Origin of the sequence: Paenibacillus sp. FSL R7-0312 (assembly GCF_038004445.1) — a bacterium.
In the GTDB taxonomy this organism is placed as follows: domain Bacteria; phylum Bacillota; class Bacilli; order Paenibacillales; family Paenibacillaceae; genus Paenibacillus_AQ.
Window position 1 is genome coordinate 7,261,894 of sequence record NZ_JBBORE010000001.1, and the last position, 57,671, is coordinate 7,319,564.

Sequence of the window (57,671 nt, forward strand, 5' to 3'; positions counted from 1 at the left end):
CAAGAAGCACCCACCTCTTAGGTGGTGTGTAGTTCACTTTATCCTCTTCTTCCACATTATAGCAACCGCTGCTGATTAGGGATATGGTACTTGAGGCAGTAATTTCTAAGGCTAAATCCTTGCTTACTCCGCAAAAAAAGAGATCAGCAGCCTCGATAAAGCCTGCTGATCCCTTCGGATAGAACATTATCACCTTATGGCTCCGGTATCGCTGGAGTCTGTTCCGATAAGCATTGAACTTAAGGGTCTCGCGTTGAACTAGATGGGGAGCTGATATTAATCCGGCGTAAAGGTCAGCGTTGTGATGAACCCGGCCGGAATGTAATTCACGCTGTCTCCCGCTATCCGCACCAGCACCGTTACCGCACCGTAGAAGACCGGCGGGTTGACTGGATCATAGGCAGTCCAATTCAAGCCCCCATCGGTGGAATACTCCATCTTCTCGTTCGCGCCTGTAATGGTGTTTGCAATATCATCTGCAGTTACATTGGGCGGCCATGGCGGCTGAGCGAACAGAGCCACGTCCAAGGCAGAGTTATTCCCTGCTGCCAGGGTGAAGTTATCCGCTGCATAGGCCTTCGTAGTACTTACACCCAGACTGGCTGCACCCGCAACAAGGATTCCGATTAGAGATAGACGGATGTATTTATCGACAGTTCTCCTCATCATTTCAACCTCCACGTCTTATTAAATGAGAAATATAACACAGATCATATTATATCTTATTCTGGATAATTATTCCTTTAAAATTATAAATTTAATATAAAATTTTGGATTAACGGCAGATTTACTCTATAGTCTCAATCACTTTGCAATGAACCTGGCACCTCACCCTTGTTAAAAGCAAAAAAAGAGATTCCTGTATGCTGGGAATTGCTACGACACCCGCGCAAGAAAATCTCTTATTGAATAGGTTAGCTGATACATACATTGTTGAATCAAGTTAACCCGTGCTACCTCTCACCCGCCCAGCACTGCCGCTCAGTTCTGACGGTCTCACCGGTCTGTATCGCCTGCTCAATCATCAGTCCGAGGTACACATCCTGTGAGGCCTCCTCCAGTCCATAGAATCCGGGGCCGCCGGCGGCATAGCCAGCCATTTTATCCAGACAGGCCGCAATCGCGATCTCATCATCGTACAGCCTTGCAGGGGTGAACGGGTTGTTGTAGAGCCATTGTTCACCGCAGATTATCCCTTGAAGATAATAGCCTTCGGCATTCTCCAGTTCCCCCTTGTTGATGCGTCTCAGCTCCAGCTGAAGCGGAACCAGGTTATCCTGCTGAATCAGCACACGGTTGTCGAAGATTTCTCCCCGCTCTCCGCGCACGGAGAGGTGATTCGAACGGGTCCAGGAGCGGTGCTGATCCTTGGTGAAGTCGTATATTCCCAGCCGGTCTCCGAAATCCAGCCAGGCAAGGTCTCTTTTCAGAGGAATCAGCTTGTCCTCAGCCGGAGGGCCGCTGCGGGTAGGGCCGTTAATCCAGCGGGACCCGAACCGCATAGCCCTAATGTTAGCTTCCTCGAAACCGAGCCCAAGCATCCTGCGGATCAGGCTTGCTCCATGATACATATGCGAGACGGACACCGTTGTTTCCGTGATCCGTCCGAGTCTGCCCGAACGGATCAGCGACAGCCGCGCCTCTTGCACCGGATGATAAGGATACTGCTCGGCTACCTGAATCCGCGCACCGTGCATAGTCAGTTCCTTGTGCAGCTGCTCAAGCTCCTCCAGACTTGCGGCAGGCGGCGTCTCCGTCAGCGCCGGGATGCCTCTCTCTGCCAAGAGGTACAGATAATCCAGGGATGCCCGGCCGCTGACCGAGACAAGCACGAAATCCGGGGTTTCGCTCGTAAGCAGCTCTTCAAGAGAACGGTAAGTCTGAACCCCCCATGCTTCTTCCATGGCTCTGCCTTTGGCCGCATCCCTTACCACAAGCCCGCTAATCTGAAAGCGGTCCGGCATGGAACGGGCGATTCTGAGGAAATATTGTGCGCGGAAGCCCGCTCCGCCGATAATGCTGAATTTCACTGTCATATTCTTACCTCCCTTATCAGCTGCCGAGAGGGAACCGCGGGGCATTGGCGAGAATACCGTCCCTCGTATACAGCATACAGTCCTTAGCTAATGGAAGAGTTACCGGCCGCCCGGTAATCGAGGCTTCATAGATGGCGGTGACCAGCTCCAGCGTCTTCCTTCATGCCCGTCAATCAGAACAGCAGCTGGTAACCTGGGCCAATTCGCCTCCTGGATAAGACAGAATGGCGATTGACAGATCCATTTGATTTAGTTGATCAGCTCTGTAGGGTTCATGCCGGTGATTTTCTTGAACAGCGTGCTGAAGTAAGGAATGTTTTTGTAGCCCACCCGTTCTGCCACTTCGTAGACCAGCATATTCCGTTCCATTAATAGCTCTCTGGCTTTCTCAATCCGCACCCGGGTCAGGTAATTGTTGAAGGTTTCACCCGTAATATTCTTGAATATAATGGACAGATGATTCCGTGAGATATATACCTTATCTGACAGATCGGCCAGCGTAAGCTCTTCCGCATAGTGCTCATGAATGTAGCTGGTCATGAAATCAACAACCTGCCTGTGTTTGCCGCTGCCTTTCCATTGCCGGCTGGCGCAGATCGCGGTTATTTTGGCGGACAACCAGCCTGCCAGCTGGTCGGGCATTGCCAGATTGCCGATCTCTTTGGCAATCTGGTCATTGGTGAACAGATCATCCAGTACCAGTCCCGATTCATACAGCGAGTAGGTTATGATTCCCCACAATTCACTGCCAAGCATCTGCACGTAGCCGGCTGAGACCCCTCGCTGTTTCTGCAGCTCTGTGACATATTCGCTTACAAGCTGCTGCGCTTCGGCTTCCTGCGATGCCTTCATCGCAGCGGCCAGTTTATAGGAGAACTTGACCGGAAACAGTGCCCCCCTCTCCTGCCCGCCGCTGCTGCTCTCCCGGTACTGATACACTTCATAGGCCGGATTCATCCGCAAGGCTCCCTGATCCATCGCACGGAAAGCCTCTTCCGTGGATTCGGGAATCCTGATCCACGTTTCCTTCAGTCCTCCGATTCCGATACGTACTACCAGTTTCAGATATGAGCTGATACTGTCAATCAGCCGGGTCCCAAGCTCCTCCAGCCGGTGCGCGCACTCTTCCTCGGGATGAATAATTAATAATGCCCTATAGCTGTTCAGCTCTGTATATTCCATGTCCGTGCAAAACTTGCGCGTAACCTCACAGGCAATATTGCTGACGGCGAAGCGAAACAGATTCCAGTCGGAGACAGAGAAGGAGCTGGCCCGCTCATCGCGGATCAGTTCAATACCGATGGTGGCATGCTTGCGTTCCAGCCAATACTGATAAGAAGGCGGCAGGTGGGTATTGTTCCGGTAAGAAGGGTCCAAAGTGCCGACAGCTGCGGAACGAACCCATTCTTTCTCGACAAAGGGCTCGTACAGCATCATCTTCAGCTCAAGCTCTCCCTGTCTGATCCGCTCCTCCTCCTCTTTGATCAGCTCCTCAGTGATCCTGCCCAGTATCAACTTAAGCGTCGGCAGACTGATCGGCTTGGAGACATAGTCACTTACTTGAAGCCTGAGTGCTTGTCTGGCATGCTCAAAGTCTGAATATCCGCTCAAAATAATAATTTTGCCCTTGAAGCCTTCCTTCCTGAGATGCTCCATCATCTCGAGGCCGCTCATCACCGGCATATAGATATCGGTAATCACAATATCCGGACAGGTTGCACGGATCATCTCCAGACCATCCTCCCCGTTAAGTGCTTCCCCGGCCCATTCTGCATCCAGTTCATCCCATGGGATCGCCCGCTTCATCCCCTGGAGGACCTGTCGCTCATCATCAATAATGGCGATTTTCCACATCGTCTCTGCCTCCTTAAGCTTCCTTGCTATCCTATCCGCCGCAACGTTATCTGCCCTGCCCGGCGTGGGAAGCGCTCCCACTTCTGCCTTCCACTTAGCTCATTCGATTCTCGCTTAGTCGCTGCCCCGGAGCCTCTGTAAGCAAAGGCAGAATCACTTCTACTCTGGTTCCGCCTGCTTCACGTTCCTTCAGCGTAACCCCATAGCCATTGCCGAAATATCCGGCAATTCTCTCCCGCACATTGCGAATGCCATAGCCGCCGGTATGGCGTTTACGCGGCCGCTCTTCATGCTGCTTCAGGCCTGCTCCGTTATCATCAATAATAATCTGCAGCGCCTCCTCTGCTCTGCCTATATAGACAGCAACAACGCCGCTGCTCTGCTTATTGAATCCGTGTACGATTGAATTCTCCACGAACGGCTGCAGGGTAAGCTTCGGGATATACACATCCTGTAGCTCCGGGGCTACCTCGATCTTGTATTCCAGCCCTTCCCCCCAGCGGAGCTGCTGGATTTCGAGATAACACCGGATGTGCAGCAGCTCTTCAGAGATTGTAATGAAGCTCGCCCCGTTGGATAAGCCGATCCGGAACATCTGTCCCATCAGCTCCAGAATCCGGCTGAGCTCTTCCTGCCCGGCATCGATTGCCATCCAGTTTAGCTGATCCAGCATATTATAGAGGAAATGGGGATTGATATTGGCCTGCAGCGCTTCAATCTCAGCTTTCCGCTGCTGCTCATAACGCCGTTCCAGCGAGAGATACAGCTCCTCAATCCGCTCGTTCTGCTTGCGGTAGCCGGAGAATAAATAACCGAATTCATTCTCATAATCCGTAGGCAGCTCCTCTTTGTGGCCGCCGACGGAATACATGCGCATCGCGCTTACAAGCTTCTTGATCGGTTTGGTAAACTGCTTGCTCAGATAGTGCGTCAGCAGCACCACCAGCAGGATCGCTGCGATACCGATCAGACCGATCCACTCTGCCAGCTTCAAACTGCTTGCCGTAATCTGCTTCCATGACGTGAATTCGATCAGCGTCCAGATGGAGTTATCCATTCTGGAATAGACCAGCAGGGTGTTGCCGGAACCTGCTTTGCCCGGAATATGCACATAGCCCGACTTCTTACTCTTGAGATCGATCCACTTAGACCACTCGTTCTGTTCGAGCGTCTCCCCGATCCTCAGAATCTGCTTCCCTTCGCTGTCAGCCATGATGCGGTTTGACCCGGAGGAATTGCCGGTCAGCAGCTGCCGGATTTCCTTGGCTTTAATATGGACGACCAGCACGCCCAGATAGTCATTCTCATACATGATTTTCCGGGCGAAGCTAAGCACCGGGACGTCCCCTTGAAAGCTGGGAATGGTATATTCCCCGGACCAGGCGAAGTCGCTTTTCACCAGACGCTTGGACCATTCCTGCTTATCCAGATCAATAATATTCCGGAACTGGATGTAGCTTTGGCTCTCACTCGGCATAGGTTCATCCATATATAGATCAATACCCTGAATTAAAGGAATGGCATAGGTCAGATTGGCGAGCGCACTCTCAACGCTTACACGCTTGCGGTACCGCTCGAAATCATCCTGCCTGTTCAGCAGAAAGGTCGTCAGCTCATTGTCCCGTGAGGTAGACAGTGAAATCTGCTCAATCATATCCAGCCGCGTTGTAATTTCATTATTCAATTCGTCCAGCAGCCGCTGCTGGTAATGGGAGGTCGTCTGCACGAGGGCTTTGGATGAATTGCTGTAGCTTGTCCAAGCTGTAACTGCGATTACTAGAATGAGCACAATAGCAAAGCTGTGGAAAAACAGGCGGTCGATTCTGAATTTTTTAAAAGGATTGGTCAAGTCCTTACCTTCCTTCACTTCCGGTTCACACGAAAGAAACGGTAAAGCTGCGAATGAGGCTCGGGCGCTTTACCGTTATGTGACGGATGTTTTTTTACATCTTATCCCTTTATCCCTGTTGTCGCAATCCCGTCTACGAAATACTTCTGCAGGAACATGAAGACGAGCGTAGCCGGAAGAATGGATACAAGCGACATAGCAAGCAGTTGACCCCACTCCGCCGCAGATTGGGAATCGTTGATCATGCGCAGCGCGAGGCCGACTGTATACTTATCTACCGTGTTGATGTAGAGGAGATGACCCAGGAAATCATCCCAGTTCCACAGGAAGCAGAAGATGGTCACCGTAACGATCGCCGGGAAGGCCAGAGGCATAACCACTCTCCAGAAGATCCCGAACCAGGAGCAGCCGTCAATTTTGGCCGATTCATCAAGCTCTTTTGGAACACCGCGGATAAACTGAATCAGCAGGAAGACGAAGAAGCTCCCGCCGGCCCCGCCCGCCAGCAGATGGGGAACGATAAACGGCAAATACGTATTGACCCAGCCTAATTGATGGAACAAGGCATACTGCGGGATGATCAGCACCTGTCCCGGCATCATCAGGGTCAGCATCAGAATGGAGAACCAGAAATTCTTCAGCGGAAAATCCAGTCTTGCGAAACCAAAGGCAACCAGAGTGCAGGATAGCAAGGTTGCGATAAGTACAGCAATTTCAAGACCGAAGGTATTGAGATAAAAATCCGTAAAGGTATGTCCGGGAACCGAATTCCAGCCTTTGGTGAAGTTCTCCCATTGCGGGACCGCCGGGAAGATACCCGGTGAACTCAGCTCAGTGCTATCCTTCAGCGAAGCCCCGATCCACCAGACAATCGGATAGACCATGACGAAGCTGAAGAGAATCATGAACAGATGTCGGAGTGCAGGCTTCCAATTCAGAGTTGTCATTTGCGTTTTTTCCCTCCAGTGTCTGTTTCATAGAATACCCAATACTTCGAGGTGTAGGAGATCACAAGCGTTGCAGCCACGATTGCGACCAGCATAATCCACGCCAGTGCCGAAGCGTAACCCAGCTCATAGCGGCTGAATGCCCTTTCATACAAATACATGGCATACACATATGTAGCGTTCATCGGTCCTCCGTTTGTAATCACAAAGGCGGAGGTGAACATCTGGAAGGCACCAATAACGGCCATGATAAGGTTGAAGTAGAGGATCGGCGACAGCATGGGCAGGGTGATGCGGAAGAATTGAACTACCTTGTTAGCCCCGTCGACCGAAGATGCCTCGTACAAGTCGTTCGGAATCTGCTTGAGTCCAGCCAGGAAGATTACCATGGTGGAACCGAATTGCCAGACCGTCAGCAGGATTAATGTGCCCAGCGCTGTATCGGGATTGGTAATCCAGCTTTTCCCCTCGATGCCAAAGACCGCAATCAATTTATTGAAGATCCCGTCTACCCCGAAGATGTTCCGCCAGAGCAGCGAGACCCCGATACTGCCTCCGATAAGTGAGGGGAAATAGATCGCCGTACGGTAAGCACTGATCCCTTTAACGGCCTTGCTGAGGATCATTGCCACGAAAAGAGCTGCCGCAAGCTTCAAGGGCACCGAAGCAAGCACATACATGACGGTAACTTTGGCAGATTGTATAAATTTCGGGTCTGCAGTAAAGATCCGCTCGTAATTGCGGGACCCGATCCATTGCATGGGCTGCATCAACGTGTAGTCGGTAAACGAATAGTACAGCGATAGGAATAACGGATACGCTGTCAGCGCCAGAAACCCGATCAGCCAGGGTGAAATAAACAAATAGCCTGCAAGCGGAGCGTTCCATCGGCTTCGAAAGTATGAGCTTTTTTTCGGCGATGGAGCGGCTTCGGCTATAGTCGTTGTGGAACGGTTCATCTGTGGTCACCTCTTGTGGTCAATTTTTATAGCTTAAGTATATAATTGGTCCACGCTCTGCTAAAGGAGGGGAATGCTCGAATTCTTTTAAAATATAACGATTAATTTATGGAGCAAAGTCTATTTTCTCATTTCAATAAAAAAGCCCGGGACATTGCTGTCCCAGGCTTACGTTCAAAAATAAGAATGTATATGCTTTACGCTATAAATTATCCTTCTATTTCTCGTAGGATTGCGCTGCTTCCTTAAGCTGCTTATATGCTTCTTCCGGCGTGGATTTCCCGAAGCTGAGCTGATCACGGACCAGCACCCAGTCTTTGTCCACGAAGTTCGTCCAGCCTCCGGCTCCGGCCGACCAGGTCTGGCCATCCGGCTCCGTAGCACGAAGAAGACCTAAGCCTACCTTATCCAGATCGCTCATGTTCGCTTCCAGCAGAGCGGCATTGTCCTTGTTGGCCGGGAGACCACGGAAGGTTTTGGTGATTTGGGCGGCTTCCGGATCATTCACAAACCAATTGATGAATTTCTTGGCTTCTTCTGCATGCTTGGAATTCTTGGAAACAGCCATGTACATCGACGGCTTCAGCCATCCTCCGGCTTCTTCTGCACGCGGCATAGTTACAAGTGCGTACGCCCCTGGTTTAATACTGTCCCAAGTACCCAGATTGTTGGAGAAGCTGTAACGGAACAAGACTTTTCCCGCTGCCAGCAGGTCCATTTGCGGATCGTTTTCCTTATCGGATGCATTCACGTCCGCTGGAGGAACCAGGCCTTCTTTACGCAGCTCTTCAAATTTCTTGGTCCATTCCAGGTACGTGGCTTCATCCACGTTGAAATGACCGTCATCCGTGATAACCTGCCCTTTACCTCTTGCGTATTGGTAAGCGGAATACATAAAGTAGTTACCCGCATAGTCCAGGGTGAAATATTGACCGTCCGGCAGCTTGGCTTTGGATTCCTTAGCTAAAGCGAAGAATTCATCCCAGGTCCAGCCGTTCGCCGGATTGGCAATGCCCAGCTTATCCATGGCAGCTTTGTCATATACCATACCGAAGGCTACCGAGCCCAGTGGAACGGCATATTGCTTCCCGTCCAGTTGGCCTCCGGCCAGCAGCTTCACGTCGAATTTGCTTACATCCACCTCAGGAGCCAAATCTGCCAATTGACTGCGTGCCATCCAGTCCGGCATCCAGCCCGGGTCAAGCTGAACAACATCAGGAGCATTGTTGGCCGCAGCTTGGGTGGATAATTTGTCCAGATAACCGTCCATACCTGAATACTCCGGCTCAAACGTTACATTCGGATTGTTCTTCGTATACAAATCCAGCGCCGCCAAGGTAGCTTCGTGACGCGGCTGGGAGCCCCACCACATAATACGAAGCTTGACAGGTTCACTGCTTGGAGCAGTAGTTGCAGCCTCAGTTGCATTTGTGCTGGCAGGTGCCTCAGTAGCAGCTCCTGCATTGTTTGCTCCATTCCCTCCGCCGCCGCAGGCAGCTAGTGTACCTAATATAGCTGTCATGGCCAACATCGAAAGAGAACGCTTCCAATTCAACATCTTTAACCCTCCTGTATAAATCTGTATTGTCTTGCTACATTGCTATAGTAACAATTAGGAATTGAAGTTTATATAAGGGCAATGCACGATTTATTTTAAAATCTCCCGGAAATGCAATCTTTCGGATATAAAAAATGCCCGAGGGCTGTCCCGCTATCATAGATAGCGGGACAGCCCTGAGCGCCCAATCTGCATTCGTCTAATTTATCATACTGGCTGCAATGCGGATGATATCATCCTTGGTTAACTCCGAATTCTCCTGACCAACCGCCACGGAATAGATGATCTGCGCTTCGGGGTCAGACCAAACCAGTTTATACTTATACCCCAAGTCGAGCTCTGTGTTGCTGGAGTCATCGAGATAAATGAGCTGCTTGCCACCTATCTCAACATTCTCCACCTTTGTCTTTTCGCTCCACGGCAGCGGATATGCCGTTCCTGAATTGTCATCAACACGTGAGACACCAATTCTTACCTGAGTCTCCCCCTTCTTGTATATCAGCGAGGAATACTGGTAGACAAGGTTCTCCGCCTTCTCTACTCTCCAGATCAGCCGGAAGTTGTCCCCCAGGTCTCTCTCGTTTCCGCCCTCAAGCTGCTTCTCATCTGGGACCTTTAGGAAAGAAGGCTTGATGATTGCCTCGTCCAAGACATACCCTTCCGGCATATACGCCGGTTGCTTCACTAGCGGAATGTTGTGCTTCTCTACGCTGGTCTTGTAAGCTGCATACTCCTTGAACGTGAGCGGTGGAAGGTACATGTTAAGACTCCCCTCTTCCTGCCGGTCTTCACGCGCAATTACATAGGTGGCATACTCTCCGGGAAGCAGCAACTCCTTCATGAGTTCGTGCCCTTTTGAATATTTCTGGCTGTAGAGCTTACTCTCCTGGTAGGCTTCATCCTCTATACCCGGCTGTGCTTGAGGAGTATAGGGCATCAAGGGTTCTTTCGCCTTCTCTATCATGCCGCCTGATGCCGTCACCGGAAGCGGCTTATAGGGCAGCACCTTGTACTGAGCCCCAGCCCCCTGCCGGACTTCACCGGAATACTGGGTATAACCGCCGCCCAGCAACACTACCACAAGGAGTGCCGCCACCCAGCCCTGCACCCGAATCCGCAGGATTCGCTTCCGCTTACGTCCCGTTCCGGCTTCTGTCTCAACCCTGCGCATAATGTTAGGAGCACCTCCGTTTGGCGGAAGCGTCTGCACCGTTGTCTGCTCTTCATCAGCAGATAAAGTCCCTCCAAGCCCGAGCGCTTTCATTACCGGGTCATGTACATCAACGGAGATATAATTAGCAGACCGGTCTCCGTCCTTCAGAAACCGCTCCTCCGGGGTCAATTCACTCTTGGCCATAATTGTTTCTCCTTTCTCTCAATCGCTTTTTTTAGCTTGTCTCTGGTCCGTTCATATCTTTTGCGTACGGTAGCCGTACTAACACCCAGAATTTCGCCGATTTCTGCAAACGATTTATCTTCATAAATACGCAGAATCAACAAATTCCGGTCTTCCATATCAAGCTTCCCCAGGGCGGCCGAGACCGGCTCGCTGAACAGGCGGTTCTCCACCATTTGTTCGGCGCTGTCCACTGCAACCTCCTGCCGGAGCAGCTTGCGCAGTTGAAGCTGAAATTTCTGCCGCCGCAGCTGGTTCAGACAATGGTGGTAAGCGATCTTGTAGAGCCAGGATACGAAATCCGCCTGCGGCTTGTATTGCCCGATATTCCGGTAGGCCTTAATCAGAACATCCTGCACCGCATCCTCCGCCTCTTCCTTGCTGTTCAGTAGCCGGAAGCAGTAGAGGTATATCCGCTGCTGGTACAGCCTGATCACTTCGGAGTACAGGTGGGCTTCTCCTGCCTGTATTCTCCCAATCTTCTCTTCGATAGAATCCACGTTGGTCTCCTTTCTTCTATTTCTTCTGTTTCTATAGATATAACACTTGAGCAGCCTGAGGCGTGACAATTATTTATCCCGGGCTCCGCAGCAAAAGAGACCAACAGACAGTACTCTGTTGATCTCGTTATGTAAAAACCATGCGATACAACTAGCGGTCCAGCCATAGCGCCACACGGGCGGCTCCCCGGTTCCCGGGGCCTGCGGCCGCCGAAGCTTAGCCCGGAAATGTTGTACGTTTTGCAACTCGGGCTCCTGGCTAGCGGGGGTTTCGGCCGGATTGTTGTACGAAATACAAGAATTTTCCTGACAAGCCGCTTGGAGGAGGAGAAATGCTGCATTTAATACAATAATTGGCGATTATGTACGGCATTAGGAGGATAAGGTTGTATACTGTGCAGGATTATAAAGGCAACCGGATTCCAGCCGCAAAAAACAGGTTAAACGTGGTTTGAGCATGTGCTGAACAGGGTGGAACAGGGTTGACGTGGGTGGAACGTATTTTGCAGACGGCTTACAAATCGTGAACTCCGCCCCAACAAAAAAACACCTGCCCACGTCAGGAGGCAGATGTTAATTAAAGTACTAGATTCAGCGGATACCTTCCTAGCACCGCACATGCTTGCGCTTAAATCCGACGCGGCCTTTTTCGACCGCCTTTTGTATATTGTCGTAGGCATTAATGAATTTGCCTGCAGGCTTGTCCTTGCCCACCTCTACCGGGCCTATCCTTTTCGCCGTCTCCGTTGCCAGATCATGCAGCGGCGAATAGGATACGGCTACGGTGTACAGGAAGTTGTTCATTGAATATTTGGTACGCTCCGGCGCCTCATGAATACTCTTGCTCACCAGCTCCAGCATACCGGCCAGCTTGCTCTCAGAGAATTCCTTATCCGGGCGGCTTCCCAGCAGCCAGCAGTAACAGCTCCAGCCCGCCGACATTCTCAGGTCCTCCCCGCTCGCGATCCATTTATCAGCAACCTGCTGGGCAATATCCGCCTCCGCCAGAGTTACGGCCACCACGAAATCAGACAGCATATAGAAATAAGCCCCGTCCATCCACCGGTCGTAATCGGCTTCCGTCATCCCGTTAGGGTCGGCAATGATCCCGGCAAAATACATCGCGTCATAATTCCCCGTCGCATATAACTCTTCAGCCAGCGGCTGATTAATTTTAGTTTTTTTGAAAATCGGCTTCATCGCCCCGGTAGCTACACCAAAAAGCGGTTCCTGCGCGCCATTCGAGCTGTATATTTTCTTGGTTCGTTCCTTACCGAGCTCTTCCAGCTCCTGCATGACCATTTCTGCGTTCATTATATAACACTCCCTTTATCCGAAGTATTCTCTTCAATGTGATCCCTTAAGCCTGACCGGCATCACCGGTTACTGAAAGTGTACTGTACTGCCTGTTCTGCCGCAACCTACCGGAGATATACCCGAACCACAATATCCTGGTCGTGATTGCCGAAGCCCGCCCCATACAGCGTCAATCCGCCTACATGTTCTGCCTGCTCGTCCACCGTGAACCGAAGCGTCCAGAACGGCTCATGCAGCTTCACCTCCTGAATGGTCACCTCCGACATCTTCACTCCATCTATAAAAGTACCCGAAGCGTCAATGCGGATCGTCTTGAGCAGCCCGTACTGATTCACATTCCGGTGCCACCATTCCGGCGTATATCTGCCGCGTGCCGCTCTGCCGAAATCCGCCGGACTCGTCCAGGCTCCAAGGAACACACCGTTAAACGTGAAGCCGATATCCGACGGCCATTCGTCTCTTAAGCCAGGCGCTTCCGAAGCCAGCTCCATGGATATTTCAAGGAAGTCCGCCGTCTGGCCGGCGGCCAGATAGTTGGGCATTTTATACTCCACGTATCCTCTGCCAAACCATAGAATCGCAGCATTAACCCGCTCGGGATCCAGAAAATAACGCGGATCATCCCATACCCCGATCTCCATCTCATGTGTACCCAGCCCGCAGGTTGGATGAACTTCAAACGCCGTATAATGACCCACAGAAATGCTCTGCTCGAGCATCTTCGCGTCCTTGCGGGAAGACGGCAGCTGGATATCAATGCTTGCTGCTTTGAGGAAGCACAGCTTATGCGTCCCCCCGTTCAGCCGGACCCTGCGGCTTCCGGTCAGCCCTGCGGCTTCGAGCTTCCGGATGTGCAGGGTAACGATGGACGGGCTGAGCGCAAGCTTATCCGCGATATCCTTCACATTCATTTCACACTCGGCAATGAGGCTCATAATTCTCCACCTGACTTCACTGGCCAGCGCCTCGTATAAAGGCATGTACTCCGGTTTCCCGTCCGCTTTTATCATCATGATTTTCTCCTGATCACTGAATTCATATTTCTATTAATTTAACCGATTTAAATCCCGCAGACAAGCTTAATCTATTGCTATGAATCTCAAGTTGGTGTTTAATTTCCTTAGAAGTGATCATATTGAATTTATATATATATGAATTTATAGAAGAGGTGTATGTATGAAATACAACAATCCGGTAATCAAAGGCTTCTACCCTGACCCCAGCGTATGCAAAGTGGACGGCATCTATTATATGGTCTGCAGCTCCTTTCAGTATTTCCCTGGAGTGCCCATCTTCGAGAGCACGGACCTGCTTAACTGGAAGCAAATCGGCCATTGCCTGACCCGCGGGAGCCAGATCCAGCTGGGTACGGTGAGCAGCTCCGGCGGCGTGTTCGCCCCTACCATCCGCCACAATAACGGCCGTTTCTACATGGTGACTACCAATGACACGACCCACCAGAACTTCTATGTCTGGACGGACGATATTTACGGCGAATGGTCGGAACCGGTCTATGTCGATCAGGGCGGAATCGATCCGGATTTGTATTTCGAAGACGGCAAGACTTTGTTTATGAGCAACGGGTTGGACGATAACGGCACTCCAGGTGTGATTCAGTGTGAAATTAACATTGAAACGGGCAGCAAGCTATCGCCAAGCCAGTCTATCTGGCAGGGAACGGGCGGACGTTATCTGGAAAGCCCTCATCTCTATAAAATCAACGGGTATTACTACCTGCTCGCAGCCGAAGGCGGAACCGAATACGGACATATGGCGACTTATGCGCGGGGGACTTCCCCTTCCGGCCCGTTCGAAGCCTATGCGGAGAATCCTGTCCTGACCAACCGCAATCTGGGCGGTTACGAGCTGCAGGGTGTCGGGCACAGCGATCTGATCCAGGATGACGCCGGGAACTGGTGGCTCTTGCATCTGGGATTCCGGCAAACCGGACGCTGGCTCACTTACCACCATCTGGGCCGCGAAGTGTTCCTTACTCCGGTGACCTTCGGCGAAGACGGCTGGTTTACAGCCGGGCATAACGGAACGGTTCTCCTGAGCTTCGAGACTGACCGCATTCCGGACACGGTGGTTCAGCAGGAGAAGAAGAGCTATACTTTTGAGAATACCGACTGGAATCTGGACTGGGCTTATCTCCGCCATCCGGCCACAGAGAAGTATCTACTGGGACAAGACAAGCTGACGTTACAAGGCACAGAAGTAACACTGGATGTTCCGGCATCCCCGACCTTTATAGGCCTCCGCCAACGGGATTTCGACGCGGTGATTTCCTGCAACGTAACGCTCACAGGCGGAGAAGCCGGCTTCACACTCTATATGGATGAGAATCATCATTATGATCTGGCAATCCGCCAAGACGGGGCGCAGTACCGGGTGATCGAACGCCTCAATATTGGAGATGTGAAATCCATCCAGCATGTAGTGAATCTGGGCAGTGACAATCAGGCCACGCTGTTGATCAAATCCGGTAAGGAGCGCTACAGCTTCTTCATTAGTAGTAAACACGGTGAAATCCCCCTCGGCACGGCCCAGACCAGATACCTCTCTTCCGAGGTGGCCGGAGGATTTACAGGGGTACTCATCGGACTGTACGCTTGCGGGGAAGATGCTTCGGCGGAGTTCACAGAGTTTAAGTGCGAGTACTTGTAACAAGCAGAAGTAGAGCCTGCGGGTATCCGCGCTCTATCTCTGCACCGCTTTGCGTATATCCGGGATATAAAAAAACAGGGAGCCCCGTTACGGAGCTCCCTTAATGCATTCAGATCAGCGATCCGATAGTTCATCGGATCGCGAATTGCGGATTCTTTACTTCCTGTCTTCCACAGGAATATCCGGCAAGAGGGGCCGGCCTTCCGGATAAGCACATTGATTCAGCTGGTCGCCAATCCATGCTTTGCCGTCTTCGCCCGTTTCTTTTTTCCAGATCGGTACAATCTGTTTAATCCGGTCTATCACATATTCATTTGCCTCGTAAGCAGCCTTACGGTGCGGCGAAGATACAGCGATCACCACAGCGATATCCATAATTTCAAGCTTTCCTACCCGATGTGTCACAGCAACCCTGGTATCCGGCCAGCGTTCACTGACCTCCTGCCCGATGCGTTCCAATTGCGTGAGCGCCATAAGCGGATACGCTTCATATTCAAGATATAATGTCCGCTTACCCTGCGTGAGCTCCCTTACCGTACCTATGAATAAAGTGACAGCTCCTGCTTCTCTCCGCAGAACTTTATCAGACACCGCCTGCGGCTGAATCGGGTTATCTGTAATTTCGAATAATGAACTGCCCAAGTGATCACTCCCTTTCCATATCTGCGTGCAGCAAGTCCTTATACTGCTCAGGTGTATCAATATCTGCAGTGAAATCCTCATGTATACCCGCACCAGCAAGATCGTCCTTGTCTACCCCTAACCAGTGCATCGAATCTAATAATCCGGATAGCCGGTACTGCCGTGTATCCATTCGTTCAATAATATCTGCCAGGATCCGGTGCGGCCGGTATACCCCATGGAGCATCTGATGTCTGCCATTCATCAGGGGAAGAACAGCCTCATAGTTCCCTTCCATGAGCCGGGTAAGCATCCACGAAGCGGCGGGAGCGGAAATCTTAGGGATATCACAGCCCACAACCCAGGCATATTCCGTCTCCACCCCGGCAAAAGCAGCATGAAACCCGCTCATCGGTCCATGCCCCGCACAGATATCCGGAAGATACCGGATACCTCCTTGGGGAGGGTAATCCATGTACGGAGAAGCATCGTTCGTAACAACAATAATTTTAGAGCAGACGGTTCGCAATTCCTTCAGCTGTCTATCCACGAAACGCTCCCCTTGATAGGTCAGGAGCGCTTTATTCTGGCCCTTCATCCGGGAATTCTGTCCGCCTGCCAGTATGATTCCAGTCAGCAAATCAAGCACCTCCCGTAAGTATTCCGGCTCCATTGGATTAGAGAAGTGACAAAGCCAGTGAAAGAACTTCTTCATCAATAAGCGCTTGATCCTGCAGAGGCAGTACAGGGATAGTATTCGGGCTGACCGGAGAGGCTGCACGGTGCTCAACCGCGTTTTCCTCCCAGCTCAGCCATAGGCATATATTCGCAGTCTGGTTTCGCAGCAGAATCATCTCGTCTGCATTGCGGATTAATGCGATTTTGGGATAATCCGCAGACTTGAAGCCTTCTGCAACCAGCAGATCAACCTTACCGTACATAGATGCTGCGATGTCTTCCAATGAGGTTTCGGACCTCCGCATGATTCTTGTAGCCTCTGACGAGGTCAGTACAGCTTCAACTGCACCATGCAGCAGATGCTTGCTGCTGTCTGTGCCCGGATCATCCAATTCAAAGTGGTGAGCATCATGTTTGGCCGACCCGACACGCAGCCCACGGGCGGATAAGACGCGGATTATGCGGCAGGCCAGGGTTGTTTTTCCGCTATTCTTATAACCGACAATTTGCAGTACAGGAACCGGTCCCCGTACTGCTGCATGATGAGATTCCATAGTCACGTTGCAGCCTCTCCTTCGTCATAATAACGTTCAGTGATAACCCTGGGGAGCAGTGCATATCTTGTGCTTCAAATCACCCGCGTCCCCCATCAAAAAAAGTATAGTTAAGGAGTCTGGCATCCTCACATGCCATGATAGTTCAGGGTAGGAGGTCATGTTTAGTATGAAGAAATATATTCCTAACCAGCACGGCGCCTGGGCGATGCTCGTTCTGCCCTTTCTGTTCGGGGTAGCCGCATCCCGGGGGCAGCTTATACATATTCCGCTGTTTGTCTGCTGGCTGCTGATCTATTTGTTCAGTTTTCCTTTGCTGCAGGGGGTGAAGACAAGGAAATTCAAGCGTTATGCCCAGCCCTTGAAGCTGTATGGCATTCTGCTGCTCCCTTTAATCATCTATCTGGTGGCAGCTGAGCCTGTGCTGTTATGGTTTGTTCTGCCGCTCGTGCCTTTGTTCGCTGTGAATCTCTATTATGCCAAAACCAAAAATGAACGGGCCCTGCTCAATGACATCTCGGCCATAGTGGCCTTCTGCCTGATCATATATCCGGTCTTCTATGTCGGTCAGGGCGGGAGCTGGCAGACTGCGACCGAGCTGTTCGTGCTGGCCGTGCTGTACTTCACAGGAACCGCATTATATGTCAAAACCGTCATCCGTGAACGGAACAATATCCGCTTCTATTACGGCTCTGTGCTCTATCATCTGCTGGTTGCAGCAGCCGGACTGTTCCTGTTTCCGTCTCTGCTGGTTCCGCTGCTAATCCTGCTCCTGCGGGCGGCCATCCTGCCTAAGACGGGCATCACTGCCAAACGTACCGGAATCATCGAGATCGGCTTCTCCGTTATGTTATATGTGTCTGTGCTTGTGCTGTACTTCTAGTGTATAAAATAACCCCAAACGTATAATCAGGAAGCTCTTCTGCCGGTAATCACGGTAGAGGAGCTTCCTGATTGCAGCATAATGCTATTCCACAATCATATCCTGATTGCTCGATCCCGGCGGCACAATGGGGTATACATTGCTCTCCTCGGTAATATCGAACTCCATAACAACAAGCCCCTCCGTATGCAGCGCAAGTTCAATAATCTGCTCTGCTTCAGCAAGCGTGCGTGCCCGGAACCCGTGGGCGCCGAAGGACGCCGCCAAGGCGACAAAATCCGGAGAGCTGATCCGCACCGAGGAATACCGCCGGCCCAGAAACAGCTGCTGCCACTGTCTTACCATCCCCAGATACCCGTTCTTAAAGATAGCCACCTTGACGTTCAGCCCATGATCAACAGCCGTCATAATCTCCTGCATATTCATCTGAAAGCTTCCGTCCCCTGTAATGCAAATCACATGGCGGTCAGGAAAAGCAACAGCGGCGCCAATTGCAGCAGGCAAGCCGTACCCCATGGTGCCCAGTCCGCCGGAGGTCAGGAACGAACGTGCTTCCGAGAACTCGTAATGCGTAGCCGTCCATATCTGATGCTGGCCGACATCTGTGGCTATAATCGCATCGCCCGCTGTAGCCTTTTGAATGCATCCGATAACTTCCTGTGGAGTCATCTTGGCATCCTGGCTCTTGGTTGATTTCACCGGACGCTTCAGCCAGGCCATGATCTGCTGATCCCAGGTGGAATGCTCCGCTGCCTGTACTTGTCCCCGTAATCCGCTAAGGAAATCTGCACAAGAACCGGTGACCGCAAGATCTATAGGAATGTTCTTGTTCAGCTCGGAGGTATCCAGATCTACTTGAATTTTATAGGAACCCGGTGAGAACGCCTTCCGGTTGCCCGTTACCCGGTCACTGAACCGCACACCGAGACATAGCACAACGTCAGCACCCTGGAGTGCACGGTTGGCAGCTACTGTTCCATGCATCCCGACCATGCCCAGATGCAGGGAGTGTCCGGACGGGAAAGCTCCGAGGCCCATCAGCGTGCTGGCTACAGGAAGTCCCAGCTGCTCAGCGAATTCCTTCAGGAGTGCCGGGGTCTCCCCTTGAATACAGCCTCCGCCAATAAGCACAAGCGGCCGCTGCGCACGGTTCAGCCGCTCTGCCGCCAGCTGAAAATCCGCTGGGTCTATGAAATATTCGGTCTGGTACCCCCGGATAACTGGCGGGGAGGGCTGGCCGGAGGAGTCATTGTCTGCAATGAACTCCGCATTCATGACATTCTTCGGCAGATCGATCAGAACCGGACCGGGCCGTCCTGTTGTCGCCACATGGAACGCCTCATGTATAATTCTTGGAAGCTCCTTGATCTCCCTTACGATATAATTGTGTTTGGTAACCGGCATCGTCATTCCGTAAATATCCACTTCCTGAAAGCTGTCCAGACCAATAAGCTCGGTGGATACCTGGCCGGTGAGGACAATTAACGGAACCGAATCCATGAAGGCGGTAGCAATTCCGGTGACGGCATTGGTTGCTCCAGGACCACTGGTAACAAGGGCTACCCCCGGGCGTCCCGTCGCTCTTGCGTATCCGTCCGCAGCATGGACCGCAGCCTGCTCGTGTCTGACCAGCACATGCTGAATCCGGTCACAATCATAGAGCGCGTCGTATATAGGCAATACGGCACCGCCGGGGTAGCCGAACAGGGTCTCAATCTTTTTCTCGATCAGCATCTCAATCAGCAGCTGTGCTCCGTTCATAAGTTCAGTTCGTCTCCCGTCATATACAATGTAGTTTCAGGCTGCATTCCTGCCCGCTCAACCGCTGAATAATGCGTTCTGTGCTTAACCTCCAATATAGGACATGCCGATCTTGGTTCTGTTCCCCGCGGTCTGTTCTGTCCGCTCATCGGAATAGCGGTCAACGCGCTTCTCCCAGACATCTCTAATGGCAGCCAGCAGATGTTGATCATCCGCACCGCTGCGGAGCATTGCCCTGAGATCAAAGCCGTCCGATGCGAACAGGCAGGTATACAGCTTGCCGTCGGAAGACAGCCGGGCCCGCGTGCAGGAGGAGCAGAAGGATTCGGATACGGAAGTGATAAAGCCGATCTGCGCCTGACTGCCTTTGTAGCCATAACGCTGCGCAACCTCGCCGAAATAATGGTGCTCCAGGGCTTCCAGCACAAAAGCACCTTGAAGGCGCTCCAGAATTTCTTTTTTGGTAACGACCTTCTCATAGCTCCAGCCGTTGTCGTTGCCGGCATCCATGAATTCGATGAAGCGCAGCGTTATATTTCTATCCTTGAAGTAGGCCGCCATCGGCACAATCTCCGATTCGTTCACCCCTCTTTGTACCACCATGTTTACTTTGACCTCAAAGCCGGCTGCTACGGCATAATCAATATGTCGTAAAATCGCTCCAGGCTTGTAACCCCGCCCGTTCATTCTGCCGAACAGCTCAGGCTCCAGAGCATCCAGGCTGACATTCAGCCTGCGGAGTCCCGCAGCATAGAGCGGCAATGCCTGCCCGCCCAGCAGTACCCCGTTCGTCGTCAGCCCCATATCTTCGACACCACGGATAGCGCGGATTCCGGCAACAAGCTCGGGCAGGCTCCGCCGCATGAGCGGCTCGCCTCCGGTAAGCCTGATTTTGCTTACGCCAAGGGAGACGAAGAGCTTCGTCAGCCGGAGAATTTCTGCAAAGGTAAGCAGCCCGCTTGCCGGGAGGAAGGCATAATCCTCACCGAACACTTCCTTCGGCATGCAGTAGGAACAGCGGAAATTACACCGGTCCGTTACCGAAATCCGCAAATCATGGATCGGCCGCCGCAGCTGGTCCTGCAATGGATGAGCAGTCATAGGTCTATCTCCCTTCGTGTAAGCTTACAGCACCCATTCGTCCGTACCTTCCTCAACGCCGAGGAGCAGTACATCCACAGGATCCCCTGCAGCATAACCTCTTGTCCCGCCAGGCAGCACAATCAGCGAATTGCCGCGTGCGATGGAAGATACCGCATTCGATTTGTTGAAGCCGGCGGGACGCACCGAGGTCCGGTCATGAACAGCCCGGATAAACCGGGTGAACGGATTGGCCTTCGGGAAATCCTCTGCCAGTACGGCTGTCGTACGCGGCAGATAGACTTTATCTGCCCCCATCATCGTGAGCAGGGCGGGCCTGACAAACAGCTCGAAGCCTGTGAAGCACGCCGACGGATTGCCGGACAATCCGAACAAGCACTTCTCCCCGGCAACCGCGACTGTAGTCACACTGCCCGGACGCATCGCCACCTTGTTGAACAGCACATCGGCCCCGAGGCGCTTGTATATTTCCGGCAAGTAGTCATAGTCGCCGACGGATACGCCGCCTGTGGTGATCAGGCAGTCTGTTTCTGTCATCGCCTGCCGGACCGTCAGCAGGCATTCTTCCAGCTGGTCCGCTGCCGTATCGTACATCCGGTAAGGAATACCCATCCGGGCGAGCTGGGCAGCGATCATCGGCCCGTTGCTGTTGCGGATTCTACCGGGTACGAGCGGAGCCGTCACCTCCAGCAGTTCGCTTCCCGTTGACAATATGCCTACAACCGGCCGCTTGCCGACCCGTACCTCCCCATACCCGAAGGTAGCCAGCAGCGCCACAGTTCCGGGATGAATGAAGCTGCCAGCCGGAACGATCCTTTCGCCTGACCGCATATCTTCACCCTGCAGGGACAGATTCTCCTGCGGCGCAAAGGCTTTGCGGATGGTAAACGTCCGGCCCGCATCCGAGGCCTGTTCGAACATGACTACCGCATCGGCACCCGCCGGCAGCGCGGCTCCCGTCATCAGACGGACAGCTTCAAATGCCCCAAGCGTAACCTGAGATATCTCCCCTGCGCCGATATGATCTACAACCGTGAAGCTGATCCGGCTGTTGCCGGAAGCACCGGCTGAATCTGCCGAAGCAATTGCATACCCGTCATAGGGGGACCGCGTAAAATGCGGAACATCATGGGTTGCCGTCAGCGGCTCTGCCAGGATGCGTCCATAGCTTGCGGCAAGCGGGACTCTTTCTGTACCTGTGCGGCACACTCTTTCGGTTACCCGGAATACAGCCTCCGCCACGGTAACCGGATTTCTGGTCTTTTCCACCTTCATCTGCTCCTAACTTGATGCCGGACCCAGCAGAACCGGCTATGCCGTCCTGTATGGAAAGGGATTGGCTGCTGCGGTGCAACGCCACTTCATCCGGTTATTTCTGCGTAATATCGCTGAATGTGCCTACATACCGGACATCCTCGCCGGTGTCATCCTTCACAGCGCTGATGTTCAGCCACTGCAGATACTCTTCCCCGTTCTTGCGCCTGTTCCAGATCTCCCCCTGCCACATTCCCTTGTCCCTGACCTCCCCCCACATGACGCGGTAGAATTCTTTGGATTGACGGCCTGACTTGAGAATGCTGGGCTGTCTGCCGAGAACCTCGTCTTCCGTATAGCCGGTGAGCTTCGTGAAGGCCGGATTGACGGTCTTAATCAAACCGGAAACATCGGTAACCAGAATCCCCTGTCCGGTAGAATTGAACACTTCAGAGGTAAGCGCAAGCCGGTCCTGGAAATAGAGCCACACGACCAGCACCAGACTGGCCAGCGCCACCTGGGAGAGCAGCATGAACCCGATGGAATATTGCCCGGTCGCCGAATATATCACAGACAGCATGATCGGAGGGAAAAAGCCGCCCAGGCCGCCCATCATCGATACAATTCCGTTCGCGACACCCGCCTGCTTATTGAAGTATAGCGGGACTAATTTGAAAATGACTCCATTACCGATTCCTGCACTGAACGCAATCGCAAGGCATCCGGCTGTATATAATCCCATGTCTGGCATAAAGGCCAGGATAATAGCTGCAATTGTATAGATACTGAAGGTGCCGGTGAGCAGGAACAACGGCTGGAACTTGTCGGCAAGCCAGCCGCCTACCGGACGGAAGAAGGTCGCAACGGCAATGAAGCCGGCTGTACGCATCCCGGCATCCACCTTTTCCAGACCGAAATTCGATACCAGAAAGTTAGGCAGATAAATCGTAAAGGCCACAAAGGAGCCAAAGGTAATGAAATAGAACAAGGAGAACAGCCAGAGCTTCTCATTTTTGGATACGCCTTTGATTTGTTCAATGATCGGTGTTTTGAGCTTAGGCTCATGACGGTCCCCGAAGAAGAAATTCAAGGCGATAAACACCAGCAGCAGAATCAGATACATTTTCACCGCAGGGGCCCAGCCTATCTGTGCCGCCACCATCGGAGCCGAGAAGGTTGTGACCGCCGTCCCGATATTCCCGATTCCGTAGATCCCGTTGATCAGACCATGCTTATCTTTGGGAAAATACTTCGGCAGAGAGGTCACCCCCACCGAGAATACGGCCCCGCCGATTCCAAGGAACAGGCCTCCGATAATCAAGTGAGTAACCGTGGACGCTTCACTGATGAAGAAGACGGGAAACAACAGCAGGATAAAGCTGGACATAAAAATAACGCGTGCTCCCAGAATGTTCGCATAATAGCCCAAAGGAATTCTTAGAATCGAGCCAAGCACCACCGGAATCGCTGTGACCATCGCAAGTCTTCCCGGAGGGATGCTGATATCCTCGGAAATAAAGGGCATCAGGGAAGAGATGATCACCCACACCATGAATCCGGTAATCAAGTTTAAGGTTTGTAGCGGCAATTGCACTTTTTTAATCATTCGACTCACCTTTTCGCCGTTTATTCTCTTGATTATTCGTATGAATACTTCCTGTACTCATTGTATCCGCCGGTCCCCCGGCTCAGATATAGGGGAGTCCCCTTTCCCTGACAGGGGAAACCCTAAAAAAATAACCCCGCACAGCGGGGCATTGCTCCAGAGCTTATTCACTCCTGCCGCCTCCCCCCGATTTATCCGGATTTCTTGTTGTCTAATTTCCTGTGCACAAAAAAAGCCGCCCCCCATAGGAGCAGCCTGTTCAGAATCACATAATTATTCATTCTTAAATGTGCATTCTCAAGTAATAAGCGTATTCAGCTGTTGGCTTAACCGCTCTTTGTCCTTCGCGCTCAGCTGATGCTCAGCCATCGGAAAGATAACCGTCTCTTCTTTGACAAAGTGTACCGTCAGCACCTCAAAGGCTTCCCCTGCATCCTTCACCGCAGCACGAATATCCTCAAGCGTCATCAGATCAGCATTGCCCTCTGTGTGATGCAGGAAATGTCCTATATACCCGTCAATCTCGCGGTGCTCCTCCTGGATGCCGACCAGCGGCCCTTGTTCAAAACCGATGTAACGGCCCAGCAGCGGAAAAAAATGTGTTTCTTCCTTCACGGTATGCTTCTTCAGCGGGCCCGTAAACTCCAGAACCGCCTTACGCAGCTTATGAAGCTGAGCTCTGGCTTCTTCCGGAGCGGGCTGCGCCCCCTCAAACCAAAGTACGATATCATGCCATTCTTCCATCAGAAAAGATAAATAGCGGTGTTCATTCTCAAGAATGCGCATGGCGGGCACCGTAAACTTGAGCCCTGCATGTTCCGGCATCAAGGCTTACCTCCATTCGCCGGTCAGAAATCCAGCATTTTTTTCCTCAAAGCATACTCGACCAGCTCCGGCCGGCTTTTAAGGTTTAATTTCTCCATAATTTTCGCTTTGTGGGCTTCCACAGTTTTCACCGAAATGAACAGCTTCTCGGCAATTTCCTTGTTCCCGTATCCTTTGGCAATGAGCGGCAGGATCTCCAGCTCCCGCTTGGATAACAGCTCGAACAGATCCTCTGTACCGCCGGTTTTGTCCTGCTTGATGAACTCACGGACCAGCGAGGTTGCCATCTTGGGATGAATATAGGTCCCGCCTTCATAAATGGTCCGGATGGCCAGCAGCAGCTCCTCGTCCGGCGCACTCTTGAGCACATAACCGGAGGCCCCGTTCTTCAGCACATGGAAGAGGTATTCATCATCGTCATGCATCGTCAGAATCAGGATTTTGGTATCGGGGTAGTCCTCTTTAATCTTGCCGGTAGCGGTCAGCCCGCTCTCTCCCGGAGGCATGCTTAAATCCATAATCAGAATGTCCGGCCGGAATTTGGCTACCATGGTGTAAGCTTCCCTGCCGTCTGCCGCCGCCCCGATCACTTCAATGTCATTCTGAAAATTGAGAATCATGGAGAATCCGCTGCGTACGATCGCATGGTCGTCTGCAATGACGATCTTCATCAGAAGCTCATTCCTTTCCTCGCGCAAATCATACAGGTACCTGTAAAATAATTGTCGTACCCCTGCCTGTCTCTGAATCTACGCTGAAGGTGCCGCCCACCAGCTCCGCCCGCTCCTGCATGCCAAACAGGCCAAGTCCGGTTCCATCCGGCTCGTCACCCTGATTAAAGCCGGTTCCCTTATCCTCTACCCGAAGCAGCAGCACACCGTCGTTTTCGGTAAGGGAAACTTTAACACTGTCAACCTGCGCATACTTCAGGGCGTTCAGCACCGCTTCCTGGCACACACGGTACATGACGGTTTCAATCTCACTCCCATACCGTTTCTCGGAGAGCCGGGACTCATAATCAATCACCAGGCCATAGGTTTGCTCCACCCGCTTGAAGTGCGACCGGAATGCGGCCTCCAGGCCGAAATCATCCAGAGCAGCCGGCCTAAGCTCTACCGAAAGGTTGCGGATATCATTCAGAAGCCTGGTCATGGAGACCTCGGTCTGCTTCATCTTCTTCAGCAGCTGCTCATCCGCTGTCATATATTTCAGCACACGCAGATCAATCACGGCACTCATCAGCTCCTGGGCTACGCTGTCATGCAGCTCCCGGGAGATCCGCTTGCGTTCATTCTCCTGCGCCTCAATGATATGCTTCATCATTTTGTTCTGGTAGAACTTCTCTTGCGTCTTGAACTGTCTGGTCAGATCCCTAAGCATAAATACTCTGATACCCTTCTCGTCATCTATGGTGTGAAAGGTGGCGGCATAAGGGACAACCCCCTTATCCTTCGTCTCCAGATAGACCTGGTATGAGGTGAACTCCTCGGAGTCCGGTGTATGAAAATAACAATTGAGGCAGGTACGGAGCTCCGTCTCACTCGTGTATCCCCGGCAGGTCCCGCAAAGCGCCTCAGGATTCCCCTGATACAGCTGCTTCAGAATATCCTTGTCCACGATGTTCTCGGCAGCCGGATTCATGGCCAGGGCTTTCCCTTGCCGGTCAAAAAAGAACATCGCCTCCGAGCTGTTCTCAAACAGCTTCGTCATGAGCAGACTCTGCAGATCCGTTCCGGGTGTCATCAACTTAGCAACAATTCCTTTCCGTTCAAGTCTCCAATCCCCCTACGCGCTGCCCTGTCCAGGTCCCCCAGCATGTCAGGGGTTACCTGCCGTTCGCCCCTGAAACCGCCAAGAAGCACGCCTGCGACACGGGCATCATTCCACACCGGCACAGCCCCGATGCTGCTCAGATTCTCCATCTTGGTAATGGGATAGTTAAACAAGGTGTCCGGCTGCACATCTGTCTGCACGGACGGGATTAAGAACGGTTTGCCTGTCTTGAACACGATGCCTGCAATCCCCCTGCCGGATTGAAGTATAATTCGTTTGTAACGGTCATTTGTATGGCCTGAGGCGTATTTCCACCGGATGACATAGTCATATTCCGCCGGTTCGGCAAAGGCCAGCGACATAAAGTCATATCCCAAAGCTGTGCGCATCCGGTCAAGCTCAATTTGGTAATCCACCTTATTGTTCATCGTTTCTCTCCTCATTTGAACAGGGAAAGAAATTCACCCGGCTCTTTCCGTTAATTCGATTTATTTCTTCTGTATAGGATATAACTTCTGCCTACATAATTCAACGGAACACTCCATACATGGACGAGCCGGGTGAACGGCCAAAAGGCAAAGATCGCAAACCCTGACAGAATGTGAAGCTTGAAGGAAAACGGCACATCAGCCATCAGCGACGGGTCCGGACGGAACATGAATAAACCGCGGAACCAGACAGAAATCGTATCACGGTAATCAAACTCAGGCTGTACGGCATTCGTTACAATCGTGGAGTACATCCCCATGAACACGATGAACAGGAGGAGGGAGTTGACAATCAGGTCCGATGCGCTGCTGAGCCGGCGGACATTCTTCAGCGTAAAGCGCCGCGAGGTCAGTATCAGCATCCCGAGCAGGGTAGCTGCGCCGAAGATTCCCCCGATATATACCGCGCCGATGTGGTAGAGATGATCACTCACGCCGACGGCCTCCAGCCATGATTTCGGGACAGCGAGCCCGCCGATATGACCTAGAATAACCGGCATAATACCCAGATGGAACAGAATGCTGCCGAATTTCAGCTGTTTCTTTTCAATAAATTCACTCGATTTGGCTGTCCAGTTGAATTGGTCCTTACGGTAACGGAAGATATGCCCGCCGATAAAGACCACCAGACACATATAGGGGAAAATGACCCATAAAAACTGACCTGCCATATTCATTGACTCAGGGCCTCCTGTTCAACACAAGCTTTGAAGGTTTCGCGCAATCCCTTAACCAGGTGGTAATAGGGACTTTCATTCCGCTCCAGCGCCTTGAGCAAATGGTAGGTGCCATCCTCAAGAATCGCCATCAGCATCCGGAAATTCTCCGGCGCTCCCGGAACCTCCAGCCACTGGGCGGCATATATAAATTCACACATCAGCGGTAAATAATCAGGCAGCTCACTCTCCGGCATGACAAGGCCGAACATTTCATACAGAAGCTTCAGCTTGGCGAGCATCTGCCCCCGTTCCTTGGCGTCCTCGAATTTGAAATAGGTCATATACAGCGCGCAGTCCTTCTGAAAATCAAAGGTGGCCGCATAGCTCTCCTGGATCTCATCCAGGCTGAAGCTCTGCATTTGCTTCCAATAGGCATGCACGTGGGCATAACCCGGATGAGTGCTGTCAAACGCCTCTTCCAGAAAAGCCGGATGAAAGTCCAGCTTCTCCGGATACATCAGCTGCAGGGCGAAATAACCGAAGGATTCCTTGTAATCATGCAGTTTGATCAGATCAATCACGCCAAATCCCCCCGTAGAAATTCTCTTCATACATTTCCTTGCCGGTCTTCATGGTGTCGCCGGAAGGGCTGGCCGGTCCGCAGCCGTCACAGCCGGAGCCGGAGCCCATGTCCCCCATCCCGCTGCCGTAACCGGCCGAACCCTGGGCACGGTAAGGATTCATGTGCTGCTCCTTGTGGGAGGTCGGGATGACGAACCGGTCCTCATATTTAGCAATCGCAAGCAGCCGGTACATTTCCTCTGTCTGCTGTGCGGTCATGCCGACACGGTCCAGACGGGTAAGATCGAATTCCCGGCCGGTGGACTGGGCGCGCATATAGGAGCGCATCATCGCCATCCGCTGCAGGGCTTCTTTGACCGTCTCCGTGTCGCCGGCCGTCAGCATGTTCGCCAGATACTGGATCGGCGAGCGCATCTCTTCGATGGCCGGGAAGATCATATCGGGATTCTTCAGCGAATCCTTGCCTTCGAAATAATTCATAATCGGGCTAAGCGGCGGTACATACCACACCATAGGCAGTGTGCGGTATTCCGGGTGAAGCGGGAAGGCCAGCTTGTGCTCAATCGCCAGCTTATAGACCGGCGAGTTCTGGGCGGCTTCCAGCCAGTCCTCGGAGATGCCGTCTTTTCTCGCCTGCGCCATAATCTCCGGATCATGCGGGTTCAAGAACAGATCACATTGCGCCTTGTATAAATCCTTCTCGTCCGGCGTGGATGCCGCCTCAAGAACCTTGTCGGCGTCATACAGCAGCACCCCGAGATAGCGGATCCGGCCTGTACAGGTCTCGGAGCATACTGTAGGCAGCCCGGCTTCCACGCGCGGGAAGCAGAAGGTGCACTTCTCTGCTTTGTTGGTCTGCCAGTTGAAATATACTTTTTTGTACGGACAGCCGGTCATGCAGTATCTCCAGCCGCGGCAGGCTTCCTGATCCACGAGGACAATGCCGTCCTCATCCCGCTTGTACATCGCACCGGAAGGACAGGAGGCGACACAGCTTGGATTCAGGCAGTGCTCACAGAGGCGCGGCAGATAGATCATGAACGATTTCTCGAAGTTGAACTTGATTTCTTCTTCGATCTTCTGGATATTCGGGTCCAGCGGGCCGGTTACATGGGCTCCCGCCAGATCATCCTCCCAGTTCGGTCCCCATTCCAGATCCATCTTCTCACCGGTTACAGCGGAATGGGCCCGCGCCACCGGGGAATGCTTTTGTTCTCCAGCATTCGTCAGATGCTCGTAGTTGTACGTCCACGGCTCATAATAATCCTTCATCTCCGGCATGTCGGGGTTGTAGAAGATTTTGCCGAGTGCGATCTTCGACAGCTTATTGCCGGATTTCAGCTCCAGCTTCCCCTTGCGCAGCTGCCAGCCGCCCTTGTAGAGCTCCTGGTCCTCCCAGCGTTTCGGATAACCGATACCGGGCTTCGTTTCCACGTTATTGAACCACATATATTCCGCACCCTTGCGGTTCGTCCAGGTCGTCTTGCAGGTCACGCTGCAGGTGTGGCAGCCGATGCATTTATCCAGATTCATTACCATTGCGACTTGCGCTTTAATTTTCAAGCCAGTTGACCTCCTTCATTTTGCGGACGGCTACGTAGACATCACGCTGGTTGCCGATCGGACCATAGTAGTTGAAGCCGTAGCTGAGCTGTGCATATCCGCCGACCATCTGGGTAGGCTTCAGATGAATCCGGGTAGGCGCATTGTGGCTTCCTCCGCGCGTATCCGTAATTTCAGAACCCGGCACCTGAATGTGCTTGTCCTGGGCATGGTACATGAACATGGTGCCTCTCGGCATCCGGTGGCTGACTACCGCACGTGCCGTTACGACACCGTTGCGGTTATAGACCTCGAGCCAGTCATTATCGGCAATCTGATGGGCCGCGGCATCCTCATTATTGATCCACACCGTTGGACCGCCCCGGAACAACGTCAGCATATGCTGGTTATCCTGATAGGTCGAGTGGATATTCCATTTCCCGTGCGGTGTCAGATATCTCAGAACCAGGGCATCCTGCCCGCCCTTCACTTCTTTGTCGCGCGGCCCGAACACCATCGGAGGCAGCGTCGGCTTGTAGACCGGCAGCGCTTCGCCGAACTGCTGGAAGATTTCATGGTCAATGTAGAAATGCTGTCTTCCCGTCAGGGTCCGGAACGGAACGAGACGTTCAATATTCGTGGTGAACGGGGAATAGCGCCGTCCCTGCTTGTTCGAGCCGCTGAATACCGGGGTCGGAATAACTTCGCGCGGCTGTGCGGTAATGCTCTGGAACGTAATTTTCTCGGCTGCCCGGTCTGCCGAGATATCCCTCAGCTCTACACCTGAATCCTTCTCCGCTGCAGCATAAGCCTTCTGGGATACGCGGCCGTTGGTGGCTGAAGACAGATGAAGAATGGTATCTGCGGCCTGACGGGCGGTTAGCAGCTTCGGCAGTCCGTTCTTAATCGATTCATCGTAATGCACGCCGCTGATCTTCTTGAGCTCCTCGTATTCTTCAGCAACAGAGAAGCTGATGCCATGCGCGCCTGCTTTGCCGGTTGCCAGATTCGGTCCGAGTGAGGTGTATTTGTCATGAATCTGGGTGTAATCCCGCTCCACAATCGTGAAGTTCGGCATGGTCTGGCCCGGGATGGCCGGGATTTCGCCCTTGGCCCAGTCTTTGACCAGACCCATCGGCTGCGAAATCTCGCTGATGGAGTCATGGCCCAGCGGTGACATCACAACATCCTTATAGACGCCGGGCAGCTGCGACTTCGCCATCTCGGAGAATACCTCTGACAATTGGCGGTAGATATCCCAGTCGGAACGGGATTCCCATAGCGGATTCACGGCCGGATTGAACGGATGCACAAACGGATGCATGTCGGTGGACGACAAATCGGTCTTCTCATACCAGGTTGCAGCCGGCAGGACAACATCCGCATACAGCGGCGTAGTCGTCATCCGGAAATCCAGAGCCACCATCAGATCAAGCTTGCCTTCCACATCCTCCCGCCAGACGATCTCCTCCGGCTTCTGTTCCTCGTTCGGCTCGGCCAGCAGCCCGTCGGAGGCTCCGAGCAGATGCTTCATGAAGTATTCCTGCCCCTTGGCGGAGCTGGAGATCAGGTTCGAGCGCCAGATGAACAGGGAGCGGGGGAAGTTCTCCGGTGCGCCGGGATCTTCCACGGCAAACCGTGTTTTCCGCGAGGTGATCTCTTCCACGGTGTGGCTGATAATCTCCGCATTCGTCTTCTTGCCCTGCTGCGCAGCCTCCTCGGCGAACAGCAGGCTGTTCTTGTTAAATTGCGGGAAGGAAGGCAGCCAGCCGAGACGTGCAGCCAGCACGTTGTAGTCCGCCGGATGCTGGTAAGCTACCTCCCCGCCCGTCGGTGATTTCAGCGAATCGGTGCCGCTCTCCTCATAACGCCACTGCTCTGTGGCAAAGTAGAAGAAGGATGTCGCGTTCTGCTGGCGTGCCGGACCCTGCCAGTCCTTGGCAAAGGCAACCGTTGACCAGCCTTCAATCGGGCGGCATTTCTCCTGGCCGACATAATGCGCCCAGCCGCCGCCGTTGACACCCTGGGAAGCGGTCAGCACCACCAGATTCAGAATGGAACGGTAGATGGTATCACTGTTGAACCAGTGGTTGATCCCTGCGCCCATGATGATCATGGAGCGCCCGCCTGTATCCAGCGAATTCTGGGCGAATTCGCGGGCAATCTGCACGACGACACTCGCCTTCACCGTCGTAATCTTCTCTTGCCAGGCCGGGGTGTACGGTGAGGATTCATCCTCATACCCCTTGGCATTCAGCGGGCTGTCTGTACGCGCCACGCCATACTGGCTCATCATCAGATCATAGACTGTGGCGGCATAACGTTCTGTGCCATCGGCCAGCACGATTGTCCGGGCCGGAATCATCCGTCTGAACGTGCCGTTGCCCGCATTATCGAAGAACGGGAACACGATTTCCGTCCACTCTTCCCCGTGCCCTTCTATGGTCAGCGCGGGCTGCACTTTACGGCCGTCCTCCCGCTCGAGAATCAGGTTCCATTTCTTGCCCTCCTCCCAGCGCTGCCCCATCGTACCGTTCGGAACCATCATCTCACCCGCTGCTTCGTCGAAGATGACCGGCTTCCAGTCCGAGTGCGGGGAGGTATCTCCTAGATCACTCGCCCGCAGGAAGCGTCCGCCCTTCAGGGCATCCTCATGAGGGTCAAGCAGAATCAGGAACGGCATATCTGTATATTGCTTCGCATAATTCAGGAACATCGGCTCCTGGCGTTCCTGATAGAACTCCTGCAGGATGACATGCGTCATGGCCTGGGCAAGCGCCGCATCCGAGCCTGGATTCGGAGCCAGCCAGTTGTCGGCGAATTTGACGTTCTCGGCGAGATCCGGCGCGACCGACACGACTTTGGTTCCCTTATAGCGTACTTCCGTCATAAAGTGTGCATCCGGCGTCCGGGTTAACGGTACATTAGAGCCCCACATCATCAGGTAACCGGCGTTGTACCAATCCGAAGATTCCGGCACATCCGTCTGCTCCCCCCAGATCTGCGGCGAAGCCGGAGGAAGATCGGCATACCAGTCATAGAAGCTCAGCATTTGGCCGCCGAGGAGGGAGATGAACCGCGCCCCCGAGGCGTAGCTGACCATCGACATAGCCGGAATCGGGGTGAAGCCGGCGATCCGGTCGGGGCCGTATTTACGGATTGTATAGATCAGCTGTGCGGAGATCAGCCGCAGCGCGTCGTCCCAGGCCACACGGATGTGGCCGCCTTTCCCGCGCGCTTTCTTGTACAGGCTTGCCTTCTCAGGGTCTTCAACAATGCTGGCCCAGGCGTCGACATAATTGTCATGCTCCTGCAGCGCCGTCTGCCACAGCCGCCACAGCTTCCCTCGGATATACGGGTATTTCACGCGCAGCGGGCTGTATTCGTACCAGGAGAAGGTAGCTCCGCGGGGACAGCCGCGCGGCTCAAATTCCGGCATATCCGGTCCGCAGGAAGGATAGTCAATCTGCTGGTTCTCCCAGGTGATGATTCCGTTCTTCACGAACACCTTCCAGCTGCAGGAGCCTGTACAGTTGACTCCGTGAGTGGTGCGCACTACTTTATCGTGAGACCAGCGCTGGCGGTACATATTCTCCCAATCTCTGTTTTTCTCTTCAAGAATGGACCAGTTCCCGGAATAGCTCTCCACCGGTTTAAAAAAGTTAAGGCCGAATTTCTTCTTCATCGCTCAGGAACACTCCCTTCAAAATCTATTCAGTTAAGTCCATTATGGATCTCCCCGGCCCTGCTTCCCATTAGGGAAACACCTATTGAACCTCGGGAATTCCCTTGATCTGAATCCAATGCAAATAAGCCTTTCCCGCTGAGGAGAAAAGCTGTGTTCTGGCCGTTTATTGTATCCGGCAGCGGCCTGTTAGGGACTTCCCTCTTTCTTGTCCGGGGAATGCCTTAGCGGGAATTACACTACAAATCTGTGTGTTATACTGACACAAAAACGGGAGGATGAAGCAACATGCCAGGACCCTCACTGCGCCAATTGCACGCCCATCACGCTATACATCAGGGCGGGCTATCCGGCGCTGTAGCCAAGACGGAGGAAGTAGAGGAACTGCTGGAAGCGAAGGAATTCGAAGTGGCGCACCAGGCCGCTGAGCATTTAATCGAGTACTGGGAGACGCGGATTATCAGCCACGCCGATGCGGAGGAAGACGGATTCTATCAGGAGATGGCCGGGAAGCATCCCGGCCTGCAAGACGCAGTTCTCCGGCTTGCACGTGATCATGACTTACTGCGGATTATAGTTCAGGATGTCAAAGCAATGCTGGCGGAACAAGGCCTCACTCCTGAGGTGGTTCACCAGTTCCACGCACTGCTGGTAGTGAACGCGGTTCATAGCCGGGATGAGGAACGTCTTCTGTTCGGGGAGTAGCACGGCTGCTGCTCTCCTGCAGAATGGCACGCAGATCATCTCTATTCATCAACAGGTCCTCAAGCGTATACTCGCCCAGTACCTGCAGATAAGCTTGCAGGGCTCTGCCCAGCACGCCTTTGAGTCCGCACACCGGGGAGATCGGACAACTGCCGCCTGAAGGATGGAAGCATTCGACGAGATAGAAATCATCCTCCATCCGGCGCACGACCTCCCCGATATTGATCTTCTCCGGCGCAAGCGCAAGCCTAATCCCTCCCCCGCGCCCTCTGACCGTTTCAATATAGCCCGCCTTACCGAGTTCATGCGAGACCTTCATCAGATGATTCTTGGAGATGCCATATGCGCTGGAGATATCCTGTATAGTTGTCAGCTCTTCCCGCTGCTTCGCTCCGAGATACATGAGGATTCGCAAGGAATAGTCGGTATATAACGTCAGCCTCATCTCTTCTCTCCATTCTGTTTACAAATGCAATGCAGTCAACGGATTTCTGCTTGTCTAGCGGACATACAGCCAACAAGCGAAGAAGGAGAACACAAATCCGGCCTTATGTAAGTGATATTATTAACAGATGATATCATATTTTTTGTCCATTTTGTTAAAGTGGTATTTTAAATATATCTTTTATCTTAAAAAGCGTATATATTAATTTTGTAGTATATGGAGAGGGGATGATTGATATTTTATCACAACAAACTCGTGACATTGTCAAATCCACAGCGCCAGTCCTGGCGGAACACGGCACCACTATTACAACGGTGTTTTACCGGAATCTGTTCGAAGCCCACCCGGAACTGCTGAATGTATTTAACCATGCCAACCAGGCGCAAGGCCGTCAGCAGGCGGCACTGGCCAATGCGGTCTACGCAGCGGCAGTCCACATAGATAATCTTGAGAATATTCTGCCGGCGGTAGTCCAGATTGCACACAAGCATGTCAGCCTCGGCATCAAGCCGGAGCATTATCCGATTGTCGGGGAATTCCTGCTGAAGGCGATCAAGGAAGTGTTGGGCGAGGCAGCTACGGATGAGATTCTTACAGCCTGGGAAGAAGCATACGGAGTTATTGCAGGCGCTTTTATCGGCGTCGAAGACAGCATGTACAAGGAAGCGCGCGAACAGGATAATGGCTGGAACTTCTTCAAGCCTTTTACCGTTGAACGTAAAGTTCAGGAAAGCGGCAGTATTACATCGTTCTATCTGAAGCCGGCGGACGGCTTAGGCGTACCGGATTACAAGCCGGGCCAGTACATCTCTATCCGTGTGCTGATTCCTGGAGAGCAATACACCATGATCCGCCAATACAGCCTGTCGCAGGCTCCCCGGGCAGATGGATTCCGTATTTCCGTGAAACGTGAAGAGACGAATGATCCGAATGGTGTGGTTTCCGTCTATCTCCATAACCAGGTGAATGAAGGAGACATTGTTGAAGTCAGCGCTCCGGCAGGCGAATTTCTGCTCGATGTTACCAAAACCACACCTGTTGCCTTCATCTCCGGCGGCGTAGGCATTACCCCCATGATGAGCATGTTCGAGACCGTTGCGGCCGTAACACCGGACCGAAAGACCGTATTCCTGCATTCTGCACGGAATGAATCGCTCGCCGCTTTCGTTAAGGATATTGAGAAACATGCTGCAGCCATGAGCAATGTACAGACCAGAACCTTCTACTCCGGCGGCCCGGACGGCATCATTACAGGCGAGATTCTGAAGAGTTATGTGGACATTACCGGCGATGCGTATGTTTGCGGCCCTGTTCCTTTCATGGAAGCGATGATCGGAGAGCTGCGGGCACTCGGAATGAAGGAAGAGCAGATTCATTATGAGTTCTTCGGACCGGCCCTTCAATTGAACAGCAAATAGATTGCGGGTCTAAGTACGCAGCCCATGAACCCGGTATACCAAAAAGGCACACGAACCCCTTCCAAATCATTAACGATTCGGGGAGGTTCGTGTGCTTTTTATCGGGAAAGAAGCCATTTATATAGTACCTGCGCATGATTGTGTATAGGGTCCTTCGCGGCATATACCAGTGTAACGTCCTGCCCCAGCGCTAATTCTGCGATCTCCGCAGCAAGTCTCCCGCGCGCCGGATCTTCCTCCAGCTCCCGGATATAGCTGTCACTGAATGCTGCAAACCGCTCTGGAATATGGCCGAACCATTGGCGCAGCCCGGGGCTCGGAGCAAGCTCCTTCATCCACTCGTCTATGGCAGCCTGCTGTTTCGTAATTCCCCTGGGCCATAGCCTGTCCACCAGTATCCGGTACCCGTCCTCCGGAGCCGCCGGCTCATAAACGCGCTTCAGATATATAGAGTAAGGAAGGTCAGTTGACTTCCGGCAGGAACGCTCTAACATCTAGTCTCCCTCCTGTTATTCATACTGGAACAGACCGTTGTTTATTACACTCAATATACCATGGAGCAAATTGCCCTGCCAGTGACAGGCTGCCCGTAAGAATGCGTTACCGTACCAGTCAGGGCTGCCCATACGCTGCAGCTATTCCGCCTCAAGAATGAACCGGTTCCACTTCTGCTGCCAGGCGATGTCGTTCCAGAATGGATGATGCGGTGCACAGTTGGAGCATAACGTCATTCCCCAGAAGCCCAGCGCCATACCTTTGTGCAGCGAATACTCGGCAATGAATTTGCCGACCGGTCCTTCCTCGAAGCCTGCATGCAGCGGGGTATAACCGACATAACCTTCACCGATAACGACCGGTATGCCGGAATGCGTGGCCCACTCATGGGCTTCCTCCAGACGCATATCCGCTTTTTGCAGCATTGCCAGCTTATGGGCACCGTAACGGTCATATAAATAGAGGTCCCACCGGTCCGGATCGGCCCAATCATGCAGGTAGATGAGCTTCATCCCGACCGGATTGCCCTCCATCCGCCATTCCTGCCCTGCCGGCAGTGTCCACTTCTCAAAGGGTGGAGCATCCTCTCTTAATAAAGTCCGGACAAAGGCATTCGGAAATGACATTTGTTCATCATTTAATCCGGCTGCATCCATGAGTTCATTTAATACGCCTTTAATATAGAGATGATAATGGGCGACCTGCATATTGCGGGCCACATAAGCCTTCGGATAGGCTTCATTCAGCGTATAGCTGGCCGTCATCAGGATGTCGGGATGCTGCGCCCGGAGATAATCCACCGCTTCTTCTATGTATGGCTGCATCGCTTCCACCAGCTTAGGCGTATCCGTCTCTCCGATCCCCCGCTCCACGCCGACAGCGGTAAGCTGTCCGAATTCCACCTCGTTATGCAGCTCGGCATAGACGATCTGACTGGCGAAGCCTTCTTCTTTAACCAACAAGATGAGCTGATCCATGGATCTGGCGATTGCCATAAAGCGATCCTTAGGAGCGATAGCGGCCAGTTCGTCGCGCAGCGCGGGATACGCCAGGAAGCTCGGACTCTGCTGGTATTCCCAGGAAGACAGCATGATGTAGACGCCATGTGCCTTGGCCTGCCTGAACAGCTCCAGCAGGTGGGCGTGCCCGTCCAGCTCGGCACCGCCGCGGCAATTATACCAGCGGGTCCGCTGCCCGACTTCTCCGAGGCTGCCGAAATGTAACGGGCCCGGCCGTTTACCTTCCGCCGTGAACAATAAGAACGGCATCGCACAGATCCGGACCGTATTGTAGCCTCTATCCACTGCTTCCTGGAAGCGTGCGGCCAAATCGTGGTAAGGCTCGCCGGGCAGGGTCATCGTATACCAGGAGAAATCCCACATCGTAATGGTTAGTTTGCGCGGCAAATGTTCAAATACAGAATCCATAGTTGTTACTCCCTCCTTATGTTATCTGATCACAATCTCATATACAGGCACAGCGCGGACCGAAGCTATATCGGCAATCAGCTCAGCAGCGGTCTCATTCCAGCCTGCCATCGTCGTATTACTGTTCACGACAGTCCCTTTGCGGATCGGTGATGCATAGAGGTACATCCCCTTGTCGTACAGCCGCTCTTCGAACCGCTTGAGTCCGATTTCCCAGGTCGTGTTGTTGCAGAAGTTATCGTTAATGAGATCTCCGTCAATGAAGGCGTAGCCGATATCACCGGAATAATCGATTTGCAGCAAGGCTTCTTTCACACCGTCCAGAGAGCCGGATGCGAATTCAAGAACCGCCCGTTCATCCTTGACCTTCGTCCATGTAAAAGCGATCTCTCTCCCGGGGATAAGCAGCTTGTAGGTTGTAAATAAACCGCCATCGGAAGTTGCCGCCAGCTCTCCGCCCGATACCGAACCTAACCCCGCTTCAAAATCAGGGAATACGCTTAGCGTAACTTCCTCCCTGTCTGTCGATTCCAGCTTAATTTCATCCCCAGCTACCAGCAGATTGGCGTCTGTGAACAGGACACGCTGCTTCCCGCGGACTTCGGTTTTCCAGAAGCCGAGGCTCTGCTCGTCCGTCATGGTGTAGATGATAACTTTCTTGCCTGCTGCGGAGACGAGGCGCACGATGCCCGAAGTCTGCTCTTCAACTTCAATGATCGTCATATCCTCAAGCTGCCTGGTATGACCGCCTTCGGTCTCAATACCCGCCACATCGGCTGAGTGCAGCGCATAACTCCCCTTCATGCCTTCCGGCACAAAGAAGAAGTAATACACCTCATCCGCTACGTCCAGCTTCGTGATCAGCTGCGCGGTTGCATATTTCAGCGTAATTCCGGCCAGATCGAAGTTATACGGCAGAATCGCAAAGCTCCCGCTGCCCAGTGTCAGCTCTCCTTGAGCCGGAATCGTAAGCGTCTCGCCGGGAAGCTCGATGCTGACGTTCATATCCTGCAGATCGTGATTCTCCGCATGATCCTGGAAATTATTCAGGAACAGGAAGCCTGATCCCTCGTGCGAACGTACAGCATAGCGTAATTCGCTCACATCATACGGATCATTCTCCGAGGTGTCACCCGGCAGGATCGTCTTGGTCAAAGCGAACTGATGCTGGAACTCTGTGAACAAATAATGCTGCAGCTTCGTCCGTTTATACGATTCACGCACCTGCCCGAATTCGCCGATCATCGCGTTAAAGTCATAGGAGATCTTAGGCGTCGCCAGATCATTCGTGTAGGGGTTAACCTTGCCCTTAGGATTGCTTCCCCCGTGATACATATAGTATCCGAGCATATTGCAGCCCTCCGCCGTCTTCATGACAGACATGGCCGGAACACTGTTATACGGAAACTCGAACCGGTATTTATAGAACTGGACCATCCCGCCGCCCATTTCACAGCAGGCATACGGATAATCCTCCGGCTGGTAGAACGGTTCGAAATTATAGCTCACCGGAAGGTCATTATTATGTTTGTCGCGGAAAATATACTCGGGCGTTGCCGGATGCTCCTTAATGCCGTCGAAGCGGTCTGTCTCATAGTAAATCCATGGCCAGTAGGCATAACCGCCCCATAACGGGAGCATATCCGGTACTGGTGTCGTAGCGCCGCCCCAGCCAGTGCAAGTATAGATAGGCGTATCTATTCCTGCCTCAATGGCCATGTCTCTCAGCAGCAGCATATGCTCATTACCGCCGCTGCCGCCGTTCAGCCACATATTGTTAATGCCGGTGGTAAGGCCCCACTGCGCCGAGGAATGGTTATGCTCGTTCTCGATTTGGGTACCGATAATCGGGCCTCCGTCTTTATACAGCAAGCCCTGAACCTGCAAACCGATTTCTGCATATAGCCTCCGTACATAGGCCAGATACCCCTCATCATTGGAGCGGACCTCGAACGGGCGGCCGAACAGCCAGTCCGGCATCCCGCCGCTTCGCATTTCCCCGTGACAGAAAGGGCCGATACGGATCATGACATACAGCTCATGCTTATCACATAGCTGAATGAACCGGCGCAAGTTTTTATTGCCTGACCATTCATATACGCCTTCGATTTCTTCATGCAGATTCCAGAAAATATAAGTCGTGACGATGTTAACGCCACCCATCTTCATCTTAATAATCTCATCTTCCCAGTACAGCTCATCATAACGGGAGAAATGGAATTCACCGCACACGCCAAAAAACGGCTCCCCGTTCTTCTCCATATAATAGTTCGTAAAGCTGATCCGTTCGCCCGAAGGGTTCACACCGCCAAGCTTAATGTGACCTGAGAATATATTCTTTTTATCATCGTTTACTTTGATCGGGTAGTTCTTCATAAAGGTCTGTCTCTCCTTAGTTCAATTCCCGTTCAACTACACTGTACCCGTTAGGCCGATACACGGTGAGCACTTGCTGCTGTCCCGGCGCTGGTTGCACAGGGATGTTCAAGTTCAGGATATCTCCCGGCTGCATAGCTGGAATTACCAGTCTGGTTCCTTCCGCGCCTGCTGAGGACACCGTTAAGTAATAACCCCGCGCGGCATAGCTGGGAATATCCTTCCGGCATTTGAGACTCACCTCAAGCCCCCCTTCGTGCCATACAGGGGCTTCTGCCAGCAAGAGGGGGGAAGAAATCTCGCGCAAGACAGCAAACGACGGCTTCACCCGGTTATAAATGTCTACAGAACCATGAACCCGCTGCTTCAGCTTCCCTTCACCCTCTTCGCCCATTTGCGTACGGTAATCATTTAGGCTGAAGAAGATCAGCGCTGCGAACTGGGGATACTGGCGGTAGATTTCTGTTTTTTCGATAAGCAACCGGGCTCTTCTGGCGTCCCCGCCTTCAAACACCGGCTCACAAAGCCCATATTCTGCCACAACAATAGGCTTCTCAGGGTAATCGGCAATAATCTGCCGGATGACCTTATGCTCATCCAAATCACCATGCCATGATCCGATGTATTCGTTCCACATCAGCAGATCTCCAGCACCAGTCGCATCCCTGTCAGGCTGATAGAGAACACTGTTGCTTACATAATTAATCAGCCTGCTCGGGTCGAGCTGCAGAAGCTCCGCCTTCAGCTGCTCCATATAACGCAGAGTCACTGCAGACTGGCCATCCAGCTCATTCCCCATTCCCCAGGCAAAGATACAGGGATGATGCGCATGACTATCAATCATCTCCCTGGCTTGAGACAGGGCAAGCACGAAGGTGTCCTTCCCCGGCTCTGAAGGCTGCTGCCAATGCGGAATTTCCTCCTGAACCAGCAGGCCATTACGGTCACACCAGTCCAGCAAATCATTTCCCTGCTGCCAGTGGAATCGTGTAATGACACAGTTCGCTTCCTTCAACCGCTCAAGCATCGCAATCAGATCTGCCTGCTTCTCGGCCATTCCAGTCGCCGGATTCGAGCCAGGCATCCACTCCACACCCATCAGCCGGACCGGTTCGCGGTTCAGCCACAGCTCATGTCCCTTAACAACAATCTCCCGGAAGCCAAACGGGCGGACTACCCGGTCCTGGACCTGATCCCCGGTGCGCAGTACAATCTCAAGCTCATATAAATCCGGATGGTCAAAATGCCACAAATCAACCTCCGGCAGCAGGATGTCTGTGAAACTCCAGGATAAGGCCCCGCCTGTGATTTCTTCCGTCCCCTGCCAAATCCGCACTTCATTGCGGTAGTCGGCAATGTCTGCACTGAGCGCGTCAGCGGATGGTTCGCAAAGCTTAATAGCGGCGGATAGTCTGCCGCCTGTATTTCCGCCTTGGTCAGCGAAGATGACCAGCGGTTCCACCTTGAACTGCTGAATGGACGCCAATCCTGTGACAACAAGCGTTACCGGCCGGATCAGCCCGCCGTCATCGGCCCAGTCAAAGCTGTTGCCTTGAGGCAAGGCCACGTCACTGTTGCTGTTGTCCACTCGAATCACAAGCCGGTTCCCGCCTCCCGCATGAATATATGGAGTCAGATCTGCTTCAAATGGGGTATAGCCGGAATTGTAGTGGCAGCCTGCCTTTACACCATTCACCCAGATATCCGTATCGCGGTAAGCCCCTTCAAAGGAAAGCCGTATCCGGCAATCCTTCCACTCGTCAGGAACTGTTAACATTTGTTCATACCAGCCTGCCCCGCGGTAATCCTCAAGACCGTCCTGTACATTCCATGTATGCGGCACGGAGACCGTAACCGGGGACGGCAAGCCTGAAGCCTGCCATCCTTCCTGCTCGCCTCGGATTACAGGGCCGGGCTGGAACTTCCAGCCCTCTTCCAGTCTGGTAGTGTAACGTCCTTCATTGATCAAGATACCCACGTCCTTTCACCTGTGTATTCTAACCCGATCTGACCCTTCACTTCTGTACACATAAGCGGCGGTGAATCATCGCACCTTGATGATTAGGCTCCATAGATAGAGCCGTTTCCAGTTCCTTAGCAGCTTCTGAGGTACGTCCGAGTCCAAGCAATCCCAGTCCGCGCATATACCGGCAGTGAATCACGTTGCGGCGGTCCAGGTTATCCTCAAACACCAGGAAATCCGGCAGCGACACCGCAAAGTAGTCCATCTTGATCTCATCAAATATATGCTTCTCCGCATAATCAATCAGTTTATTGAAGCGGCGTTTGGCTTCCTTCTCATTATGCAGCTTCAGCCACGCCAGCCCCTGATAGAAAATCATGTCCGGCGGCTGATCGTTGTAGAACATCGCGCTTGCCGGTTCATCCAGCCCCTGTGAAGCTATGGCATAACTGGCGATGGCTTCTTGTTGCTGCTGCAGAGCTTCGTAGGCCAGCCCGAGGTAATAGTAGATATTGTTCTCCTGGGCACCCTCCAGCCTGCCTTCACCCAGATTCAGCGGATAGACAAGAGCCTGCTTGAAGCGGACAACCGCTTCTTCGTAACGTCCAGCCTGCAGATGCTGTTTACCAAGCTCCGTATGGGCGAATTGGTATTGTCCGGTTACTTTGCCTTCCCCTCCTTCCCAAGGGTGGAAATTCCGTGAGCTTAAGCCTGCGAGAGCTTCGTCATACCGTTCAAGATTGTTAAGCAGCGTAACATATTCGACGAAAAGATCATCACGCCGCTCCACCTGGCCGCGCTTCGCTTCAAGAAGGGCGAGGCGCTCCGCTGAGGTCCAGGCCAGCTTCTTGCGGAGCTGGTCCAGTTCAAACAGAATCCGCACATCTTCCGGTGAGCAGGCGTAGGCTTGCTTAAGCGAAGCCATGGCCGCCTGCGGGTTATCCTGCTTGTTGAAATAGGCGAGTCCTAGGTTACGGTGAACCGTTGCGTAATCTCCGCGAAGCTCCCGTGAACGCTCCCAGCTTGCGATGGCCTCCTCCGGACGTTTTTTATCATAAAAGAAGTTGCCCAGATAGTAATACGCCTTGTCATCTTCCGGACTGGCCTCGACAGTGCTCTCCAGCAGGGCAAGCTCAAATAAGGTATTAGGGAAGCAATAGGCCGGGTCAGCAGACTGGCCGGCACTGCGCTGCTCTTCCGCCTTCTGAAGCTGACCTGTACGTGCATACAGCTCTCCAAGAGCGTAATGCAGCACCGGATACACGGAGCTTCCGGCAGGAACAGCTCTTTCGCCAATCTCAATGGCTTCTGGCAGCAGGCCGCAGCCCATATAGTCCGAGATCAGATTGAGATAGTTGTATGCGTCACTGCGCATAAGCAGATGCAGTTCGGACAGAACCTTTTCAGCACCAGCAGTGTCTTCCAGTGCACGTAGTGCAAGCGCCAGCTCGTTATAGGCTCCGAAATCAGCGATATCCAGACCCATAGTTTCCATAGCGAATGCCTTGGCCTGCTCCAATAGTCCAAGCTTGCGGAGCATAGCTGCCTTCAGATTACGGGCTTTGTAATTGCGTGAATTGCGGATCAGCGAACGTTCCGCCTGGTCAAGCGCTTCCGCGTACTCTCCCTTGTGACTGGAAATTTGCGCCAGAGAGAAGTAACCTGCATCCTGCCAGGCTGCCGACCAGACTGATTTGTGAAAAGCAGTATAGGCTTCGTCCAGACGGTTCTGGCCGCGAAGTGCGACACCCAGCTGATAGTAAGCCTCGCTGTCATAAGGGTTAGGGTTCCGCCAGGTCAACCGCTCGATCGCTTTGCGGAAATGCTGCTCACCGTCCTTGTAAAGTCCGCGGCGCATCAGCAGGATTCCATATGCAACATTCAGCCGGATATCTCCGCTGTCCCGCTTTAAGCCTTCCAGATAGTAGGCTTCCGGCTCGAACGTAGCGTGCCGGTATTGTTCCAGATGCTGGCCTGCCAGATACAGCTCCTCTGCTGAACGCAGCTCTTCCGGCGCCGCGAGCGGCTTGGCAGCATCGGGGATACGCTCAATCTCAGGACGTTTCGGCTGATAGGCGATAAGCAGTCTGCCTTCCGCATTCCGGACAGACAGCTTCAAGTCATGCTCCTGCTCACCGTTCTCCAGTGTTATAACTGTCTGATACACATCCACCGGGGACACATCTACCGTCTCACGCAGGTAGCAGTTGGCTCCCCCGCTCAGTTCTACAACTGCCTGCTCCAGCTTCGAGGTCGCATACACCTTAACCAAGGCCTGACCGGATTCAACATCAATTTCCAAATTGACAGCTGCTTCAATTGAAGCATTTTTCACGACCCCAATTTGCTTGTAAGGCATGAAATATTGCGTGAAGGTCTTCTCCTCATAAGGCTGCAGCCAGGTAAAGTCAGGCTGGTTGTCCGTGTATACGCCAGTCATAAGCTCAATGTACGGGCCATCCTCATCGGTCAACTGACGGTCCCACGCCTGGCCGAACTCTCCATTGCCCCAGGTCCATTGCTTCTTGCCAGGCGAAACATGATGATTCGCCACATGCAGCAGCCCAGCTTCTACGCCGTGATCATAGCCGCCGACGAAGTTATAATCGGATTTATAAGCCATATAAGAAGTCGGAACCGGGATATTCTTGTAGCGGGAAATATCTACACCTTCCGAATAATCCTGTTTGTAGTAGGTTCCGGTCGCGATCGGGAAACGGGATACATCGCGCTTGCCGTGGTCGAATACGGCAGTTACATCCGGAGGAAACACCGATTGCGTATGATCATTGACCGCCACCGCCGGATTCGCCCACCACAGGAAGGTCTGCGGCTCAGATGTCCGGTTGTAAACTTGAGCATTAATCTCCAGATAAGCTTTGCCCGGATACAGCTTGAAGGCGGCGGTAACCTTGGTGCCGTACATCCGGTCAATTTCACTGACCCATACTGTAGCGCTTCCATCTTCGGTTTGCCCATACCGGTATTCTACCGGACCGAAGGTATTCGGGCGGTGATGCTGCGGCCAGTTGAATTCAATCCCCCCGGAAATCCACGGTCCGGCCAGACCCACCAGTGCCGGCTTGATGACCCGGTTATAGTAGACGAAGTCGTAATTATTGGTCTTGTCGAGTGCCCGGTAGATTCTGCCGCCGATCTCCGGCATGATTTCAATCCGGATATATTCATTCTCCAGGATCACCAGCTTGTAGTTTTTATCGGACTTCACATCCGAGATGGACTCGATTACCGGGTGGGGATACACGCGGCCGGAGCTTCCCTGATAGACTCTTTTCTCCAGAAACATAGGATTGGGGTCAGCTTCTCCCGCCTCATACGTAGGAATCAACACGCTTGTCCCCCACACCTTAACTTGGATTTGGCCAGATCCGGCTGGAGCTGCCTCCAATGTATGCCCTACAGCTTCTTGCTTCATGCTTAAACTGCCTCCCTAGTCTTGATAGTTATACTTTAGCGTCTGGCGAGGAAGGTTCCAATTGACGAAATGCGGGAAGTGATGGATTATATTCTTATTCTATATAGATTGAACACTACTTTATTTATAATGGGCAAGGGTCGCGACTGCGGAAAATGTTTGGACTTCCGGCCGCTGTTGTCACCAGATTTCTTGATTATTGCCGCTTTTCGCGGTTGAAATCCGGTGACAAAGGCGGTCGCTATCGCTCCTACAGTTCCAAACTTTTCCTCCGTCACTTTTTCCCATTTATAAAACCACTAGTTCATTCAATCTATATAGTATTTATTAGGGGGGCAGCAGAAATGAGTCATGACCATATTCGCAAGCCTGAAGGGTTTGTCGAGGAGAAGCTATATGTGCTTCCGGAATACTGGATGAAGGAGCTGGAACAGGAGGAGCTGACTGCTTCCTTGTTTATTACGGACATCGGTTATTTCCCTAACGCCCAGTATCATTTCAGGGAACGCCTGGAAGGCAGCCCGTCGCATATCTTTATCTTTTGCGAAGCCGGAGCGGGCTGGATCGAGCTGAATCATGGAGAACGCATGCACCTCCAGCAGGGAGATATGATGATTATCCCTCCCGAAACTGCACACAGGTATGGAGCAATGCAAGAGAACCCATGGAGCATCTACTGGTTTCATTTCAAAGGAAGCCACGCAAATAGACTGGTGCAGCTGTTCGGTTTATCTAATGCTCCCTTCTCATTATCACCAAGCGGTAAAGCCCGTTTAATTGAATGGTTCGTCCCTGCCTTTGAGATGCTGGCCGAGCGGACTTATGCCCTGACTACACATATACATGTTGCGCAGACCGTAAGGCAGCTGCTCTCCGGAATTGGCCTGAGCGCCGGGAAATCCGCACAAGAGAAGAAACGCGAAACTTATCTGGAGCAGGCGGTTCAATACATGAATGGACATATGGACGGCTCTATTTCACTCATTGAGCTGGCTAATCATGTAGGGGTATCGAAACAGCATCTGATCTATTTGTTTAATTCTGAAACCGGAGTCTCTCCGATTGAATATTTCCTGCGGCTCAAGATCCAGCGGGCAGGTCATCTGCTCGATCTTACCGAGCTCAGCATTAAGGAAGTCAGCTCGGCCGTAGGCATTAACGATCCCTATTATTTCTCCCGGCTGTTCAAGAAAATGTCCGGCTTCTCGCCCTCCAGTTACCGCAATATTCCGAAGGGCTGATCCGCCTTAACACCATGCAAAAAAGCCCTGCACTCTGCAGAGCTTTCCTCCCCCTCCGTTTACTCAACATCCTTCCCGGTGAACAGCGATACTCTCGCTTTTACCAGCTCGGTATATTCCTTCTCCATCTTCTCAGCACCGGCTTTGTTCAGTTCGGCAATGAAATCATCGTAGATTTTATCGAAATCGGCTGTGCTGGCGAGGATGGCTTCCGGTATGCGCTTGTGGACAATATCCTGTGTTTTTTGATAGATGACCTGATAGTCTCCATCAGTTGGCACCGGCATGTTGTACAGCGCACCCCACTCCTTGACCGGGAATTCATCCTCCGCAGGGAAGAGATCCTTCCAGGTTGTCGCTTTATAAGCGGCCAGGCTCTCCTTCTCTGCATCCGAATATTCGGCCAGGATCTGTTCCGGGAAGTTCGTGGTATAGTAATTATCCGTGGAATCCTTCACCCCGTCACCGTAGCGGACACCCAGGATGGAGTATAGGCCAATCCCTGTATTCTTGGTGAAATTCGCAGCATCGTTAACCTTCTGGTCGAGAATATCAGCAGGAATGACACGTTGTCCATTGTCCGTATTGTATTGTTTGCCTTCTATGCCCCAGTTTCTCAGCACCTGGCCTTCTTCCGAGGACAGCCAGTCCAGGAATTTGATCGCACGGACCGGATCCTTGCAGGCAGTGGTGATGCTGATGCCATAGCCGTCCACTCCGACCGACTGCATCGCATGATCCTTATACTCCTCACCCAGCGTCACCGGGAAATGCGCATACGTATATTCATCTTTACCGGCTGCTTTGAGGGCATTCTCCGCATCCTGATACTCCCATTCTACAGAGGTTAGACCCAGGACCCGGCCGCTGGCGATTTTGGCTTTGTATTGATCATCCTTCTGGACAAAAGAGTCCTTATCGAGCAGCCCTTCATTATACATATGGTTCAGCCAGCGGAAGTACTCCTTCTCCTCCGGTTTCTTATAATGCAGCATCGTCTCGTACGTTTCCGGATTCACATAATATTCGCCGTCATTGGTTCCGCCTGTAGTGATATCCCCCTGATTGGTGACGGTAATCATAACCTTCCAGCCGTCTGCGTTCACCGTCATCGGGATCGTCGGCTGCCCGTCCGTGGTCGGATGCTTGGCCGCATATTCCTTAAGCACCTTTTCATAATCCTGCACCGTTCTGACCTCCGGATAGCCAAGCTCCTTCAATACGCGGTGCTGAATCTGAAAGCCGTTGGTTGCATCAAAATTCTGGTTATCCACACCGACATTGGTCGGGATCGAGTAAATGGCCTGATTGTCGTTACTGTATTTCATCCGGTTCATATTATCGCCCATGACTTTTTTGATATTAGGCGCGTATTTGTCGATCAGGTCGGTCAGATCAAGGACGGCTTCCGCATCCACCAGCTTGCCCAGCTCGCCTTTGGCATAGATGAGTTCGGGATAATCCCCGCTGGCTGCCATCATTGAAATTTTGTCCTGACCGCCGCCGCTGCCGACATCGAATTCCGCATTCAGGGTAACCCCTGTCTTGGCGGTAATCTCTTTGCCGATATCATCCTGCATCTTGTTCCAGTTCGGACTGGCATCGGCACCAAAAAAAGTAAAGGTGACCGGATCTGTATCGTTTCCGCTGGTATTCCCGTTCGCAGCATTCCCGGCGTTATTGCCCGCATTGCTGCTGCAGCCTGCCGAAATAAGCAGTGAGCCTGTCAGAAGCGCTGTGCCTAGTTTTCTTGAAAGTATTGCTTTCATCTCTCTCATCCCCTTTTGTTGAATGCGTTTACAGTCTCATTTTAGCGCCGATGTTGGCGGATAACCTTGATTTTCGAGTCGCAGACTAGCATTATATAGACAAACACGTATTTCAGAGGTGGGAGCTTTATGAGCAATGTATATTTGAACTGGTTCACGACCGATGAGCATTTCCCGTTCTTTATTCAATACGGCGGCCATGAGGAAGATATGGATCTGCATATGCATGCGGATTTCTCGGAGCTTGTTATTGTGCTGAAAGGGCATGCTTCGCATATCGTCAATGATGAGGAAGCCTTTATCAAAAAAGGCAATGTATTCGTCATTAACGGCGGTACTCCGCATGCCTATAAGGACCCGTATGATTTCAAGATCTGCAACATTATGTACAAAGCCGATATGCTCAAGCTGGCCGGACCGGACTTAAGAACGCTGAACGGCTATCAGGCGCTGTTTGTCTTAGAACCCTTTTACCGCAGCATTAACGCCTATAAAAGCAAAATGAACCTCCCCATCGTCAGCCTGGAGTATGTCTCATCGCTTGTGGCCGGCATGATTAGCGAATATGAGCAGAAGCACCACGGCTATCAGACTATGCTCGCCTCCAGATTCATGGAGCTTGTCGTCTATCTGTCCAGACATTATGATACTCAGGAGAAGGGCGTGGACAACAGCCTGATGCACCTCGCCAGTGCGATCTCCTATATTGAGGATCACTATCATGAACCGGTGACCCTTGATACCATTGCCGCCAAATCAGATATCTCTGTCCGGCATTTGAACCGGATCTTCCAGGCGTATTATCAGACTACACCGATTGCTTATATTCAGCGCCTCCGGCTGGAACAGGCCTGCTCACTGCTCAAGCAAACCAGACAACCCATAACCGAAATCTCCTATAGCTGCGGATTTAATGACAGCAACTACTTCACCCGCCTCTTCAAAAAAACGTATGGCAGGTCCCCGAAGGCTTACCGCAGTCAGCAGTAATATTTGAGTTTTACAAAATTATTCAGTATGTTTAAAAATATGAAAGGTGGTTTAGTAATGAAGATTCTCATAGTTGGCTATTTTAACGAGACCGCAAAATCAAATATTGTAAGGTATTTTCCGCAAGACTGGAACGTTGTAATTGTCCCGCCCGGAGAAGAAATGCTGCATCATATTGAAGATTGCCAGGTACTCATCCCTGAACATATTAAAGTGGATCACAGCCTGCTTTCTAACGCAAAGAAATTAAAGTTGGTACAGACGGGTGCAGGATTTGATAATGTAGATATCCCTGCCTGTACACAGCTCGGCGTTTGGGTGGCCAATGCTGCAGGAGTGAATGCACAGGCAGTGGCCGAGCACGTAATGGCACTAATATTGTCTTATTATAAAAACATACCGTTTCTTGATAATTTCATGAAAAACAAGCTGGATGAACATCAATTGGACTATGCAGGGAGTGAATTGAACGGCAAAACGATTGGAATTATCGGTTTGGGCGCTATCGGAAAAAAAGTAGCTGCGTTTTGCGGGGCTTTTGATATGAATGTACTGGCTTATGCTAGACATGCTGCTCCTCAATCAGACGGTTTTGTGAAAATGACAGATTTCGATACTCTTCTAAGCACATCGGACATAGTCAGTGTACATGTACCCTTGACTCCGCAAACCAAACAGCTGATCAACAAAGCGGCATTGAGCAAAATGAAGAATACCAGTCTTTTTATCAATACAGCCCGCGGCGGGATTGTCAATGAAAGAGATTTGATTGATGCCTTAAAAAACGGGGATATTTCAGGCGCATGCCTGGATGTGTTTGAATCGGAACCGCTTCCCATTGACAGTGAGCTCCGGAAGCTGGGTAATGTGATCCTTACTCCCCATACAGCAGGGATGCCTGATGGCCGAAAATTTCATAAAAAAAGATATGATTTCTTCATAAATAATATAAAACGTGTAGAAAATGGGGAAGAGCCAGAAAGCAAGCTCAATCAGTTATAATTTAAACTCCAGCGGGGACGGGTGATCCTGCCGCCAGGGCAGCAGTTGCAGGGGTCCATACAGCAGGTCTGCATGGACCCCTGCGCCGTACTCTATACCGCGGGCTGATCCAGCGGCTCATAATCGAACCAGTCGTACGCTGCCGGAGCGGCCAGCCCCGCCCTTGACGTTGCATACATCGCAACGAATACGCCTGTGAATCCACCGGAGATTTCTGTGCTGAGATGATGTGTCTCTCCGCTGCCCAGTTCTATCACCCCGGACTCCGGGCTTTGAACCGAGGCTTCTATGCTCCCGGGCAGCGCCTTAATCCTCAGAATAACCGGTCCGGCCGGACATTCCTCTACATGCTCCACCCGAAGCGAACCGACCGTCCGCCGGAACACGGCGACTCTCCGGCCGTTTGCAGTGCGGAGGACCAGCTCATAATGATGCCTCTCATTCTTATACACCGTAAGCCCGGCTTCTTCTCCTTCATGCTGCGGCTCATAATCCAGCGCTGCGGCTATATTGGCTGTGAAGTGACTAAGCCGGCGGCCTACAAAAGCTGGCGCAGCAGCCTCATTCAGCGTGGCCTCGTGGCCATGCAGCACCAAATGCCCCGGCCGTTCCAGCAGCGACCAGCTTCCCTCTGTTGGATTGCGCAAAAAAGTCCAATCCAGGCCAAGCCCGGTGCCGTCAAAGTGGTCCCGCACAGGCCTCTCCGGCCAGCAAACTTCCGGCAGCAGCGGCGAGTCCATAACCGGCTCAATGTGGCCGCCGTTTCCAATCACCGGCCAGCCTTCAGCCGTCCAGGTCACCGGAGCCAGAAAGGTTTCCCGGCCCAAATGATGCCCCATCGGATAAGAGACCGGTCTGATCCCCAGGCAAAATGCCCACCAGCTGCCATCCTGTGCTTCAATCAGATCCGCATGACCCGTAGCGTGTATGCTGCTGTGCATACTGCGGTTGGACAGAATCGGGTTATGCGGACAAGCTTCATAAGGCCCGTAAGGCTGGCGGCTTCTCGCGATGGTCTCCATATGCCCGTATTCCGTTCCGCCCTCGGCGATCATCAAATAGTACCAGCTGTTAATCCGGTAAACATGCGGAGCTTCGGGATGAGCGCCGCCGGTTCCCTTCCAGATCAGCACACTCTCTGTCAGCATACACCCGGTATCGATATCAATCTCACACTGGTAGATACCGTTCCCCTGCTCACCGTCCCGGGCGGACTGAAAGTAGACGCGTCCGTCCTCATCGAATAACAGGGAGGGATCGATGCCGCTCTGCGCAACCGGGTACGGCTGTGACCAGGGACCTTCCGGGTTCTGTGTCTTAACGAAGAAATTGCCCATTCCGCTAACGTTGGTTGTCACCATATAGAACCAGCCGTTCTGATAGCGGAGCGTCGGGGCGTATATTCCGCCGGAGCTCCCTGCATTCTCCAGAGGTAGCTGTCCGGCCGTTGTAAGGCAGTGTCCAATCTGACGCCAATGAACAAGATCCCTGCTGTGAAAAATGGGTACTCCCGGATAATATTCAAATGTGCTGGTCACCAGATAATAATCGTCACCTGCCCGGCAGATGCTGGGATCGGGATGAAATCCGGGTATTACGGGGTTGGTATATTGCATGGGCCGCGCTCCTGTCCATTTTCAATTAGCTGTAACTATCCCTACCATTGTAAATGGACCCGGCTATATCAAACCTTAATTTTCAAGTCACCCGATTAGGAGAATATAGACATTGCCCCGGGATTAAGAACTTATAAGACTATTCTGCCATCAGTTAAGATCCCGTTAAGAACGTAATAAACTAACGTATACAGAAGAAAAAACATGCAGGCACCAAGATTAAGCAGGATTATATTCACATTCTGGCGGGATATGTGCCATAGCAGACTTTTAACGCCGGTTGCGCTTTTTACAAGGAATAGAACTGCGTGTATGATTCCCTTTAACAACTATGCTGAGTTCCTGTAAGCAGGAGGGAGTCTTGAAGAGTGGCAGAGATACAGACAGCGAAAACCTATTATTTGGGCATTCATCCGTATATGCTGGATCCGGTAAGTCTGGAGTTTTCGAGCTTTGGGGTACTGTGGTACGAAGAGGGCAAGCAACGGTATGTTGTGGGTTACGGATTTGGGACAGACCAGATTGAAACTCTGTTTCACTTTTGCAGATCCTCAGCCTACTTCACTTGTTCGAATGAACAGGTGCTGTACAATATTTACACTAGCATCCGAGTCAAGCAGCAGGAACGTGACTGGCAGACGCGCAAGCGGCTGGCTTTTTGGACAGCCTTCAAGGAACCCTGGAAAAGTATGCCTTGCGGCTGGTATGTCCTCCGGTCCCGTGACAATTTCCCCTTGCATCTGTCTGTTGTCCGTAAAACTAAATATAGTATCTGGCTGGAGCATGCGGCCGTTTGCGAGAATGAAGCCCAGCTTACCGGTTATCTGGCCCGGGTGAAACAAACCCATCATTTAACATCAATAGTGCCTATGGAACTTCAGGAGGGCAGCATCCATGAATAGTAACAAGCTGTCACAGATTGAACTCTTTGCATTTGATACCACTCCTTCGTTCGCCGACAGACCGGTCCGGGCCGGTTCATTATATCTGCTGCTGCGGCTCACTTGGGGAGAACAAATTCATTACGGGGCATGCGAGATCGAGATTACAAGAAGTGGACAATCCTTTGATTTGACGAGATGGGGGGCTCCTCTGAGATGTATTCACCATTCAACAGTGGAGGAGATATTGGTAACCTTGCGCCGCAAGGAGCAGGAGTGGGCAACAGGTCAGCTTGGATTGCTGCAATCCGCCTTATCCGGCATTCTTCAGGTCAGGGTTCCCGTTACCGCGGGGCACGGAGAACATGCGCATCAGGGAAACTCACATGCCGTCTTTACTCCATACCCGGTAAACAGCCGCTTCCGTGAGTTGACGTTATCCCGCTTAATCGACGAATCGGTCGCCTACTATTCCATCCTCCGGTAATAGAAATAAGTGACCGCCCAGCTTATTCCTTCAACCGCCGCCACAACCGGTAGCCCTTGCGGACGATCTCCAGAATGGGCCGGGGAACCGGAAACATCCAGCGGGAGGCAACAGGCCGGTACAGGTGATAATACGCCTTCTTGAAATCCTCCCACATGCTGCAGTCCTCATCCTTCAGGAAATCGGATATATCTACGATCAGGCCGCGGCCGTCCTGAACCATCACATTCTTGGCGTGGACATCATGCGGGTGGAGTCCGCGGGAACGGGCATAACCCAGCCCACTGTCAATATCTTCTATGGCCTGCGCGGTGATGAGAATTCCCCGTTTCATCGAGTCATAGAAGGTAACTCCTTGCAGCCGTTTCAGGATCAGAAAGTCCGGTCCGCTGTAATTGCATTCGGAGAATGCCGGATGACGGCCGAGGCGGCGGTACACCTCTGCTTCTTCCGCAAGGCCCGGCCTGCCCGGGGCGTACACCTTCACTGCATAATCGGGAGCTTCCGGATGATAGAATACGGCGGCGTAATTCCCTGTTCCCAGCACCCTCCAGGGCTTCGGCACGCTACGGACCTTCACGGGTTCCAGTGGATCAACACTCTCTATCGTTGCTTTTGCCAATAATTCACCCTTGATCCGTTCGATCAGCTTCTCCATTCCACTCACCCCGCAGCACAGTTCGATAATTACTCTATCCTTCCAGTGTACGCCAAAACATATTAATGAGCTATCTTCTCCCCAAAGCAGCAAGAATCCGATACCCATCAGATGGACGACCGGCATAAGGTCCTGCAGAATAGATCACCGGTACTAACGTTACAGCAAGGTTAATGAGATTGAATATACCGGCTGCAAAAACTAGATTGTCTATAAATGCACTCTTTGGAACAGATAGATATACAACGAGCATAGAAACGGCTAACAATAGCGAAACGATGGGGCCGCCTAATGCAATGCCAATAATTTGTCTTTTTGAAAGAGCTGCTCCCTCATTCTTTGTCGAAACGCTACCGGTTAACCCCCAGGTGAAGTGAATTTTCAAACGGCCTAATCTCAATGATGCCTGTTGGCTGGGATTATCTGACCCCATACAGACCAGCACTTCCTTCTTAGTTAAACTTATTGCAGCAGTTGCATGGCCCATCTCATGAAGGAACACAGATAAAGGGACTACGAAGATATAAAAAATAATCATACTGAGTATAGAAGTCATCTTCCACTCCCTAACCTACTCGAATTATGCCTTTGGGGACCACAGCGAAAACACCAAAGCTCCCTACTGGGCATTCAACAGACCACTCTTCACACGCTCATTGGATTCGCACACCCACGGCAAAGTAACCCTCACGCTGGTTCCTGCCTGAAGTTCTGAATCTACCCTAATCTGTCCGCCATACATTTCGATTAATTGTTTACAGATGGACAAGCCGATGCCTGTCCCTTTTGGCTTGGTGGTAAAGAACGGATCGAAGATCCTTTTTAATTTATCCGGCGGTATCCCTTCGCCATTGTCTTTGAAGATCAACATGACTTCATGGGTCTCATCCGCAGTGGTTACTGTAATATCTATCTTGCCTTGGCATGCGGTGAAGGAATCTAAGCTATTCTTCAAAATATTCAGGAAGACCTGCTCCAGCTGTGAGGCATTTCCGAAAGTCAGAATAGTTTCATCGGAATAATCCACAGCCAGAATAATATCGCCGCTAAGTATGAGCTGATTCACAATATTGTTTACTCTATGTATAACCTCAATTACATTAAACACTTCGCCGCTATTCTTCGCATGATCCCCTTTCCGCGACAGCATCAGGAAGTCTGTAACTAAGCCGTTCAGCGTATCGATCTCTTTAATTGTAATATCCATATAGGCCCGCAGTTCATTAGCTTTGATCTCAGGCTCGTTAAGCCTATTATTCACAAGCTGGGCGAAGCCCTTAATTGAAGCCAGCGGATTACGGATTTCATGTGCCATGCCTGCCGCCATCTGTCCCATAACCGTGATTTTTTGTTCATGCAGATTGTCGATCTGCTGATTTTTATTAGACAAATAACCTTGAGCGAAGCCGGTAAACCGGGTCCAGTTGGATTCCATCAGCCGATTATAGAAAAAAAGCCGATTCGCCGAATCATCCACAAGCGCTTCAATGGTCCGAAACATCATATTCTGGGCGGTTAAGTTCAAATCTTTGCTCATTTCAAGCAGAATATCAAAATGGTCGCCAAATATCTCTGCAGTATAAGCCCCTTGCGCAAACCCCTCTTGCTCCTGTGTGTGCAGGTACTGCTCATAATCAGAAGGCCCCAGGAACAATGCTTCTATTATAGACATTAAGGTCATAGTGAAGGTTGCATCTAATAATTCCTTATGCGTCTCTATGAACCAGGCGGATTGGGGGTTTTTCATGATTACAGAGTGATAATGAGTGTTCAGAATCATTGAAACTGCCGGTGTTAATGACGAGCGCAACTGATTTTCACTGTATCCCATTTCCATCCTCCCTCTTTGCTTGATGTATTCAATATGTGTTTATATTTTCCTGCTTCAAAATAAGCAAATCTATATTTACTTCAATTTCAAAATATCTATTTGTATAAACACAGAACACCCCAAGCCTTCCGCTTAGGCGGAGTAGTTCGGGGTGTTGGTAATAATCTATCATGAACACATCACGGCGCTAAAGCTGCTCAAAATGTATAACCCTATGTTCCTCAGCGCTTCTGTACGTTTCGAATACTAGCTCCAGCGTCTTCAAATTGTCTTCTCCGCTCGTCTGGAATTCCCCGCCCGTGTTCAGGCAGTGAATGAAATGAGACTGCAGGCGGTAGTGGCTCTCTTCGAAATCAAGACCGTTATTCTCCGAAGCTATAGTCTCCTCACCATTGTTATCAATCACGCTGATGGTGCCGCTGCTGTATAGCTTCACTGTTGCCTTATCTCCCTCGATGATCAGCTGCTCCAGATGATTAGGCAGCACAGGTGCCGTTAGCTTGCCCTGCAGATTCTGCCGGGTCGCCCAGCTCATATCCATTAAGCCCATATAATCCTCATATCCGAGGGTAATCAGTCCCGCATCCTCACCTGTAATGTACGGGCTGATCCGTCTCATCTCCGCATACAACCGCTTAGGATCTCCAAACAGGAACCGCCATGTATCATACCAGTGAACGCCCATCTCATAGAACAGCAGCTTCGGCATCTCCCGGAAGAACGGCTGCGGAAGCTCATTCTCCGGTGCAAACCGCGGCGAATAATAATCGGTATGAATGTAGCGGATCATCTGTAAGTCTCCGGCTGCACCGTCAGCAAGCAATTGCTTGAGGGTCTGGACCGGCTGCAGCCAGCGCCAATTCTCTGTGACCATCAGCCGCACCTTCGCAGCCTTGGCGGTTTCAACCATGCCACGGGCTTCTTCGATGGAACGGGCAAACGGCTTCTGGCACATGATATGTTTGCCTGCCCGGGCAGCTGAACCAACTAACTCCGGATGGGTACCAGGCGCAGTAATTATATCTATCACATCTACATCTGCAGCAGCCAGCATCTCTTCCAGCGTAGCGTACTGCTTACCGGCAGGAATACCGTATTCCTGTGCTTTTCTATGCAGCCTTTCCGTATCTGTATCGCACAAGCCTTGAATCTGAACCCCGGGGATACGCTGCCAAGCCTTCAAATGCTTATCGGACCAATACCCCGCACCCACAACACCTATCTTCCACATATCCTTCACCTCTACTAAGATGTCCCTAACTGCTGATTGTCTCCATAGAGACGCGTCATTCTCACCGCCATGTAAGTCCGCCCGGGCAGGCCGATCCGGAAAGTGCCTTCATAGCCGCCCTCCAGTGTCTCCACGGTCATGTTCCAGGTATCGAGCAGCTCAACCGTATAACGGATACCAGGGTTCATCTTGAAATCACGGAACATAGGCTGATTAAACCCGAAATAGAACAGATAATATTCATCTTCAACCCCGGCACAAGGCAGATCCCACTGGGAAGGCAAGGGGTTCAAGCCCCCGGCAGGTCCTTCTTCCAATACACGCCGCAAAAACGCAATACGCTCAGGACTGGTTCCGTAGAGCTGGCCGCCCTTGGCCCACCAAAGCTTGTCCTCCGGATGCAGATAGGTTTCACCGTGCCCCACATATCCTCCGCGGACGAATCCTTCCCAGAACCGGCGGGTCATTTCTTCTCCGGTAATGTTCCCCCAGCCGTGTTCGATGTTGCCTTCATAAGCACATTCGTCGATCACTACCGGCTTGTTCCATTGTTGTCTCCATTCGTCTGTATTCTCAGATGTCTTGTATACGTCAACACGCTGAAT

General features: G+C 52.1%; 48 protein-coding genes (1 of these 48 running past the window's edge). 9 read left to right on the forward strand and 39 right to left on the reverse strand.

Annotated features, from left to right (window positions below):
• Positions 1 to 276: 276 nt before the first annotated feature.
• The 11 genes from MKX70_RS31355 to MKX70_RS31405 all read right to left on the reverse strand — a co-directional run bounded on the left by MKX70_RS31355 (position 277) and on the right by MKX70_RS31405 (position 13,426).
• The gene (locus tag MKX70_RS31355) at positions 277 to 669 is read right to left on the reverse strand and encodes a DUF4073 domain-containing protein (protein WP_081956419.1); all 393 of its coding nucleotides are present in this window, start codon (positions 667 to 669) and stop codon (positions 277 to 279) included.
• Positions 670 to 953: 284 nt separating this feature from the next.
• Positions 954 to 2,036 (reverse strand): Gfo/Idh/MocA family protein, encoded by a 1,083-nt coding sequence (locus MKX70_RS31360; RefSeq protein WP_042233719.1) that lies wholly within the window; start codon positions 2,034 to 2,036, stop codon positions 954 to 956.
• Between the two features lie 249 nt (positions 2,037 to 2,285).
• A complete protein-coding gene (locus tag MKX70_RS31365; protein WP_340789452.1) occupies positions 2,286 to 3,890 on the reverse strand; it encodes a response regulator in 1,605 nt (534 codons plus the stop codon).
• A 94-nt stretch (positions 3,891 to 3,984) separates the two neighbouring features.
• Positions 3,985 to 5,739 (reverse strand): sensor histidine kinase, encoded by a 1,755-nt coding sequence (locus tag MKX70_RS31370; RefSeq protein WP_042233716.1) that lies wholly within the window; start codon positions 5,737 to 5,739, stop codon positions 3,985 to 3,987.
• Positions 5,740 to 5,840: 101 nt separating this feature from the next.
• Positions 5,841 to 6,686 (reverse strand): carbohydrate ABC transporter permease, encoded by an 846-nt coding sequence (locus tag MKX70_RS31375; protein WP_042233714.1) that lies wholly within the window; start codon positions 6,684 to 6,686, stop codon positions 5,841 to 5,843.
• On the reverse strand, positions 6,683 to 7,645 hold the full coding sequence (locus MKX70_RS31380) for a carbohydrate ABC transporter permease (RefSeq protein ID WP_042233713.1): 963 nt from the start codon (positions 7,643 to 7,645) through the stop codon (positions 6,683 to 6,685). Before MKX70_RS31380 ends, MKX70_RS31375 begins: the two co-directional genes overlap by 4 nt.
• Before the next feature lie 217 nt (positions 7,646 to 7,862).
• On the reverse strand, positions 7,863 to 9,203 hold the full coding sequence (locus tag MKX70_RS31385; RefSeq protein ID WP_042233711.1) for an ABC transporter substrate-binding protein: 1,341 nt from the start codon (positions 9,201 to 9,203) through the stop codon (positions 7,863 to 7,865).
• A gap of 199 nt (positions 9,204 to 9,402) precedes the next feature.
• On the reverse strand, positions 9,403 to 10,560 hold the full coding sequence (locus MKX70_RS31390) for a hypothetical protein (RefSeq protein WP_340841509.1): 1,158 nt from the start codon (positions 10,558 to 10,560) through the stop codon (positions 9,403 to 9,405).
• Positions 10,542 to 11,099, reverse strand: a complete 558-nt coding sequence (locus MKX70_RS31395; RefSeq protein ID WP_340841510.1) for an RNA polymerase sigma factor — start codon at positions 11,097 to 11,099, stop codon at positions 10,542 to 10,544. The genes MKX70_RS31390 and MKX70_RS31395 overlap by 19 nt, the downstream gene beginning before the upstream one ends.
• Before the next feature lie 606 nt (positions 11,100 to 11,705).
• Positions 11,706 to 12,413, reverse strand: coding sequence for a DNA alkylation repair protein (locus MKX70_RS31400; protein WP_340841511.1), 708 nt, complete (start codon positions 12,411 to 12,413; stop codon positions 11,706 to 11,708).
• A gap of 107 nt (positions 12,414 to 12,520) precedes the next feature.
• The gene (locus MKX70_RS31405; RefSeq protein WP_340790243.1) at positions 12,521 to 13,426 is read right to left on the reverse strand and encodes an ArsR/SmtB family transcription factor; all 906 of its coding nucleotides are present in this window, start codon (positions 13,424 to 13,426) and stop codon (positions 12,521 to 12,523) included.
• Between the two features lie 166 nt (positions 13,427 to 13,592).
• Here MKX70_RS31405 and MKX70_RS31410 point away from each other — a divergent pair, with 166 nt between their 5' ends.
• The gene (locus MKX70_RS31410; RefSeq protein ID WP_042233698.1) at positions 13,593 to 15,083 is read left to right on the forward strand and encodes a glycoside hydrolase family 43 protein; all 1,491 of its coding nucleotides are present in this window, start codon (positions 13,593 to 13,595) and stop codon (positions 15,081 to 15,083) included.
• A 156-nt stretch (positions 15,084 to 15,239) separates the two neighbouring features.
• Here MKX70_RS31410 and MKX70_RS31415 read toward each other — a convergent pair whose 3' ends face one another.
• The 3 genes from MKX70_RS31415 to mobB are packed head-to-tail and all read right to left on the reverse strand — an operon-like array spanning position 15,240 to position 16,936.
• On the reverse strand, positions 15,240 to 15,725 hold the full coding sequence (locus MKX70_RS31415) for a molybdenum cofactor biosynthesis protein MoaE (RefSeq protein WP_042233696.1): 486 nt from the start codon (positions 15,723 to 15,725) through the stop codon (positions 15,240 to 15,242).
• 4 nt (positions 15,726 to 15,729) lie between these two features.
• Positions 15,730 to 16,344, reverse strand: a complete 615-nt coding sequence (gene mobA, locus MKX70_RS31420; RefSeq protein WP_042233694.1) for a molybdenum cofactor guanylyltransferase — start codon at positions 16,342 to 16,344, stop codon at positions 15,730 to 15,732.
• A gap of 37 nt (positions 16,345 to 16,381) precedes the next feature.
• Positions 16,382 to 16,936 (reverse strand): molybdopterin-guanine dinucleotide biosynthesis protein B, encoded by a 555-nt coding sequence (gene mobB, locus MKX70_RS31425; RefSeq protein WP_042233691.1) that lies wholly within the window; start codon positions 16,934 to 16,936, stop codon positions 16,382 to 16,384.
• A gap of 169 nt (positions 16,937 to 17,105) precedes the next feature.
• On the opposite strand from mobB, the gene MKX70_RS31430 reads away from it, so the two are divergent.
• Positions 17,106 to 17,819 carry a YwiC-like family protein gene (locus MKX70_RS31430; protein ID WP_042233689.1) on the forward strand — a complete coding sequence of 238 codons (714 nt, stop codon included), beginning with the start codon at positions 17,106 to 17,108 and terminating at the stop codon, positions 17,817 to 17,819.
• An 84-nt stretch (positions 17,820 to 17,903) separates the two neighbouring features.
• On the opposite strand, the gene ilvB is transcribed toward MKX70_RS31430, so the two are convergent.
• The 12 genes from ilvB to MKX70_RS31490 all read right to left on the reverse strand — a co-directional run bounded on the left by ilvB (position 17,904) and on the right by MKX70_RS31490 (position 33,095).
• Positions 17,904 to 19,580: a biosynthetic-type acetolactate synthase large subunit gene (ilvB, locus tag MKX70_RS31435; RefSeq protein WP_042233688.1), complete on the reverse strand. Its 1,677-nt coding sequence runs from the start codon at positions 19,578 to 19,580 to the stop codon at positions 17,904 to 17,906.
• 84 nt (positions 19,581 to 19,664) lie between these two features.
• Entirely contained in the window at positions 19,665 to 20,681 is a 1,017-nt protein-coding gene (gene moaA / locus MKX70_RS31440; protein WP_042233687.1) for a GTP 3',8-cyclase MoaA, read from the reverse strand.
• A 24-nt stretch (positions 20,682 to 20,705) separates the two neighbouring features.
• Entirely contained in the window at positions 20,706 to 21,950 is a 1,245-nt protein-coding gene (locus MKX70_RS31445; RefSeq protein WP_445323693.1) for a molybdopterin molybdotransferase MoeA, read from the reverse strand.
• A 100-nt stretch (positions 21,951 to 22,050) separates the two neighbouring features.
• A complete protein-coding gene (locus MKX70_RS31450) occupies positions 22,051 to 23,541 on the reverse strand; it encodes an MFS transporter (RefSeq protein ID WP_340789469.1) in 1,491 nt (496 codons plus the stop codon).
• A gap of 297 nt (positions 23,542 to 23,838) precedes the next feature.
• On the reverse strand, positions 23,839 to 24,366 hold the full coding sequence (locus MKX70_RS31455; RefSeq protein WP_042233684.1) for a hemerythrin domain-containing protein: 528 nt from the start codon (positions 24,364 to 24,366) through the stop codon (positions 23,839 to 23,841).
• 23 nt (positions 24,367 to 24,389) lie between these two features.
• A complete protein-coding gene (locus MKX70_RS31460) occupies positions 24,390 to 25,037 on the reverse strand; it encodes a response regulator transcription factor (RefSeq protein WP_042241832.1) in 648 nt (215 codons plus the stop codon).
• 28 nt (positions 25,038 to 25,065) lie between these two features.
• Positions 25,066 to 26,109 carry a PAS domain-containing sensor histidine kinase gene (locus MKX70_RS31465; RefSeq protein ID WP_042233683.1) on the reverse strand — a complete coding sequence of 348 codons (1,044 nt, stop codon included), beginning with the start codon at positions 26,107 to 26,109 and terminating at the stop codon, positions 25,066 to 25,068.
• Positions 26,109 to 26,567 (reverse strand): GAF domain-containing protein, encoded by a 459-nt coding sequence (locus MKX70_RS31470; RefSeq protein WP_042233682.1) that lies wholly within the window; start codon positions 26,565 to 26,567, stop codon positions 26,109 to 26,111. Before MKX70_RS31470 ends, MKX70_RS31465 begins: the two co-directional genes overlap by 1 nt.
• A 50-nt stretch (positions 26,568 to 26,617) precedes the next feature.
• Positions 26,618 to 27,304, reverse strand: coding sequence for a respiratory nitrate reductase subunit gamma (gene narI / locus MKX70_RS31475; RefSeq protein WP_042233681.1), 687 nt, complete (start codon positions 27,302 to 27,304; stop codon positions 26,618 to 26,620).
• Positions 27,301 to 27,867 (reverse strand): nitrate reductase molybdenum cofactor assembly chaperone, encoded by a 567-nt coding sequence (gene narJ, locus MKX70_RS31480; protein WP_042233679.1) that lies wholly within the window; start codon positions 27,865 to 27,867, stop codon positions 27,301 to 27,303. Before narJ ends, narI begins: the two co-directional genes overlap by 4 nt.
• Positions 27,860 to 29,431, reverse strand: a complete 1,572-nt coding sequence (narH, locus tag MKX70_RS31485; RefSeq protein WP_340841513.1) for a nitrate reductase subunit beta — start codon at positions 29,429 to 29,431, stop codon at positions 27,860 to 27,862. The genes narJ and narH overlap by 8 nt, the downstream gene beginning before the upstream one ends.
• A complete protein-coding gene (locus tag MKX70_RS31490; RefSeq protein WP_042233674.1) occupies positions 29,421 to 33,095 on the reverse strand; it encodes a nitrate reductase subunit alpha in 3,675 nt (1,224 codons plus the stop codon). Before MKX70_RS31490 ends, narH begins: the two co-directional genes overlap by 11 nt.
• A gap of 288 nt (positions 33,096 to 33,383) precedes the next feature.
• On the opposite strand from MKX70_RS31490, the gene MKX70_RS31495 reads away from it, so the two are divergent.
• Entirely contained in the window at positions 33,384 to 33,800 is a 417-nt protein-coding gene (locus tag MKX70_RS31495; protein ID WP_042233672.1) for a hemerythrin domain-containing protein, read from the forward strand.
• Here the strand turns inward: MKX70_RS31495 and MKX70_RS31500 are convergent.
• A complete protein-coding gene (locus MKX70_RS31500; RefSeq protein ID WP_042233669.1) occupies positions 33,709 to 34,245 on the reverse strand; it encodes an RrF2 family transcriptional regulator in 537 nt (178 codons plus the stop codon). The two genes, MKX70_RS31495 and MKX70_RS31500, sit on opposite strands and share 92 nt — an antisense overlap.
• A gap of 236 nt (positions 34,246 to 34,481) precedes the next feature.
• On the opposite strand from MKX70_RS31500, the gene hmpA reads away from it, so the two are divergent.
• Positions 34,482 to 35,663, forward strand: coding sequence for an NO-inducible flavohemoprotein (hmpA, locus tag MKX70_RS31505; protein WP_042241829.1), 1,182 nt, complete (start codon positions 34,482 to 34,484; stop codon positions 35,661 to 35,663).
• 98 nt (positions 35,664 to 35,761) lie between these two features.
• Here the strand turns inward: hmpA and MKX70_RS31510 are convergent, their stop codons facing one another.
• From MKX70_RS31510 to MKX70_RS31530, 5 genes are all read right to left on the reverse strand, one after another.
• On the reverse strand, positions 35,762 to 36,157 hold the full coding sequence (locus MKX70_RS31510) for a DUF488 domain-containing protein (RefSeq protein WP_042233667.1): 396 nt from the start codon (positions 36,155 to 36,157) through the stop codon (positions 35,762 to 35,764).
• A gap of 141 nt (positions 36,158 to 36,298) precedes the next feature.
• Positions 36,299 to 37,585, reverse strand: coding sequence for a cellulase-like family protein (locus MKX70_RS31515; RefSeq protein ID WP_042233665.1), 1,287 nt, complete (start codon positions 37,583 to 37,585; stop codon positions 36,299 to 36,301).
• Positions 37,586 to 37,606: 21 nt separating this feature from the next.
• Positions 37,607 to 39,961, reverse strand: a complete 2,355-nt coding sequence (locus MKX70_RS31520) for a beta-galactosidase (protein WP_042233663.1) — start codon at positions 39,959 to 39,961, stop codon at positions 37,607 to 37,609.
• Positions 39,962 to 39,977: 16 nt separating this feature from the next.
• On the reverse strand, positions 39,978 to 41,939 hold the full coding sequence (locus MKX70_RS31525; protein WP_042233661.1) for a glycoside hydrolase family 2 protein: 1,962 nt from the start codon (positions 41,937 to 41,939) through the stop codon (positions 39,978 to 39,980).
• A gap of 37 nt (positions 41,940 to 41,976) precedes the next feature.
• Positions 41,977 to 45,360: a tetratricopeptide repeat protein gene (locus MKX70_RS31530; RefSeq protein WP_042233659.1), complete on the reverse strand. Its 3,384-nt coding sequence runs from the start codon at positions 45,358 to 45,360 to the stop codon at positions 41,977 to 41,979.
• 344 nt (positions 45,361 to 45,704) lie between these two features.
• Between MKX70_RS31530 and MKX70_RS31535 the strand changes: the two genes are divergently transcribed.
• Complete coding sequence (locus tag MKX70_RS31535; RefSeq protein ID WP_042233657.1) at positions 45,705 to 46,601, forward strand: AraC family transcriptional regulator; 897 nt, start codon at positions 45,705 to 45,707, stop codon at positions 46,599 to 46,601.
• Between the two features lie 59 nt (positions 46,602 to 46,660).
• Here MKX70_RS31535 and MKX70_RS31540 read toward each other — a convergent pair whose 3' ends face one another.
• Complete coding sequence (locus MKX70_RS31540) at positions 46,661 to 48,370, reverse strand: ABC transporter substrate-binding protein (RefSeq protein WP_340789482.1); 1,710 nt, start codon at positions 48,368 to 48,370, stop codon at positions 46,661 to 46,663.
• Between the two features lie 129 nt (positions 48,371 to 48,499).
• Here MKX70_RS31540 and MKX70_RS31545 point away from each other — a divergent pair, with 129 nt between their 5' ends.
• Positions 48,500 to 49,360 (forward strand): helix-turn-helix domain-containing protein, encoded by an 861-nt coding sequence (locus tag MKX70_RS31545; protein ID WP_042233652.1) that lies wholly within the window; start codon positions 48,500 to 48,502, stop codon positions 49,358 to 49,360.
• A gap of 57 nt (positions 49,361 to 49,417) precedes the next feature.
• Positions 49,418 to 50,362: an NAD(P)-dependent oxidoreductase gene (locus MKX70_RS31550; RefSeq protein ID WP_042233650.1), complete on the forward strand. Its 945-nt coding sequence runs from the start codon at positions 49,418 to 49,420 to the stop codon at positions 50,360 to 50,362.
• Positions 50,363 to 50,454: 92 nt separating this feature from the next.
• On the opposite strand, the gene MKX70_RS31555 is transcribed toward MKX70_RS31550, so the two are convergent.
• On the reverse strand, positions 50,455 to 51,978 hold the full coding sequence (locus MKX70_RS31555) for a glycoside hydrolase family 43 protein (protein WP_042233648.1): 1,524 nt from the start codon (positions 51,976 to 51,978) through the stop codon (positions 50,455 to 50,457).
• A gap of 368 nt (positions 51,979 to 52,346) precedes the next feature.
• Between MKX70_RS31555 and MKX70_RS31560 the strand changes: the two genes are divergently transcribed.
• Both MKX70_RS31560 and MKX70_RS31565 read left to right on the forward strand, forming a co-directional pair.
• On the forward strand, positions 52,347 to 52,880 hold the full coding sequence (locus MKX70_RS31560; RefSeq protein ID WP_042233646.1) for a hypothetical protein: 534 nt from the start codon (positions 52,347 to 52,349) through the stop codon (positions 52,878 to 52,880).
• Complete coding sequence (locus MKX70_RS31565; protein WP_042233644.1) at positions 52,873 to 53,346, forward strand: hypothetical protein; 474 nt, start codon at positions 52,873 to 52,875, stop codon at positions 53,344 to 53,346. Before MKX70_RS31560 ends, MKX70_RS31565 begins: the two co-directional genes overlap by 8 nt.
• A 22-nt stretch (positions 53,347 to 53,368) precedes the next feature.
• On the opposite strand, the gene MKX70_RS31570 is transcribed toward MKX70_RS31565, so the two are convergent.
• The 5 genes from MKX70_RS31570 to MKX70_RS31590 form a co-directional block, all read right to left on the reverse strand.
• The gene (locus MKX70_RS31570) at positions 53,369 to 54,004 is read right to left on the reverse strand and encodes a serine/threonine-protein kinase (protein ID WP_042233642.1); all 636 of its coding nucleotides are present in this window, start codon (positions 54,002 to 54,004) and stop codon (positions 53,369 to 53,371) included.
• Between the two features lie 70 nt (positions 54,005 to 54,074).
• On the reverse strand, positions 54,075 to 54,560 hold the full coding sequence (locus MKX70_RS31575) for a hypothetical protein (RefSeq protein WP_340789484.1): 486 nt from the start codon (positions 54,558 to 54,560) through the stop codon (positions 54,075 to 54,077).
• Positions 54,561 to 54,623: 63 nt separating this feature from the next.
• Positions 54,624 to 55,835, reverse strand: coding sequence for a sensor histidine kinase (locus MKX70_RS31580; RefSeq protein WP_042233640.1), 1,212 nt, complete (start codon positions 55,833 to 55,835; stop codon positions 54,624 to 54,626).
• A 187-nt stretch (positions 55,836 to 56,022) separates the two neighbouring features.
• Positions 56,023 to 57,066 (reverse strand): Gfo/Idh/MocA family protein, encoded by a 1,044-nt coding sequence (locus MKX70_RS31585; protein ID WP_340789485.1) that lies wholly within the window; start codon positions 57,064 to 57,066, stop codon positions 56,023 to 56,025.
• 14 nt (positions 57,067 to 57,080) lie between these two features.
• A protein-coding gene (locus MKX70_RS31590) for a DUF5605 domain-containing protein (RefSeq protein ID WP_042233636.1) crosses the window boundary here: on the reverse strand, positions 57,081 to 57,671 show its end. It continues 915 nt past the right edge of the window; only the last 591 of its 1,506 coding nucleotides appear in the window; the start codon falls outside the window, past its right edge; the stop codon is at positions 57,081 to 57,083.

Coding starts and splice junctions, on each gene's coding strand:
- MKX70_RS31355 (WP_081956419.1), bottom strand. CDS start 669: ATGATGAGGAGAACTGTCGATAAATACATCCGTCTATCTCTAATCGGA.
- MKX70_RS31360 (WP_042233719.1), bottom strand. CDS start 2,036: ATGACAGTGAAATTCAGCATTATCGGCGGAGCGGGCTTCCGCGCACAA.
- MKX70_RS31365 (WP_340789452.1), bottom strand. CDS start 3,890: ATGTGGAAAATCGCCATTATTGATGATGAGCGACAGGTCCTCCAGGGG.
- MKX70_RS31375 (WP_042233714.1), bottom strand. CDS start 6,686: ATGACAACTCTGAATTGGAAGCCTGCACTCCGACATCTGTTCATGATT.
- MKX70_RS31380 (WP_042233713.1), bottom strand. CDS start 7,645: ATGAACCGTTCCACAACGACTATAGCCGAAGCCGCTCCATCGCCGAAA.
- MKX70_RS31385 (WP_042233711.1), bottom strand. CDS start 9,203: ATGTTGAATTGGAAGCGTTCTCTTTCGATGTTGGCCATGACAGCTATA.
- MKX70_RS31390 (WP_340841509.1), bottom strand. CDS start 10,560: ATGGCCAAGAGTGAATTGACCCCGGAGGAGCGGTTTCTGAAGGACGGA.
- MKX70_RS31400 (WP_340841511.1), bottom strand. CDS start 12,413: ATGAACGCAGAAATGGTCATGCAGGAGCTGGAAGAGCTCGGTAAGGAA.
- MKX70_RS31405 (WP_340790243.1), bottom strand. CDS start 13,426: ATGATAAAAGCGGACGGGAAACCGGAGTACATGCCTTTATACGAGGCG.
- MKX70_RS31410 (WP_042233698.1), top strand. CDS start 13,593: ATGAAATACAACAATCCGGTAATCAAAGGCTTCTACCCTGACCCCAGC.
- mobB (WP_042233691.1), bottom strand. CDS start 16,936: ATGGAATCTCATCATGCAGCAGTACGGGGACCGGTTCCTGTACTGCAA.
- MKX70_RS31430 (WP_042233689.1), top strand. CDS start 17,106: ATGAAGAAATATATTCCTAACCAGCACGGCGCCTGGGCGATGCTCGTT.
- ilvB (WP_042233688.1), bottom strand. CDS start 19,580: ATGAACGGAGCACAGCTGCTGATTGAGATGCTGATCGAGAAAAAGATT.
- moaA (WP_042233687.1), bottom strand. CDS start 20,681: ATGACTGCTCATCCATTGCAGGACCAGCTGCGGCGGCCGATCCATGAT.
- MKX70_RS31450 (WP_340789469.1), bottom strand. CDS start 23,541: ATGATTAAAAAAGTGCAATTGCCGCTACAAACCTTAAACTTGATTACC.
- MKX70_RS31455 (WP_042233684.1), bottom strand. CDS start 24,366: ATGCCGGAACATGCAGGGCTCAAGTTTACGGTGCCCGCCATGCGCATT.
- MKX70_RS31460 (WP_042241832.1), bottom strand. CDS start 25,037: ATGAAGATCGTCATTGCAGACGACCATGCGATCGTACGCAGCGGATTC.
- MKX70_RS31465 (WP_042233683.1), bottom strand. CDS start 26,109: ATGACACCCGGAACGGATCTGCAGAGTCTGCTCATGACGAAGCTGTTT.
- MKX70_RS31470 (WP_042233682.1), bottom strand. CDS start 26,567: ATGAACAATAAGGTGGATTACCAAATTGAGCTTGACCGGATGCGCACA.
- narI (WP_042233681.1), bottom strand. CDS start 27,304: ATGAATATGGCAGGTCAGTTTTTATGGGTCATTTTCCCCTATATGTGT.
- MKX70_RS31490 (WP_042233674.1), bottom strand. CDS start 33,095: ATGAAGAAGAAATTCGGCCTTAACTTTTTTAAACCGGTGGAGAGCTAT.
- MKX70_RS31495 (WP_042233672.1), top strand. CDS start 33,384: ATGCCAGGACCCTCACTGCGCCAATTGCACGCCCATCACGCTATACAT.
- MKX70_RS31500 (WP_042233669.1), bottom strand. CDS start 34,245: ATGAGGCTGACGTTATATACCGACTATTCCTTGCGAATCCTCATGTAT.
- MKX70_RS31510 (WP_042233667.1), bottom strand. CDS start 36,157: ATGTTAGAGCGTTCCTGCCGGAAGTCAACTGACCTTCCTTACTCTATA.
- MKX70_RS31515 (WP_042233665.1), bottom strand. CDS start 37,585: ATGGATTCTGTATTTGAACATTTGCCGCGCAAACTAACCATTACGATG.
- MKX70_RS31520 (WP_042233663.1), bottom strand. CDS start 39,961: ATGAAGAACTACCCGATCAAAGTAAACGATGATAAAAAGAATATATTC.
- MKX70_RS31530 (WP_042233659.1), bottom strand. CDS start 45,360: ATGAAGCAAGAAGCTGTAGGGCATACATTGGAGGCAGCTCCAGCCGGA.
- MKX70_RS31535 (WP_042233657.1), top strand. CDS start 45,705: ATGAGTCATGACCATATTCGCAAGCCTGAAGGGTTTGTCGAGGAGAAG.
- MKX70_RS31540 (WP_340789482.1), bottom strand. CDS start 48,370: ATGAAAGCAATACTTTCAAGAAAACTAGGCACAGCGCTTCTGACAGGC.
- MKX70_RS31545 (WP_042233652.1), top strand. CDS start 48,500: ATGAGCAATGTATATTTGAACTGGTTCACGACCGATGAGCATTTCCCG.
- MKX70_RS31550 (WP_042233650.1), top strand. CDS start 49,418: ATGAAGATTCTCATAGTTGGCTATTTTAACGAGACCGCAAAATCAAAT.
- MKX70_RS31555 (WP_042233648.1), bottom strand. CDS start 51,978: ATGCAATATACCAACCCCGTAATACCCGGATTTCATCCCGATCCCAGC.
- MKX70_RS31565 (WP_042233644.1), top strand. CDS start 52,873: ATGAATAGTAACAAGCTGTCACAGATTGAACTCTTTGCATTTGATACC.
- MKX70_RS31570 (WP_042233642.1), bottom strand. CDS start 54,004: ATGGAGAAGCTGATCGAACGGATCAAGGGTGAATTATTGGCAAAAGCA.
- MKX70_RS31575 (WP_340789484.1), bottom strand. CDS start 54,560: ATGACTTCTATACTCAGTATGATTATTTTTTATATCTTCGTAGTCCCT.
- MKX70_RS31580 (WP_042233640.1), bottom strand. CDS start 55,835: ATGGGATACAGTGAAAATCAGTTGCGCTCGTCATTAACACCGGCAGTT.
- MKX70_RS31585 (WP_340789485.1), bottom strand. CDS start 57,066: ATGTGGAAGATAGGTGTTGTGGGTGCGGGGTATTGGTCCGATAAGCAT.